The sequence below is a fragment of the Paenarthrobacter sp. TE4293 genome (assembly GCF_050435325.1).
GTDB lineage: Bacteria > Actinomycetota > Actinomycetes > Actinomycetales > Micrococcaceae > Arthrobacter > Arthrobacter nitroguajacolicus_C.
Map to the genome: position 1 here is coordinate 56,932 of NZ_JBNJRY010000008.1, position 55,235 is coordinate 112,166.

Sequence of the window (55,235 nt, forward strand, 5' to 3'; positions counted from 1 at the left end):
CGTGGAGGCTGACAACGTCGCTGCCCGCCACCAGTTCCTCCAAACACACGAGCCTGACGCCGAGGACAGCCGCTTCGTCGGGGGAGAGGTAAGGATCGGCCACCACTACCTCCAGCTCGTAAGGAGCCAGCAGCCTGATCACGTGCCGGCCGATCTTTGAGGCCCCAATGATGCCCACGCGCTTCCGGTAATTGCCCATGTCCGGGAAGAGTTGCTCCGCCAGGACATCGGTCCGGGTAGTGTGCAGGGCGCGGGCGATCTGAAGGACGCGCTTGTTGGCGAGGATGATCATGGCAACGGTGTACTCGGCCACGGGAATGGCATTGGCATCCGCGGCGGAGCTGATCTGAATGCCGCGCTCCCAGCAGGCGTCGCCGATGTGGTGCTTAACGCTGCCGGCCGCGTGCAGGACATACCGGAGCCGGGGTGCGGCGTCGAGGACTGCGTGGTCGATCACCGGACACCCCCAGCCGGTCAGGAGGATGTCGGCCTCCGCCAGCAAGGAGCGGCCTTCCGGGGACGTGAAGTCCTGGATGGGATCGCGGCTCAACAGCGTCAGGGCGGGTTCCAGGGGATCCAGGCTCCTCGCCGGGAACACCGCCCGCGCCGTATGGGCAGGCATGGCCAAAGCAACATTCAGGCTCACTTAACGCTCCCTGCGGTGAGGCCGGACTTCCAGAACCGTTGCAGCATGATGAACGCGAGCAGCAACGGAATGATGGAGAGCAGCGAGCCCGTAATGACCATGGGCGTGAATTCGGGCTGGGGGATGGAATAGCCCTGCCAGATGGAGATGCCGACGCTGACGGGCAGCAGCTTCTGGTCCTGGAGCATCACCAGCGGGAGCATGAAGTTGTTCCAGACGCCCACGAACTGGAAGAGGGCGATGGTGATGTAGCCGGGCATCATCATCGGCAGGCCCAGGGAAAAGAAGGACCGGATGGGTCCGGCGCCGTCAACGCGGGCAGCTTCAAGGGTCTCGGCCGGGACGTAAGCCGCCGAGTACACCCGGGCCAGGTACACGCCGAAAGGGTTGCACAACACCGGAATGAGGATGGCCCAGACGGTGTTGGTGATGCCGAAAACGGAGGCCAACAGGTACATGGGCAGCACGGTGGCGGTGTTGGGAATCAAGACGCCCACCAGGACGATTCCGAAGAACGAATCCTTCCCGCGGAACTGGAATTTGTCGAACGCGTAACCGGCCATGACGGAGATGAGGCCGCCGAGGATTGCTCCGAAGGCGGCGTAGAACATCGAGTTGGCCATCCACCGGAGGAACAAGCCGCCATCCTGGTTCAGGACCGCCATGACGTTCTCAAAGAAGGCTGGCTCGCCAAAAGCGTACGCAGCGGTTCCGTAGAGATCCGAGGTGTTTTTGGTGGAAGCGAAGAACAACCACACCACGGGAAGGACCATGTACGCGCAGCCCAGGATGAGCAGGGCGTTCACGGTGAAGGTGCTGCCGAAGCCCCCGCTGCGGGCGCGCCTGCGCTTTCCGGCTGACAGCGCGGGAGAGATGGTCCGGGTACGGGGAATCGTCGAGGTGCTCATGCTTTGTTCCTTGAGCTGAAGCGGGTCACGGCCCAGGACAGAACGGCAGCCATGAGCGCAATGATGATGGAGGCAGCCGCGGCCTGGTTGAGGTTGTGCCGGTTGAATGCGGCGTCATAAGCCCACATGTTCGGCACCCAGGTGCTGGTCACTGACGCCGTGGCTTTGGAGATGATGTTCGGTTCGGTGAAGAGCTGGAGCGTGCCGATCACGGTGAAGAGCATGATGACGCTCAGCGCCGGGAGGATGAGGGGCAGTTTGATGCTGATGGCTGCACGGATTTCGCCGGCACCGTCGACGCGGGCAGCTTCCAGGATTTCCCTGGGAACGGCCTGCAAAGCGGTGAACAGGACAATCACGTTGTAGCCCGTCCACTCCCAGACGGCGATGTTCACGATGGACGGCAGGATCATCTGGTTGTCCAGGAAGTTCAGGGATATTCCGCCTGTTTCCAGGACCGAGACAATGGGGCTGACGCCGGGCGTGTAGAGATAGGCCCAGATGAGCGCGGCAATGACGCCGGGCACCGCATGCGGGAGGAAGACCAGGAGCTGGAAGAGCTTCCGTGCCCGCGCCACAGCTGCATCAAGCAGCAACGCAAACGCAAGGGCGCCGCCCACCATGAAGGGGATGTAGAGCAGGCAGTAGAGCGCCAGGCGCCCTATACCGCCCACGAAACTCTCGGATTGCAGGACCTGCAGGTAGTTTTCCAAGCCGACGAACGCGGTCTTGGCCTCGCCAAAGCCCAATCCGGACTTTTGCTGGGCGAAGAAGCTCAGCACGATCGCGTAGATGACAGGTGCAACCATGGCGATGGCGAAAATCGTGAAGAACGGGGTCAGGAAGAGTGCGGCCGTGCGGCCGCCGGTTCCTGACATGGCGCGGGACGTGCCGCGGGTCCGGGTGTTCGGTTGGACGGCGGTGGGTTGTTTGGCTGGTGTGGATGGTGTTTGGGTGGCCATGATTAATCTCCTCGCTGGCTGGGCGGCCCGCTGAAACGGACCGCCCAGCCGTGCGGGCTACTCCTTGACGGAGAGGCCGTTCTGCTTGAGTCCGGCGACCGTGGCGCTCTGGGCCGTGTCGATGGCTTCCAGAACCTTGCCGCCGCTGGTCAGTTTTCCGTAGGCGTCCTTGAGCGCGGTGTTGGTGATGTCCCAGTTGGGACCCCACTGCCAGCCGGGCGTGATGCTGGAGTACGCCTTGTCAAAGACCGAGTAGATGTCGTTGCCGAAGTAGCTGGTATCGAAGGCCTGTTGCGCCACGGGGGTCAGGCCCGGGAAGGCAAGGAAGGCAGAACCGGTGTTTCCACGGGCCTTAATGGCATCCGGGCTGGTGGCAAGGAACTCGATGAACTTTGCCGCCGCAGCCGGGTTCTTGCTGCTCTTGGTGATGTTGAAGCTGGAGCCGCCGTAGAACGCGTCCGCCGGTGTGCCCCAGTTGGGTACCTCGGCAGCGATCCACTGACCCTTTTGGCCGCTGGCTTCCGTCCGCGTCCGGATGCCGGTTGCGCTCCAGTTGGCACCAAGGACACCGACGACGGCGCCACTGGCCAGATCTGCGGACCATTCGTCACTGAAGGACTGCTGGACTTTGACGATCTTCTGGTCGATCAACTTCTGCCAGTAGGTGGCAACCTTCTTGGTGGCTTCGTCGTTGACGCCGACTTTCCAGCTGTCACCTTCGGTACCGAACCATTTGGCACCGGCCTGCCAGGACAGAGCGGCCGTGAGTGCGGCTTCATTCGGGTTGAAGCTGGCAAGATGTGCTTCCGGGGCAACGGCCTTGAGCTTCTTGCCGGCCTCTTCGAATTCTTCCCAGGTCTTGGGAGTGGAGACGCCGGCCTTGTCCAGCATGTCCTTGCGGTACCACATGATCATTGGCGCGGCATCGTAAGGAAGGGCGTACGTGTGGTCGCCGAACTGCACCAGGGCCTTGGTCTCGTCCGAAAGCTTGTCTACGGTTTCGGCCTGGTTAATGAATCCGTCCAGTGGCTGCAGTTGGCCGTTGCTGACGAACTGCGGCAACTGGGGGTATTCAATGGTGGCAACATCCGGGCCGTTTCCTGCGGTGATGGCAGTGGAGAGCTTGGCGTAGCCGCCGGCGCCACCGTTGGGGATGGTTTCGAAGGTGACCTTGATCTTGTCCTGGCTGGCGTTGAAGGCCGCAGCGACCTTGTCCATGCCGGGCATGGACGACCAGAAGGTGATGGCACCCGTGGGGTCTTCGGTGGCGGTGGGGGTCGGTGTGGCGGCGGGGGTGCTGCCACAGCCGGTGATGAGTGCAGCACTGGCCATGAGGCTGACTGCTCCAAGCAGAAGCTGGCGACGCTTCATTCTGTTCTCCTTTGAAGTTCACGATGCGAAGTCGTGGTGTGCTCTGGGGGCACCTGATGACTACGCACTATGAAATCCACAAAAGTGAACATCCTCAATAAAATGAACAGAAGTAAACAGGTAAGGAGCTACTCCTGCGTGGAGTCCCGCACCACCAATGCCGGGGACAGGTTCACCCGTTGAAGCGCGGACGTGCTGCCCCGGCGCGCCCCGATCCGGCTGAGGCACATCACCAAAGCCTGGTGGCCGACGTCGTATTTGGGCGGTGCCACGGCGGTGAGCGGAACAGCTCCCAGCGCAGCGATCTCGTCGTCGTAGGAGAGGATCGCGAAGTCCTCCGGCACGCGGATCTGCCGCTCCAGGCAGGCGCTCACGAACTGGAGGGCATCCTCATCGGTGTGGACAACCACCGCCGTCACCGCACTTGAGGCGCACCAATCCAGGATTCCATCCACCAGCTCACGATGGGCCTGCGGGTTGTTCTGGGCGCGGGACATGGCGCGCACCATCGAGTCATCCCGGGCATGCCCGGCGCGCTGCATGGCGAGGTGGAAACCATCGATGAGCTGCGGGGCGGTGGGGCTGTTCTCACGCAGGCAAATAGCGATTTTCCGGTGCCCGAGACCCAGCAGATGGTTCACTGCGATCTCCGAGCCGCGGACATGGTCGCTGCGCACGGCTTCCAGGCGGCCATGGTCCAGGGCATCGTCGATGGACCGCTCCACCACGACCACCGGCACTTTCGCCTCGGCGAGCAGGTCCAGTGTTTCAGTGCCCGCCAAGGACTGCGCGCTGGGCGTGATCAGGATTCCGTCCACCCCGTGTTCGTAGAGCCGGCGCAGTTGCCGCCGCTCTTCCTCGTCGGAATAGTTGGACACACCCAACACCAGCCGGACCCCGGCCTCTTTCGCAGCGGCTTCGGCGCCGCGGATGACGCCCGGGAAATAGTACGACGCCGACGGTACGATCATCCCGATGGTGGCCAAGGGCCGCCTCCCACCAGGACGCCAGGAGGTGGAGGGCTGCGTCGCGGGTCCTGTCGACGGCTTGCCGCCCACCGGGATGGCACCGCCGTGCACCCGTTCCAGGAGGCCTTGCTCAGCGAGCGCAGCGAGATCACGCCGTACCGTCATCCCCGAGGTGCCCAGTTTTGCCGCGAATTCGCTGGCATTGAGCGAGCCATGGAGAGCGAGCTCCCTCAGGATGAGCTGTTGACGATCCTCGGTCAGCATGCGGGTCTCCATCAACTAAGTTCATTTGTGTTCATTTTGTTCACTATGAACCAGACTAGTCTGTTGGGTGCCGCTTGAACATCGGCAGCGCACGGATCCATGCGCCACGGCTTGCCAGGGTCCGCCAGCCCTGTGTGCGTTGGCGTACGCGGCGAAGTGGGTTGCATTGACCAGGCTCCCTCGGTTCTGAAAATTCAACCAGACTTTCTGGGTGCTGCTGCATCTGTTCCCTCGTATCGATCCACCTACACGTTGGGCTGGTAGGGAACCTGATGATGGACGTGTGGTCGAAGACCTGCGAGCTGACTCGTCCACCGCGGATCCAGGACGTGCTTTATCGGCGTCAGCCGCGGGTCGGGGGTGCCTTGAGCAGCCGTTGCACCCGCACTCGCCTGTAAAGCGGGTTGCAACGCGGGAAGGCCAATGGCCGCTGCAGCGGATGCAGCGGAAGTCAAGAATGTTCGACGCTCCATATTTTTGGGCAAGAGTCTTCTCCTATTCACATTTGGAGGGATGGGCCGGAGAAGTGGCTCGCTCTGAGCGAAGCGTGAGGGAATCAGCTCGCTGAAGACCGCCAACGCGCCGTCCTGCAGCCCAGCTCTCCCCAACTAAACACTGTTCGCTTTTGTTTCCTTTATTCCAAAGCTCCCGGTCACCTTCTTAGCATCGGAGCAGTCAGTCGGCTTGTGTCCGTCATTTGGCCCTGCCGTCGTTTAGAAAGGAATACGCGATGACGATTATTAATCGTCGCACCGTGCTGAAATCTGCGTTTCTGGCCGGTGCCCTGACTTCGATCCACCTCGGCACAACTTCCCCTGCACGTGCTGCCAGTGATGAGGCATTTGAGATTGCGCGGCAACAATGGCGTTCCTATCTGATAGGAGCAAACCTCGACACGACAGATCCTGTTATGGCGTCAAAGCTGGACGCTGTGGCTGCCACGGCACGTTCGGCTATGGCTGGTTTCGTCAGCGCTGGGCCCCGCATAGGTCTCTGGTCCGATCTCCCCTTAAGCGCCCGTCAAACGAACGCCGACTCTGCTCGGGTCAGTACGACGGCGCGGAGGCTGCGTTCGATAGCCCTCGCGTGGGCTGCCGGATGCCTGGGAACGGACGCGGACCGAGCCCTGCACATTGTTAGCGGTGGAGTCGCATGGCTGGTCAGCGATGTGTTCTCACCCTCGGGGGTCAGATTCGGGAATTGGTTCGACTGGGATGTGAACCTTCCCCAGCTCCTCAATGACACGTTGGTGCTGACCTACGGTGCACTTGATCCTGCTTTGGTACAGTCTGTGGTTGCGGCCGAGCGGCACTTCACCCCCTCGATACCCCAGACGGGTACCCAAGCCGCCGCTGCGAATCGCGTTCTGTTCTGTGATTGTTTCTCGGGCCGTGCGATCCTGAGCGGAAACGTGGAGGAAGCCGTGTCGGCCACGGCCAACCTTGTTCCTGTGTTGGCCTACGCTCAGCCCTACGGAGGGCCGGTTGGCCTTATCGACGGAGACAAAGACGAAGCTGCTTTCTTCAGCAACGACGGATTTTACCCCGACGGTTCTTTCATTCAACATGGCCAGTTCCCCTATGTTGGTGGCTACGGCGCTTCTTTCCTCAGCTCCATCACTGCCATTTCGGCGCGAACCACGGGAACGTCGTGGAGTCCCGACGTCAGTATCGTGGAGAAGTGGATCACGGACTCTTTCGAACCATGGCTGTGGCGTGGCCTAGTCATGGACACGGTCCGGGGGAGGCAGTTGGCTACTGTTGCCGGTGGCCAATCCACGGGTGTGGCGTTCATCGGAGGAATGCTCAATCTCCTTCCCAGCGTCAGCGCTGGCTCCCGCGCGTATCTGGAAACGGTCATCAAAGCTGAACTGGGTTATCGCGGTGCCCAACCCACGGAAGGGCTGGGGCTGAGGGAATCTGCTGCGGCCTTGAGTATCCTTCGTAACCCAGGCACGAGAGCCAGGTCCGCTCCGGCGTTCACCCGTGTCTTTGGTCCCATGGACAGAGTGCTGCACCGCCGGCCGGAATGGGCCGTCGCTTTCGCCATGCACTCGCTCCGAATGGCGGACTACGAAACTGGCAGTAACGAAAACCTGCGCGGCTGGTACACCTCGGATGCGGCCACTTATCTCTATACATCGGACCGCGAACAGTACGACGACGGGTATTGGTGCACCGTAGATCCGTACCACCTTCCCGGCACTACCGTAGACTCAGTTCCGCTGGCTGCCACAGCCGTACCTTGGCGTGCGGAGTACCACAACCCCAGTCTGTTCGCCGGAGGCCTCACGGCCGGAACCTGGGGATCGGCGGCCATCGACCTGAAAGCCAAAGCGCCATCGAGCATGCACGGACGCTTCTCCCGGTTCTTGTTTGATGACTTTTACCTGTGCCTGGGTGCCGGGATCTCGGTCGCGGCGGATCGGAGGGCAGAAACAACCGTGGAGAACCGCCGGGTACCTCCACCGCAAGTGGGCCTTTGGTTGTTGACGGATTGCCGGGGCCTGCGGCAGGTCAGAGCCGCACCATAACCGGCGCACAGTGGGCACATATCGGCGGCGTCGCGGGTTATGTCCTGTTGGACGCCCCGGACCTTGTGGCCAAGCGGGAGCTTCGCACCGGGAAACTTTCGGACATCAGTGGGACGGTGACAGGGACCACGGCCAGTGACCTGCGAACCGGAGACTACCTCACGTTGATCCTGCAGCACGGCCAGGGTGCTGCATCCAGCTCCTATGCATACGCTGTCCTGCCAGGTTCTGACCAGGCCGCAACCAAACAATATGCTGCCCGGCCCCAGGCGCGGGTGATACGGAATACGTCCGCTGTGCAGGCGGTGCGGCATGAGCGCGCCGGACGTTTTTCCGCGGCCTTCTTCGAACCTGGCGTGGCTTCCGTCGTAGGGGTCAATGCGGCCTGCATCGTGGCTATTGAGGAAGGGGCGGATGGGATCGCTGTACATGTCAGCGATCCCACGCAGGTCTTGGCTACCATCCAGGTTCAGCTGCATGCGCGGACGTCGGGCTTTTCCCAGGGTAACTCCCGGGTTTCCAGTGAAGCTCGAGACGGGCTTACAGTCCTCACCGTGGACGTTTCCGGGCTTCAAGGATCCACCGTTACCACGGTGCTGAAGTGGCAGCCCCCAACAGCCTCTGACTTGACCGGAATGACTGGCAGGGTGGCTGGCAAGTATGTCGGCGGCCCTACTGCGGCGTCCCTCCATGGGAAGGCCGGGCGGTTCGCTGGGGCACTGAACAGCCAACGGATCTCCGCTGCCCTCTCAGCTCTCGATGCCTACCAGGTTGAACTCGATACTTGGCTCCGTCAGCATCCCGATGCTGACGCTTCTGTGTGGGAGCTCGCGGATTTGGCATCGCGTTTGGTGGTCCACACCTCAGCCTGACGCTCCGCGTCACACCCGTGTCCAAGCGGCAGAAAGGCCGCGACACTTCGAAGCTGAAGTGTCGCGGCCGATTTTCAGCGCCTAGTCCACGTCGGCATAGGTGGTACCCACGCGGAGACTATCCACGCGGTTTACGATCTGGTCGGTCACATTGTCCCTGTCATACACGCCCCACTTGGGCTCATTGGCACTGTCCCAGGTGCGTCCGACAAAACGCTGTTGACCGTTGCTGAACGTTTGCTTCACTCCGTCGAACCACAGCTCTATCCAGCCATCGGTGGCCGATGTGGAGGTATGGATTCCCAAGGCAAATTTGTGCCAGTCGAAGGCGGCTATTGGTTTCGACCATATCTGCTGCCACGTCCCGCCAGGAGCAACATAATGAAGCCGGACGTTGCCGTTGGCTACTGTCATCAACACCGGGTAATTTTGATCGGCATCTGGATAGGATTTCCACTGGAATACAACAAAATCACCACCGCCCGGCAGGCTTACCTGATCGAGTTTGCTTTCCCATCCAAGGTAATAGGTGGAGTTCTCCACGAAAGTGTACGGGTTTGCTCCTACCCTGATGCCTCTTCCTTCGCATCGCCACTCCGTGCTGCCCTTCGCGAAGCGGAAGACCGTGCCATGCCCATCCGTCTGAGTAGGCGTGGTCAGCGTTCCAGGGTCTTCACATTCCGTGCCACGGAAGACCCCAGTTCCTTGTGAGGCATCACCGTCCCAGATGGTGGCAGCGCTTGCGGGTGATACCAAGGACAAGCTGAACGCCCCGGCAAGTACAAATGCAGCGAGGTGGCGTTTGTGATGCCTGCGCTTTGGGTGAATTTTACTGTCGTTATCCATGAGAGCCCTTTCTGGTCCCAAAATAAGCGTGAATCTAATGCGTCGCTTTTCGTTCTTTCCTATCAATTGGCCATCAAGAGAAAAAGCGAATAAACATAAATGAACAAGCAGTTACCGGCCAGCACCCTGCTGTTCAAGAGTCAGGGATGCAGTTTTCCGGTCGCCGATAACGGTGGCCGCTGACAAGATGAAGAACTCCACGGGTCACCGCGACGCGTGGGGCTACGCAGGAGACCGGGGCAACCCGGTGGAACTGCGGACCTTGATCCACGCAAGTGTTCAGTCTTGTTCACGTCGTTCCCTGCCGCGGGGGAGGCGCCTAATGTGGTGAGGCTGGAACTACCCGCAGGAGACTCATGGCCACCGGCTTCACCATGCCCGCACCGGATTACGACCGCAGCCCCATCACCGGCTGGACGCGGGAGCACTGGGTCGCCTTCGCGGATCAGCAGCTCCTCGCGGTGCGCCCGCTGTTTTCCCCAGACAAGGCGGCCATCCGGCTGGGCGGCCGCCCGTCGTCGTCGGGCGCTGTGTCCGACGGATTGGAGGGCTTCGCGCGGACGTTCCTGTTGGCAGCTTTCCGCGTGGCGGGGGAGAAGGGCAGTGATCCCCACCGGCACCTGGACCTTTACCGTGAGGGTCTCATTGCGGGGACCCGGAAGAATGGTGCGGAGCCGTGGCTGCCCATCACCGACCGCTCGCAGCCCATGGTGGAGGCGGCCTCGATCGTCCTCGGACTCCAGCTCACCAAACCCTGGCTGTGGGAGACGCTGTGTGCCGATGAACAGTCGGCAGTGGCCTCCTGGCTGCAGGGTTCCTCACACAGCACCTGCGTGGACAACAACTGGGTGCTCTTCCAAGTGATGATCGCCGAATTCCTTGCCGGCGCCGGGTTCGAGTTCAACGCGGACCACATCAAGCACGGCTTGGGCAGGATCGAGGACTGGTACGCCGGCGGGGGCTGGTACAGGGACGGAGACAACGGCGGCACCGGCGATTTCTTCGACTACTACTGCGGCTGGGCCATGCACCTCTACCCCATCCTGTGGGCCGAATTTGCGGCAAGCCGGCACCCGAAAGCCGACGACAAGCTGGAGGTCTACCGGCAACGGCTCAGCACCTTCCTGGAGGACCACATCAGGTTCTTCGGCGCCAACGGCGCCCCCGTCTTCCAAGGCCGCTCCCTGATTTACCGGTACGCCGCAGTCGCGCCCCTCTTCATGGGCGAGGCGATCTGCGCCACGCCGCTGTCCCCGGGCCAGACCCGCCGGATCGCCAGTGGCGCCGCAAAGTACTTCCTCGACGGCGGCGCGTACGACGACGGCCTGCCGTCGCTTGGATGGTTCGGCGCTTTCGAACCGATGACCCAGGAATACTCCGGCCCCGCCTCGCCGTACTGGACCTCCAAGGCATTTGTCGGGCTGCTCCTGCCCGCGGACCACCCGGTGTGGACCGCGGTAGAGGAGTCATCGCCCCTGGAAACTGCGGACAGCGTGCAGCACGCGCAGGCACCCAACTACCTGCTTCACTCCACCGCCGGTGACGGGATCGCGCGCCTCCTCAACCACGGCAGTGACAAGTACTATGCACCTGGCCCGGACGATCCCTTGTACCGCCGCCTCGCGTATTCAAGCCACACGGCGCCGCTGTTCTCCCGGCACCCCATCGACAACCACTTCGCCATAGTCAACGACGACGGGACGCCGAGTCGTCGCGCAAGGATCCACCGACTCGCCGCGGGACCGGGCCAAGCCGCCAGTTGGCACGCCCCTGTGTGGAACTGCTCCGACGACCCCGCCGATTCACCCTGGCAGGTTGCGACGGGGACTGCCTCGGCCGGAGGGTACGAACTGCGGGTGCACGCCGTGGTGGCACCGTCCGGCGCCGGGCTCACCGTCCGGGACGGAGGTTACGCGCTCGCCGGCGCCCGCACTGTGCAAGATCGCGACGGTGTCCTCAGCAACGGCATGCTCCACACGGCGATCTGGCCTCTCTCCGGCTACGCGGGCAAGGGGGTCCACCGGACGGAAGGCGAGTCACCCCTCGGCCCCTTTGCTGCCTGCGGCTATCTGGAAGGCCGGCTTTCCGGGCGCCGCAGTTGCTTCGCGTCCCTGGTGTACCTCGGCGGTGAGGTGCCCGCCTGGGTTCCTCCCGCCGTCGGGCCTTCCGAGGACTTTTCCCTGCTCGACGACGGTACCCAGGTCACTGCCCGCCTGGACTTAGGTCTGGGACAGGTGCTGGAGGTGCTGCTCGCCCTTTGAAAGCGTCGGCTGGAATCTTGAGCGAATCTTGAGATGACCCGGCGCCCTTCTTGAGGACTCCAACCGATGGTTGAAACATCAGCCAAACTGCTGATGTGAGCCTCCAGGAAGGACCACCGACATGACTGACCAGATCTCCACCCAGGCCTCGAGCGCCACCGCTGCCCGCGACGCGATGTCCAGCACCACGGAAGCCGTCCGCCATGCCGGGGATGTTCTTGGCCAAACGCGTGTCGTGGTAGCCGTCCGCGAGCAGTTCAACCCCCTCGGTGTGGGGCTCCGCAGTATCTGGCCCCAGTCGGTCGTCGGGTTCTAGGAACCGCGCAGCTGTGAATCGGGCAGGCACCTCTCTCAAAGCGGGAGGTACCCTGCCCGGCGTCATTTAAGGGACGATGGGTGGAGCTCAACAAATAAGGAGGCTTGCCATCAAGGAAGAGATGAGGAAAGCCGCTGATGTGGCCGAGGAAGCGTCGAATTCGCAAACCTTTGCCGCAGTTGCCCGTGCCGGGTATGTAGTCAGCGGAGTCCTTCACGTGCTCATCGGCGTCATCGCCTTTCAACTGGCTTTCGGCAGTACCGGCGAGGCCGATGTCAGCGGGGCAGTGACGTCCCTGGCCAGCCAACCGCTCGGGCCCCTGCTGCTCTGGGCAAGCTTCACAGCCTGCGCCGCGCTTGCCCTCTGGCAACTGGGAAACGCCATCCTTGGCCACAGGTCCTCGGACAACAAAATCACCAAGAGGCTTTCCGCCATAGGACAGGCGATAGTGTTCGCGGCGCTGGCCACCACCATCGTCTCCTTCATCGCAGGCAAAGGCCAGAACAGCCGGGAGTCCTCCAGCGACTTCACGGTGACCCTCCTCAAGGCGCCGTTCGGCGTGTTTCTGTTGGTCGCCGTCGGTGCCGGCATAGCGATCACGGGAATCGTCTTCGCGGTCAGGGGCTTCCGGCAAACGTTCACCAAGGACCTCTCGCTGTCCTCCAATCCGTCGGTGCGCAGGTTCCAACTCGGGCTGGGCGTGGTGGGGTACATCGCCAAGGGCATCGCACTCTTCCTGGTGGGCCTTTTGGTGGTTGTTGCAGCGGTGCGTGCCCAGCCTGAGCAGTCAACCGGGCTCGACGGCGGTTTGAAGGCCCTCAGGGAACAGCCGTACGGGGTCTACCTGTTGGCTGCTGTGGCAGTTGGACTGATCGCCTACGGCCTTTTCCTGATGGTCAAGGCCCGGACCCTGCGCACATAGATCTCCCGTGACGTAGTCCTCCAGCGATTGGAAAGCGCTTTATGTGGGTAAGGGAGAACCATGACCCACCATGACCTCAATGACTCCGGCCAGCCGCAGAACCGACTCACCTCCGCGCCCTCAGACCCCCGGCGGGGATACCACTCCGGTACGTTCCCGCAACAGGAACAGGAGCAGCCGGGACTGACCCGGCCCCTGGATCCCCAGCCCGACCATGGCGAGAAAAGCTACGTGGGGCATGGCCGCTTGCAGGGCAAGACGGCACTCATCACTGGTGGAGATTCCGGCATCGGCGCCGCCGTGGCGATCGCCTATGCCCGCGAAGGTGCCAACGTAGCCATCAGTTACCTGCCGGAGGAAGAAGAAGACGCACAGTCGACGGCGGAATGGATCCGTGAGTGCGGGGCGAAGGTGCTCCTCTTGCCGGGAGACGCCCGGGACGAAGCCTTCGCCTCGGAGATCGTGGAGCGGACTGTCCAGGAACTCGGCGGCCTCAACGTCGTGGTGCTGAACGCCGCATACCAAAAGAACCGTGAAGGCCTGGAAACCATCCCCACGGAGGAGTTCGACCGCGTCTTCAAGACCAACCTGTACTCGCTCATATGGACCGCCCAAGCAGCCATTCCCCATCTCCGGCCGGGAGCATCGATCATCGTTACCGCCTCCATCCAGGCGTTCAACCCGTCCGCGCAACTGGTGGACTACGCCATGACCAAAGCGGCGCAGGTGGCCTTCACCAAGGCCATGGCCGAGGAGCTGGGACCCAAGGGCATCAGGGTTAACGCCGTGGCTCCCGGACCTATCTGGACTCCGCTGATTCCGGCTACGGAATGGCCGGACAAGCTTCCAACGTTCGGGCAGGATACGCCGTTGGGCAGGGCGGGGCAGCCGGCGGAGCTGGCTCCGGCGTATGTGTTGCTCGCATCGGATGAAGGTTCCTACATCTCCGGAGCCGTGCTGCCCGTTACGGGTGGCAAGGGACTGTGAACGCCTGATCGGAGGATAGCAATGATCGCCGTGCTGATCATTGACATGCAAAACGCCTACTTCGAGGATCCGGCCTTGAAGGCGCGGCAGGAGGAGATTGTTGCTGCCTGCAATTCGCTGACCAGTGCGGCGCGGGAAGCGGGGGCCAGGATTCTCCTGGTCGGCACGGTGCACGAACGGGACAAATCCACGTGGAGCCTGAATATGCTCGACGATGATCAGGGGTTCATTTTCAGGGGCAGTGAGCAGGCTGAGTTCGTACCCGGCCTGCTCACTGCCGACCTTCCCCGCCTGATCAAGACCAGGGACAGCGCCTTCTTTGGGACCGAACTTGCCATGCGCCTTCGAAACTGGGGCGTGGACACCGTGATTCTGGCTGGTATCTCCGCCCATAACTGCATCGCGCAGACTGCTGCCGACGCCTTCGCGCATAACATCAGGGTGATCTACGCGGCCGAGGCCATCGGTACGGAGAATTCAGAGGCTGCCGAGTCGGTGCTGCGGGTTTTTACCCGGGAATATCGTCAGGGTGTGCTGCCGCTGGAAGAGATCCTGCGGCTTCTTGGGGCGGAGTCCTCAGCGTAGTTCTTCGCGTTCGACGGGAATCCACAATTGCCCGCGGCCGTGCGTGCCCCCTTCCTCCACGCGGACGCTGAGCATCTCAGGTCCGGGTGCCCACCTGTAAGGATTGGCCGGAAACCACTCCGTTGCTGCGTCCGCCCACATATTTTGCAGGACGTCGGGGAACTTGCCTTCGGTTTCGAAGACCACCCACAGGCCGCCAGGCACGTCAAGGAAGTCCAAGCCTTGCGGGGCCGTCTGGCTGGATGCCACGGCATGCCAGTAGTCCAATTCGCTTCCCTCGGTCCGCTGCTCGTCAATGTTGTCGGTGACGGACAGTGGTCCGGACGGATCGAGGTCTGCCAACCCGAGCATGCGTTGGGTGACGGCGGGGTCCAGGCCCCGCTGGAAATCGATGATGGACTGGTTGGGTCCTTCGTGGACCAGCGGGACGCGGGCTTTCACCCCGATAAGGCGGAAAGCGGGCTTGTCCTCGATACGGTGCTTCATGGTGTTCTTCCCTTCGACTCGGAGGTGGAACCTCAGTTGAGGTTGGGAATGAAGAACGGCGCCCGGCTGTCTCGCTTCGGACGGGGTGAGCCCGTGCATGGCCTTGAACGCGCGAGTAAACGCCTCACCCGATGCGTAGCCGTAGCGGACTGCAACGGCAAGGACTGTTCCGCCCCCGATGATTTCCGCCGTGGCTGATGTCAGGCGGCGCCTGCGGATGTACTCCGAGATTGGCAGCCCGGCCAACGAGGAAAACATTCGCCGGAAGTGATACTCGGACGTCAGGGCAATCCGGGCCAAGGCAGCCACCTCAATGTCGGACGTCAGGTCCTGCTCGATGGCCTCGATGGCACGGTTCCATTCCTGCACGCTGCCGCCTTCCTTCGATGCGCCGCCATGGCTTGTCTCCATTCCTGCCACTGACGCTACGCGGGGCTGTGCACCGACGCCCCACCTATCCTTGCCCGAAAATATCAGGGCCCACCACCGCAGGGACAGGGCGCGGGTGGCGACCCGGGCACGCCAAGAACCCGGAGCGCTGCGGTTGCAATGCTCCGGGTCCTTGGTGTGTTCAGTTACGTTGAGGTCCAGGCCTTACGGACGACTTGAGCCAGACGCTTCGTCATCCGGTTCGGATGAGAAGGGCCGGTCTTCAGGGGTGTCTTCCGTGTTGTCTTCGTCAAGTTCGGCGTCAGCCGACGGAACCGTCTTCTCGGCGTAGTCACCGGCGGTGTAGTCGCCCCCGGCATCATCCTTCAGGGTCTCCGGGGACACTCCTGTGTCGCCGTAGTCGCCTTCGGAGTACTGGCCCTCGAGTTCGTCGCCATTGGCGTCGCGGTTCTGGTTATTAGCCATGGTGTGTCCTGCGGTTGGTGACCAGGCCGTAGATCAGCAGCACGATGATGGAGCCGCCGATGGCCAGGAGCCACGTTGTCAGTGAGAAGAATTCCTGCAGGCCCGTGCCGAAGATCAGGCCACCAATCCAACCACCCAGGAGAGCGCCGACGACGCCCAACAGGAGGGTTACGAACCAGCCGCCACCCTGGCGGCCGGGAAGAATAAGCTTTGCGATGGCACCGGCCAAAAGGCCGAGCAGAAGAAAACCAAAGAAACCCATTTTTGCTCCTACTTTCTTGTTGATGGAAATTCCATGAACGTCATGAAGCGAGTATGTTCACCGGGTGCCTGTTCCGGAATGTAGGCACCGATATGTTGCCCCTGAGAGGCAGCGTAATTCGGGGAGTGGAACGGCTGATGAAACCCCGATGAAATTGTAAATTGCAGTCCGTCAAGTACTCCTGCCGATTGGGGGTCGGGCTCAGTACTACAACTGCAACGCTAGCCGGTCGGAGGATCAGTAGCAAGTAACCTGACTATTTCCGGGTCGTCGCCCGGAGCGCGACACCACGGGGATTGGCAGGCTAGTGCCCGTCGAGAGAGTCCTTGACTCCCTTGGCGGCATCCTTGATCTTTTCGCCCGACTGCTTCAGGTTTGCCTTCGATTGCTCGGCCAAGCCCTCGGCCTGCAGGTCCCGGTCTCCGGAGGTTTGGCCGGCCTTTTCCTTGACCTTGCCAACTGCTTCTTCAGTGCTGTTCTTAATCTTGTCGCCCAGTCCCATGGTTTTCACTCCTCGGGTTGTGATGCAGTTACCGCCAGCGGTTGCCCGCTGGATGGCATAAAGCTTAGTCAAATGTTCTATTTCGGCAAATCACTATTAACTTGGCTGCAACCAATGTGCGCGTGACAGGTCATGTCCCGCGGGACTAGTGTCGAAGGATAAACACCTCGAAAGGAGTGTCCTGTGAAAGGGAAAGCATTGTTCGCCGTTGGAGTGGCCGTTGGCTACGTATGGGGATCGAAGTCCTGGCCGGAGGTGTATCGGAAGCTCCGTGGGGGCACTGAAAAGGTCTGGAAGAACCCGGAAGTGCAAGAGAACGTCCACCATGCCACCGAGGCTGTCCAGGAGTCGGTCCCGGACATTCTGGACAACCTGTATGAAGCCGGCAAGAAGTTGATGGAAAAGGCTGAAACCATGTTCCCCGGCATCACTTCGCCGAAGGCCGGTCATCCGTCCGGCACCTCCACAAATGAACCCACGGTCACCACCGTGCCCACCATTAAGTCCGACGTTGTGTCGGATCCTGCCTTGGACGACACCACCGGAAGCGATTGGACGGATGAGGGCGGGGCCGCCCCGGAAGGACCCGCCACGAATACGCCTCCCAAGGCCTGATGTCCCCTGAAGTAGACCCCCGACGTCGGTGAGTGCCGGCGTCGGGGGTCTACTTGTCAGCTTTTATGCGGTGCGTTGCACCGCTGCCAAGAGAGCCTCGCCCAATTCCCTGGGCTTGGTGAACTGAGGCCAGTGACCGGTTGGCAGGTCGATATAGTCCACGTCACGGATCCTCGCGAGCTCGGCGGTGAACGGATGCCCGGCATCCATCCATTCCTTGAGGAGCGAGGAGGGGAATTGGCACGCGATGATCGTCGCTGGAACGTCGTAGCGGCGGACATTCACCAGATGCTGCTGGTCGAAGGCCACACCCTTGGGCTCCGGGATGGCGCGGGCGCGGAAAGCCTGTTTCAGCTCATCGGTGAGGTCAACCAGGTCCTCGTCCTCGAACGCTTCCCACGGCGGCAGCGGGATGTCATCGCCGTCGTCCGGTAGTTCATCATTGATGACCCCGCCCTCGCCCAGCGGCCCGCTGTCGACGTAGATGGCGCGGGCCACCCGGTCGGGACGGGCATCCGCCACGCCATGGATGATGGCTCCGCCGCCTGAATGTCCCACCAGGACGACTTTGCCTTCCAAGGAGTCCACTTTTGCCACTACGGCCTCGATATGGGTGCGAAGGCCGATGCCGGTGCGGGGTGCTTCGGCGGATTCCAGACCGGGCAGGGTCAGCGGATGGACAGTGTGTCCGGCTGCCACCAGCGGGGGAGTCACCTCCTCCCACGACGAGGCGTCCAACCAGAAACCGGGTACGAGGATGATGTCCATGCGGGTACCCTACGGGAGCCCACCGACAGTTTGTAGGGGGCGGCTTCAGATCGGTGGCCGGTGGGGGTTGACGGGGTCAAGGATCTCGGTTCATAGTTATCGTATACGATTTCGTACTTGATGCAGTTCGAGGAAGAGGAGGCGCCGTGACACTGGAGTTCCGGTCCCAGGACGTCAGCCAGGACATGCTGGCCCGGACGCGCAAAGTCATTGCCGTCCACATCAACTACCCCAGCCGCGCGGCACAGCGTGGGCGGACTCCCGAGCAGCCGTCGTACTTCCTGAAGCCGTCCTCGTCGCTGGCGCTCGGCTCCGCGGATGCTCCCGGAACTGTTGAGCGCCCGGCCGGTTGCGAACTGCTCGGTTATGAAGGCGAGATCGCGTTGGTGATCGGAAAGTCCGCCCGCCGTGTCGGCCTTGACGACGCCTGGAGCCACGTTGAATGGGTTACCGCTTCCAACGACCTCGGCGTCTACGACCTCCGCTACGCTGACAAGGGCTCCAACGTCCGGTCCAAGGGCGGCGACGGCTTCACACCCGTCGGACCCTCGTTGATCCCCGCCGACGCCGTCGACCCCACCCAGCTGCGCATCCGCACCTGGCACAACGGGGACCTCGTGCAGGACGACACCACCGAGGACCTGCTGTTCCCGTTCGCGCAGCTCGTCGCTGACCTCTCCCAGCTGCTCACTCTCGAAGAGGGCGACATCATCCTTACCGGCACCCCCGCCGGAGCCTCGGTTGCCAAGCCCGGTGACGTCGTCGAAGTTGAAGTCACCGGCGGACGCTTCAGCAGCGGCCGCTTGGCGACCAAAGTAACGGAAGGTACGACGCCGTTCGCGGACTTTGGTGCCCGGCCCAAGGCTGATGACACCCAGCGGGAAGAGGCCTACGGATCGCGCGAAGCCGCCGGACTGGAGGCTTCGGAACCGGCGGTTGCCGAGAGTGTGCTGACGCCGGAGTTGAAGGCCAAGCTTGAGTCCGTCGCCACCGCTACTTTGTCCTCCCAGCTGCGCAAGCGCGGATTGAACAACGTGAGCATCGACGGCCTGCAGGCTACCCGGCCCGACCGCAAGGTGGTGGGCCTGGCCCGCACCCTGCGCTACGTGCCCAACCGCGAGGATCTGTTCAAGACCCACGGCGGCGGATTCAATGCCCAGAAGCGGGCCATCGACTCCGTGAACGACGGCGAAATCCTGGTCATGGAAGCCCGCGGCGAGAAAGGCACCGGCACCGTGGGCGACATCCTGGCGCTGCGTGCCCAGGTCCGCGGAGCCGCCGCGATCATTACCGACGGCGGCGTCCGCGACTACTCGGCCGTGGCTGACCTGGAGATGCCCACCTACTTCGCCAACCCGCACCCGGCAGTCCTCGGACGCCGGCACATCCCGTGGGACACGGACATCACCATCGCCTGCGGTGGAGCCACCGTGCAGCCCGGCGACATCATCGTGGCCGACTCCGATGGCATCCTCGTGATCCCGCCCGCCATTGCCGGGGAGCTGGCGGATGACTGCATCCAGCAGGAAAAGGAAGAAACGTTCATCTTCCAGATGGTCCAGGAAGGCAACAGCGTGGACGGGCTCTACCCCATGAACAAGGAATGGCAGGCGCGGTACGCGGAGTGGTCCGCCCAGCACAGCCCGGAAGGAGCCCCCGGTGACTGAAACCGCCGTCGGAAGTACCGCCGTCGAGGGCACCGCAGCCCAGAGCAAATCCCAGCAGGCGTATGCGGCCGTGAAAGCGAGGATCGTCGAGGGGGCCTACACTCCGGGTTACCGCCTGGTGCTCGCCAAGATCGCCGAAGACCTGGGCTTCAGCGTGGTCCCGGTCCGGGAAGCGATCCGCCGGCTGGAAGCCGAAGGGCTGGTCAAGTTCGAGCGGAACGTCGGCGCCACGGTGTCCGGGATCGACCCCACCGAGTACCTCTACACGATGCAGACACTGAGCATCGTGGAGGGTGCGGCCACCGCGTTGTCCGCTCCACTGATCGATCCGGTCTCCATTGCGCGGGCCCGTGCGGTGAACGAAGAGATGCGGGAGTGCCTGGAGCATTTTGATCCCGTCCGGTTCACCGCATTGAACCAGGATTTCCACAGTGTCTTGTTTGAGCACTGCCCCAATCCGCACATTCTCGACCTTGTCCACCGGGGCTGGAACCGTCTGGCGTCCCTTCGCTCGTCAACGTTCCGGTTCGTCCCCGGCCGCGCCCAGGAATCGGTGCGCGAACACGAGGCACTGCTGCAGCTCATCGAGAGCGCCGCAGATGCCGAGACCATCGAAAAAGCAGCCCGCCAACACCGCGCCGCCACCCTGGACGCTTACCTGGCCCAAGCCAAACAATAACCACCACTGATCGCTAGTTAGGACTTCAACGATGACGACCTCAGTAGAGACCGCCAAGCACTACATCCCCGAAAACCTCCCGTCCCACATCCAGCACTTCATCAACGGCGAGTTCGTTGACTCTGTGTCCGGCAAGACCTTCGATGTCTTGGACCCGGTATCGAACGGCAACTACGCCACCGCTGCCGCAGGGCAGAAGGAAGACATCGACCTTGCCGTGGCCGCCGCCCGTGAAGCGTTCGTCAACGGTCCATGGCCGAAGATGAAGCCGCGCGAACGTGCCCGTGTGCTGAACAAGATCGCCGACGCCGTAGAGGCGCAGGAAGCCCGCCTCGCGGAGCTCGAGACCTTCGATACCGGCCTGCCGATCACCCAGGCCAAGGGCCAGGCGCTGCGCGCTGCCGAGAACTTCCGGTTCTTCGCGGACCTGATCGTGGCCCAGTTCGACGACGCCATGAAAGTCCCGGGCTCGCAGATCAACTACGTGAACCGTAAGCCGATCGGCGTCGCCGGCCTCATCACGCCGTGGAACACCCCGTTCATGCTGGAGTCCTGGAAGCTCGCCCCGGCACTGGCTACCGGCAACACCGTGGTCCTCAAGCCGGCCGAGTTTACGCCGCTCTCGGCGTCGCTGTGGGCTCAGATTTTCAAGGACGCCGGCCTGCCTGATGGCGTGTTCAACCTGGTCAACGGCTTGGGCGAGGAAGCCGGCGATGCGCTGGTGAAGCACCCGGACGTGCCGCTGATTTCCTTCACCGGCGAGACCACCACCGGCCAGACGATCTTCCGCAACGCAGCTGCCAACCTCAAGGGCCTGTCCATGGAACTTGGCGGCAAGTCCCCATGCGTCGTGTTCGCAGATGCTGACCTGGACGCGGCGATCGATTCGGCGCTGTTTGGGGTGTTCTCCCTCAACGGCGAACGCTGCACCGCCGGCTCCCGCATCCTGGTGGAGCGGGCCATCTACGACGAATTCTGCGAAAAGTACGCCGCCCGGGCCAAGAACATCGTGGTGGGCGATCCCCACGATCCCAAGACCCAGGTGGGTGCCTTGGTTCACCCCGAGCACTACCGGAAGGTGGCGTCCTACGTGGAGATCGGCAAGTCCGAAGGTCGGCTCCTCGCCGGCGGCGGCCGACCCGACCACCTGCCCGAAGGCAACTACATCGCACCCACGGTGTTTGCCGACGTCGCGCCTGACGCCCGGATCTTCCAGGAGGAAATCTTCGGTCCCGTCGTGGCCATCACGCCCTTCGAGAACGACGACGAAGCCCTCGCCTTGGCGAACAACACCAAGTACGGCCTGGCGGCCTACATCTGGACCCAGAACCTGACGCGGGCCCACAACTTCTCCCAGAACGTGGAGGCCGGCATGGTGTGGCTCAACAGCCACAACGTCCGCGACCTCCGTACCCCGTTCGGTGGCGTGAAAGCCTCCGGCCTGGGTCATGAGGGCGGCTACCGCTCCATCGATTTCTACACCGACCAGCAGGCCGTGCACATCACGCTCGGCTCAGTTCACACGCCCAAGTTCGGCGCTTAGTTCGGCGCTTAAAGCTTCCCACCTACCCTTTCAACGAAGAGAGAATCCCATGAGCAACTTCACCGGCCCCATCCCTACGCCCACGGTCCCGGCTCCGGACATTGTCCGCTGCGCCTACCTGGAACTCGTGGTCTCGGACCTGGCCAAATCCCGCGCGTTCTACGTGGACCTCCTCGGCCTGCATGTCACCGAAGAAGACGAGAACACCATCTACCTGCGCTCCTTCGAGGAGTTCATCCACCACAACCTGGTCCTCCGCAAGGGTCCCGTTGCCGCCGCTGCTGCCTTCGCCTACCGCGTGAAGTCCCCTGCAGAGGTCGATGCCGCCGAGGCGTACTACCGCGAGCTGGGCTGCCGGGTGGAGCGCCGCAAAGAAGGCTTCACCAAGGGCGTGGGCGACTCCGTCCGGGTGGAGGACCCGCTGGGCTTCCCGTACGAATTCTTCTACGACGTGGAGCACGTCGAACGCCTCACCCAGCGCTACGACCTCTACTCGGCCGGCGAACTGGTCCGCCTGGACCACTTCAACCAGGTCACCCCTGACGTCCCCCGCGGCCGCAAGTACCTGGAAGACCTCGGCTTCCGCGTCTCCGAGGACATCAAAGATTCCGACGGCGTCACGTACGCCGCGTGGATGCACCGCAAGCAGACTGTGCACGACACCGCCCTGACCGGCGGCAACGGACCCCGCCTGCACCACATCGCGTTTTCCACGCACGAGAAGCACAACATCATCCAGATCTGCGACAAGATGGGCGCCCTGCGCATCTCCGACCGCATCGAACGCGGCCCCGGACGCCACGGTGTGTCCAACGCGTTCTACCTCTACATCCTGGACCCGGACGGCCACCGCGTGGAGATCTACACCCAGGACTACTACACCGGCGATCCCGACAACCCCACCGTCACCTGGGACGTCCATGACAACCAGCGCCGCGACTGGTGGGGCAACCCCGTCGTCCCGTCCTGGTACACCGAGGCCTCCCTGGTCCTGGACCTCGACGGAAACCCCCAGCCGATCATCGAACGCGAGGACAAGTCCGAAATGGCTGTCACCGTGGGCGCCGACGGCTTCTCCTACACCCGCCCGGAAGGCGCATCCGGCGAGGTCGCAGAGGGCTTCAAACTGGGAGCGCAGGTCTAAACCATGCTCGACGCGAAGACGATCGAAGCCATTGCCGACGAGCTCCTCGAAGCCGGCCGGAACCGGAAACCGGTGCCGCGCCTCACCGCCCGCTACCCCCACATGACGGTGGAGGATTCCTACGCTGTGCAGCAGTTGTGGATGCGGCGGAACGAGGAAGCCGGACGCACGTTGGTGGGGCGGAAGATCGGCCTCACGTCCAAAGCCATGCAAGCAGCCACGGGCATCACGGAGCCGGATTACGGAGCCATTTTCGATGACATGGTCCTGGAAACCGGGTGCTCCGTGGAGTGGGATCAGTACACCCACCCGCGGGTCGAGGTGGAGCTGGCGTTCGTGCTCAAGTCCGCTCTGAAGGGCCCGGGCTGCACCATTTTCGACGTCCTCAACGCCACCGATTACGTGGTTCCGGCCCTCGAGATCCTGGACTCCAGGATCGAAATGGAGGGCCGGACCATCGTGGACACCATCTCGGACAACGCCGCGATGGGCGCCATGGTGGTGGGCGGCCGCCCGGTGCGGCCGGACGCCGTCGACCTCCGCTGGGTCTCCGCCATCCTGTACAAAAACCAGACGGTCGAGGAGACCGGAGTGGCAGCCGGAGTCCTCGATCACCCGGCCAATGGCGTGCACTGGCTGGCCAACAAAATCGCTGCCCACGGTGACTCGATGAAGGCTGGAGATATCATCCTGGCGGGCTCGTTTACCCGCCCCCTGTGGGTGTACAAAGGTGATACCGTGCACGCTGACTACGGACCGTTGGGAGTTGTGACATGCCACTTCAGCTAGGCCCTACTTTCTACTCGGCGCTCACTGGGACAGGGCGGCCACTCGCCGGGATGTGGGTGTGCTCCGGCAGCCCGCTCGTGGCAGAAATCTGCGCCGGTTCCGGCCTGGACTGGGTCCTGATCGATGCCGAACACAGCCCCAACGGCCTCGAATCGATCCTCGCCCAGCTCCACGCAGTGAGCGGATACCCGGTGCAGGCCATGGTCCGGCCACCGGTCAACGACACCGTCGTCATCAAGCAATACCTGGACCTTGGGGTGCAGAACCTGCTCATTCCCATGGTGAACTCGGCGTTCGAGGCCGCGTCCGCCGTCGCCGCAGTCCGATACCCGCCGCTTGGCGTCCGTGGCGTCGGCTCGGCCTTGGCCAGGGCATCCCGCTGGAACCGTGTCCCCGACTATCTGGCATCCGCGTCGGAGTCCATCAGCCTCACGGTTCAAATCGAATCCGAGGCTGCGGCGTCGGCTGTGGAGGAGATCCTGGCCGTCGACGGCGTGGATGGGATCTTCCTGGGTCCGTCGGACCTCGCCGCCTCCATGGGCCTGCTGGGACAGCAGGAAAATCCCTTGGTGAGGGCCGTCGTCGAGCATTGCCTCGAAGCCGCGAAAGCGGCCGGTAAACCGGCAGGCGTGAACGCCTTCAACGAGGCGACCGCACGCGCCTACCTCGACGCCGGTGCCTCCTTTGTGCTGGTCGGCGCCGACGTGGCGGTGCTGGCCCGTGCGTCGGAGGGGTTCGCGTCCACGTTCATTCCCGTCTCTGAAACGGCGGAGCGTGACAGCTACTGACCTGTCCATGTCCGGCGAAGACGATGGGCTAGGCTCGATGGAACGAGAGCCTGAGGGGGCAGTGCCATGAACCGTCGTGCTTTAGCCGTCGTTGCCGTAGTTGCCGCGCTTGGACTGGCCGGCTGTTCGTCGCCGGCGGGCCCAAAGGTCCTGGCGCGGGAAGCGACGGCGGAGGACCAGCTTCCGGAATCCGTGACCCTTAGCGGTGTGGATCTGGATATCAAGGCCGGGACATCCCGGTTGCTGGCCACCCACGAAGACGTGAAGTACTACGGGGCCAAGAGTTCCACCGGCGGTTCCGCCTGCTTGATTGCGGTTCCTGAAGGACTCCCGGAGCGGTGGGTGGCGGGTTGCGCAGCGGCCGGGACAGGTGAAGAGATCGTCACCTTGACTGCCGTGGACGGTTCACAATCAAAGCTCATCAACGATGGCGTGGATGCCGGCCAGCCGAAATATCAAGGGTGGACCAAGATCCACGAGAACGTGCTGGTCGGCTCCCGCTAGCTATTTGCGGGCCATGTACCACTCCGTGAATTCACGGGCGCGGCCGTCCTCGGCGAACCGGATGACCCACAAGTTGTCGTAGGTTGGGTCGCCGTTCAAGTACGTGGTCAGGCCCTGGACGAACGCTGTGTCGCCGTCCCTGCCGAGGAGTGTCCACTCGAAAGTCCAGTCTTCGGGTTTGTCGGCTGAGTCGCCGGACCAGTGGCCGACGATCTCGTCGTGGCCGTTCCACGGTTGTGCGGTGTGGGGCCGGTCGTTGTAGACGGCGTCCTCGGTGAACAGCGCCCTGATGTCGTCAGGTTCGTTCGAGGTCCACGCGCGTTCGTACTGATCCATCCATGCGTTCAGGTCGTTGGTCATCTACCCGTTCTACCCTCCACGCCTGCAGTGTTCAACGGGGGGACTCAGGTGCGGGCGATGCCCCTGCCTGCCCTGCGGATGTGGTCCGGGGTGAGTCCGGTGAGCGAGGCGAGCTCAAGGTCGTCGCATACCTGGTTCCGGAGTGCCGTCACGATCAGGGCCTCCCGGCGTCCCGTGATGTGGTCCCGGCGGGTTTCTGCTGCCCGGAGTTCATCGCTTTTGGCCTGCAGGCCGGACAAGCGGGCACTGCGGGGGAGCCCGCTGGGGTGGAGGTCGTCATAAGCCAAAGCGATGACCCGGACCGCTTTCACGTTCTCGCCGGTAACTGCCGAAACAGTCGCCGGGGTAATCCCGTCCTCAATCGCCTGGGCAATCAATTCGTTCCTGGCCGCGGACAACGTGCGGATGGCACTGGCCGCGTGGGACAACAGCTGCCGATGCACTCTGAGGGCATGTGCCAGCTTGGCGTGTTCCCCGTGTTCCCCGTGTTCCCCGCGTTCCCCGCAGTGTGAGGGCTGTTGACGTGAGGCCGTGGCCCGGTAGGCATACCGTCCGGCGGCTGGGCGGGGTTGGAGAGAAACAGTGGGGGCTGCCCCGGTGTGGGCTGGCATGGACTCCCTTTCAGCTTCGGAACAGCACTTCTGACCCTTCGAATGTAGGCAGCGTTGACCGGTCCATGGAAATACCAATACCGCGTGAACCCATAAGCAAAGTGCATGGAAGATATGCGCGGCCGTCATAAGGCCCCCTTATAGATCCACGCACATTAGGTCTTATCCAGCGCACCCCCTCAGTACCTAGTCTCGAAAAAGGGATCCGCGAATCCGCGCGTCCCGAGTTCCACATTCCTGGAGGAGACATGTCAGAGTTCCTGCCGGCGTCGAGGGTTACCCGCATCAAGGCCTCAGCCAGCGTTGCCGCGGCCGCCCGCGTCCGCGAACTGAAAGCCGAAGGCGTCCAGATCATCGACCTCACCGTCGGCGAGCCGGACTTCGACACCCCGGAGCACATCAAGGCCGCCGCCAAAGAGGCGATCACCAACGGTGAGACCAAGTACACCTCGGTGACCGGCACGCCCCAGCTGCAGGCCGCCATCCTGGACAAGATCGAGCGGGACGCCGGGCACCGTTATGGGAGCAACCAGCTCACCATCGGCGGCGGTGCCAAGCAGGTCCTCTATGTTGCCCTGATGGCCTCGCTCAACGAAGGCGACGAAGTGATCGTCCCGGCGCCGTACTGGGTTTCGTATCCCGACATGGTCCTGGCCAACGACGGAACCCCGGTGATCGTCGCGTGCGGCGAGGACGTTGGCTTCAAGCTCACGCCGGGCGCCCTCCGCGAAGCCATCACGCCCAAGACCACATGGCTCATTCTCAACGCACCGTCCAACCCGACCGGCGCCGTCTACACCCGCGAGGAACTGCAGGCGCTCGCCGAAGTCCTGGAGCAGCACCCACACGTCTTCATCCTCACCGACGAGATCTACGACGAAATCCACTTCGGCGACGGCCGCGTCACCAGCCTCGTCACCGCCGCACCGGCACTCAAGGACCGGATCCTGCTGGTCAACGGTGTCTCCAAGGCTTACGCGATGACCGGTTGGCGGCTCGGCTACGGCGTGGGACCGGCGCCCTTGGTCGCGGCGATGAACAAGCTGCAGTCGCAAACCTCGTCCTGCCCGTCGTCCATCAGCCAGGCGGCCGCCGTCGCTGCGCTGAATGGTGACCAGGCCTTCGTTCGAGACAGCGTGGAGGTCTACCGCAAACGCCGGGACGCCGCCGTCGAGGGTTTGAACGCTGTTGAGGGGTTGTCGGTCGCGCCGGCGGAAGGCGCCTTCTACGCCTACGTGAACTGCGGCGGCGTGATCGGCAAGACCACGCCCGACGGCACGGTCATCGAGAACGACCAGGACTTCACGCTTTACCTGTTGGATGCCGCCCGGGTGGCTGTCATCCAAGGCTCGGCCTACGGCCTGGGCCCCTACTTCCGGATCTCCTTCGCCACCTCGCTGGAGACCATCAACGCCGGCGTGGATTCGATCCGCGACGCCGTCAACGGCCTGTCCTAAGCCCCAGAGAAAGAACCCGAACATGATCCACGTCAAGACCAAATTCGAGCGTCCGGACGCTGACGTCGTCAACCGCCTCGCCGCCTTTTCCTCCGCTACGATCCACGAGGCCCAAGGCCGCCGCGGCGCACTGAGCTCCAGGATCAAGCCGATCGACCGCTCCATGTCCTTCTGCGGTCCGGCTGTCACCGTCGCGTGTGCACCGCAGGACAACCTCATGCTGCAGGTGGCCATCCACTACGCGCAGGCTGGCGACGTGGTGCTGGTCGGTGCGCAGGAAATGGCCGAGGCCGGCACGTTCGGCGACGTCCTGGGCAACGCCATGAAGGCCAAGGGCATCGCCGCGATGGTCACCGACTCCGGCGTGCGCGACACCCAGGACCTGATCGAGCTGGGCCTGCCCGTGTTCTCCGGCAGCGTCAGCATCAAGGGCACCGTCAAGGAAACGTTGGGCCCCATCAACTACCCCATCGTTTTCGGCGACGAAATCATCTACCCCGGCGACATCCTCCGCGGTGATGCCGACGGCGTTGTGGTGGTCCGCCGCGAAGAGGCCGAGGAAGTCATCGCACTGTCCCAAGCCCGTGATGACCACGAACGCGAACTCATCAAGCTCTACCACGACGGCGGCAACACCATCGAGCTGTGCGGCCTGACGGAGAAGCTGAAGGAGAAGGGCCTCCTGGTCGAAGACTAGGAGCTCCGGCCCGGACCGGCCGCTGCTGGTACATCAGCAGCGGCCGGTCTTTGGCGTGCTGTTGACTCTTTGGCTTGCTGTATTCGAACACAAGAGAGGCGCCTTGCCGGTGGCAGGGCGCCTCAACGTGGTGCAGCTTCGGTTAAGGTACGACGGCGGGTGGCCGGGTTAGTCGAGGCCGGCGTGACCGGGCCGGGTGTCCACCAAGTGCCATTCAATGCTGTTGCCCGCGTGCGCCGGCATCAGGCTTCCTTCAAAGACGAACAGCGGTTCGCCGATCCCGCCAAGGGGGCGCCAAAAGCCGTTCCGTGGGCAATGGAAACCGGTTCGTGCGCTGAGGGTTCCGCGGGTTGGATTCGACACCCATCCGGCTGTACTGATCTTTTTCACCGTTGTTTCCTTTGAACATGCCCGCGGAATCCGTGAGCGGTTTTCGAATGTCTTTCTCATTCGATACTAGGAAATTAAAACGGTCCTGAATAAGACCAAAGCTGTTTGTACGGATAAGCGATTTTTATGGATGGGCCGGCAGTTGCACGGGGTCGGTCCCGTACTTGTTGATCAGTTGTTGATGCAGCATTTCCTTGACCACCAGCAGCACGGCCGAGGCGGCTTCGGACAAGGGTTCGTGATCCGGAGTGCACAGGGCGATCTTGCTCTGCAGGCCGGGTTCCACGATCCGCAGCACCTTGAAGTCCTGGTCCGGGAAGAGGGCATCCGCTGCCGATTTGGGCAACACCGTGCCGCCGAGGTTCGCCCGGATGAGCCTGGTCAGCGAAGGGACGGATTCCACTTCGCCCACCAGTCTCAAAGGCAGGTCCTGGTCCGCCAGGCCCTTCTCGATGAGCTGGCGCAACGTGTGGTTCTTCTCGGGAAGGAACAGCCCTACGGTGCTCGCTTCGGCAAGCGTGATGGTGTTCTTGCCGTCTTTGCCGGGGGCGAGGTCCACGTCCGGGTGCACTACCAAGTGGAGGTCTTCAACGATCATGGTGGTGAATTGAACGCCCCGGATCTTTCCAGGCTCGTAAATCAACGCCATGTCGAGGCGGCCGTTCTTGATGGCTTCGCTCAGGACTCCGCCAAAAATTTCGGTTAGATGGACCACGATATCCGGGTAGCGGCGGCCGACTTCGCTGATGATCTGGGGAGTCAGGCTGGAGGCCATGCTGTACGGCGCGATGGCAATGGACACCCGGCCGGAGGGTGCGGCGCCGGAGGAAGCGACGTCCTGGCGGGCTTGCTCCACCAGCCGCAGGATCGACTGTGCATGGCGGTAGAGAGTGTGCCCGGCTGCCGTGGGTTCCACCCCTTGCTTGCTGCGGATCAGGAGTCGTTGCTTGAGATCGTTCTCCAGAGCCGAGACTTGCTGGCTGAGGGCCGGCTGGGCCACATGGAGGGCAGCAGCGGCCTTCGTGATGCTCCCGGAGTCAACGATCTGAACGAAGTATGAGAGCTTCCGCGTGTCCATGGATGTACCTTCCTGGAGAGCCGTGCCCCGTGGGTGGGAAGTCCCCTGGGTGGCAGGTCCCGATGTTCAAATATAGACGCATCGCCCAGCGGGGTTCCGCTGGGACCCATGCCACAGGGCCGGGTGGTGTACGTCATAACGGAGACCTATCACGGGATAGCTATTAGGTCTTTGTGCAGGGGTCCGGACGGGTGCGAGACTTTTGGAACGAACTTCAGGCAACGCCCCGGATTCACTCCGACGACTGCCATTTACCGGGAATTCTTTTATGACCCATTATGCGGCCTTGGAAATTCCCGCATTACCTGCAGAACCACACGGAAAGAGAACCACGTGAACTCGATAATTGATCTTGTAGCGGATCTTGGAGAGGGATTTGGCGCCTACACCATTGGCGACGATTCCGCGCTCCTGGAGATCGTTTCAAGCGCCAATATCGCGTGCGGGTTCCATGCCGGTGATCCGGACATCATGGCGGCCACCGTGGCTGAGTGCGTTCGCCGCGGAGTCGGCATCGGGGCGCATCCAAGCTTCCCTGACCTGCGAGGGTTCGGACGGCGGGACATGGGCCTCACTGCCGACGAGGTCCGGAACGATGTTCTGTATCAGCTCGGCGCGTTGAACGGCTTCGCCGCTTTCCACGGCACCAGGGTCACGCACCTGGCTCCGCACGGCCGGCTTGGCAACCTCGTCGCAGTCCGCGCCGACTATGCCAAGGCTGTTGCCGAGACTGCAGCCCGGGTGGACGACCAGCTCATTGTGGTCGCCCAGGAAGGCGAACTGGCTCATGCTTCCCGGGCGGCAGGACTCGACGTTGCCATCGTGGGCATCGTGGACCGCGCTTACCAGGAGGACGGCACCCTGGTTCCCCGCAGCCAACCGGGCGCCGTGCTTCATGACGCAGACGGGATCGTGGAGCGGACCCTGCGCATGGTGGTTGAGGGCAAGGTCCGCTGCGCCAACGGTGCGGACCTGGACATCGCCGTGGACACCCTCCTCCTGCACGGGGACAACCCTGGCGCCGTGGAACTGGCCAGTAGGATCCGTTCGGAACTCATTACCGCCGGTGTACACATCGCACCCCTGGCTGAGGTCATGGACGCAAAGAAGAAGGCGGCCTGACATGTCCATGCTCCCAGCGGCTCCCACCGAAATCTACGAATCCGGCGACTCCGCACTGCGGGTCGTGGCTATCTCCGGGACCAGTGAACATAACTGGCTCACCGTCCATGGGCTGGCCAACTGGCTCGAAAACTGCGGTGCCGAAGGACTTCACGGCGCGGTTCCCACCTACGATTCGGTGTTGGTGGAATTCGATCCCCTCCTCGTTTCTGCCCGCCAGGTCCGGGCCTTCGTGAAGCTGGGACTGTTGGAGCTCGCCCACGCCGGCGAGTCCGTAAAAGCACCCCGCGAGTTCGATGTCCCCGTCGTGTATGGCGGCGGGTACGGCCCCGACTTGGAGCGCGTCGCTGAGCACCAGGGGATCCCCGTGGAGGAGGTCATCCGCCTCCACAGCGAAAAGACCTACACCGTCCGTTGCCTCGGCGCACCCGCCGGGTCCCCGATGATGGACGGGCCCGCATTCCCCAAGCCCGTGCCGCGGCTCAAGGATCCCCGGCTCAGCGTCCCGGCTGGAGCCGTCTCCGTAGCCGGCCGGCAGGCAGTCATCGCTCCGGCAGTGGCCCCGGGTGGTTGGTGCGTCATCGGACAGACTCCCTTGTCGGTGCTGAACATCCGCCGCGAACCTCTGGTGCCTTACAAGCCGGGGGACATCCTGCGGTTCCGCCAGATCCGCACAGAGGAGTTCAGCGAATACGCCGGCTTGGAGCTGGAGCCTCGTGAGCCGGCACCGCGTGAGCCGGGGGCGCAGCCATGACCGGCGAAATCCTCATCCAGCAGCCCGGCAACTCGGTGGTTACTGACCTCGGCAGGACCCGCGGCCCCCGCTTCGGCCTTCCGGTCAACGGGGCCCTGGACCAGTACTCGGCCCGTGCCGCCAACATCCTGGCAGGGAACCTGGACAACCATCCCCTGGTGGAGATCACGGCCCTGGACTTCCGGATGAAGGCCACCACCGACGTCCTGATCGCCGTCACCGGGGCTCCGCTCACCCTCACGGTTGGTGGCCGCCCGTCCAGCCAGTGGGAACCCGTCTCGGTCCGTGCAGGTGAAACAGTGTCCATCCGCGGAATCCACCGCGGCCTCCGCGCGTACCTGGCGATCCACGGCTCCATCGAGGCAGAAACACTGCTGGGCAGTGTAGCTCCGGACACCGTGGTGGGCTTCGGGCTGCAACTCAAGGAAGGCACCCGCCTCCTGACCCGCAGGAGCGTTGGCCCTGTTCGTCAGCCGTACTTTGATCTCCCGCTCTTCCGGCTGGGCCTTGACCGGCCCCGCATGGACTCAGACTTGTTGGTCGATGTGACCGACGGGCCGGACGTCGCCGAGTTTGGCGAATCCGGTGAACTGCTCTTCACCTCGGAGTACGCCGTGAGCGGCCGCAGCAACCACATCGGCCTGCGGCTCGGCGGAGAACTTCCGGAAAGAACCTCAAATGGCGAGGTCCTGTCCCGCGGAGTGCCGGTGGGCGCCGTCGAGGTTCCCTCAAGGGAAGAGTTGCTGGTACTGCACCGGGGGCGCGGCGTCACCGCCGGGTACCCCGTCCTTGCGGTGGTCACCAGCACCGGACTGGATGTCCTGGCCCAAGCGCGGCCAGGGGACAAGGTCCGTTTTCGGAAAACCACAGTGGCAGAAGCAACTGCCGCCCATCGACGCTCGCGGACCCAGCTTGAGACCCTCCGCGAATCCGTCAACACCGTCTTCGGACTCCTCGGCATCGGATGCCGTCCCCAGTGGCAGGACCTACCAGTTGCGGCATGCAGCTAAAACCCTGTCGTCATACCAGTAGGCGTTGCTACGCTCATCCCAGTAAGGAAAAGTCATGACCGCAAGCACCAACGCTGCGCCAGTGCAGCATGAGCGGCTCACCAGCCGCCAAACCCGCAAGGTTGTCACCGCAGGTTGTGTTGGCATCTTCGTGGAACTGTACGACAACGGCATTTTCGCCTTCATGGCGGGAACGTTGGCGCTCGTCTTCCTGGCGCCGGGCAATCCGGACAACGCCCTCCTCTTCGTGTTCGCAGGCTATGCGGTCTCCTTCTTCGTCCGCCCGCTCGGCGCAGTGGTGTGTGGCTACCTTGGTGACCGGATCGGCAGGCAAAAGCTACTGGTCTTCGTCATTCTCCTGATCAGTGTTGCCACCGCAGGTATTGGCCTGCTCCCCCCTTACGCGGCCATCGGCGTCGCGGCGCCGATCCTGTTGGTCCTCCTGCGTCTCCTGCAGGGCTTCTCGGTCGGTGGCGAAGCTGCCGGCGCCATGACCTTCCTCGCTGAACACGCCCCCGAAGGCAAGCGCGGCATCATCACCTCCTATGCACAGATCGCCTCCTTCGCAGCTCTGCTCACCGGTACCTTGGTCGCCTTCTCCATGTCGCCGTGGCTCACCCAGGCAGCGATCGACGGCGGCGGGTTTGGTTCGTTCGCTTGGCGCATCCCGTTCCTGGTCGCCATCCCCATGGGGATCATCGGCTGGTACATCCGCAAGGCCATCAGCGATACCCCCAACTTTGAGAAGCTCAAGGAAGAGGGCGGCCTCTCCAAGAACCCGCTCAAGGAAGCCTTCCAGTCCAAGGAGCACCGCCGTGCCATGCTCCTGGCCCTCTTCATCCCCCTGATGAACGGCTCCGGCTACTACGTTCTGTTCTCCTACATGCCCACGTTCCTCAAGGGCAAGCAGTTGAACTTCACCATCGGCGAAGCCCTCCTGGTCACCGCTTGCAGCCTCGTGGTCATCTGCATCGCCATCCCGTTCATGGGAGCTTTGTCGGACCGCGTTGGCCGCAAGAAGGTCATCGCCGGATCCGCCATCGCCATGGCAGTCCTCGGCATCCCGTCCTACGCACTCATCGCCACCGGTGAAATGGGCCTGGCCATCCTTGGTGCCTGCATCATGGCCATCGTCTTCGCCGGCCACACCGCAGTCATCCATATCCTGATCGTGGAACTGTTCCCCACCCGCGTCCGCTACTCCGCGTACGGCCTTGGCTACAACATCTCCTCGGCCCTCTTCGGCGGCACGGCCCCGCTGCTCATGACCTGGCTGATCGGCAGCACCGGCAACATCTACATGCCCGCGTTCTACGCAGTCATCACGGCCCTCGGCACGCTGATCGCCGTCAGCACCGTCAAGGACCGAGCCCACGAACCGTTGCGCGACGCGTAGCCACCACTGTCCTTCGCCCTCCATCAACCAGGGCAGTGCGCCGGACCTCCAGGGCCGGCGCACTGGCCCCACCGATTTCCACCTTTGGAGAACCACATGTCCTTTTCTGACTACACCACCGCACTCGTCACCGGAGCTTCGACCGGTATGGGGGCAGCCATCGCCGAACGCCTCGCCAAGCGCGGCCTGACCGTGCACGCCGTGGCCCGCAACGAGGAACGCCTCGCCGAATTGGCCGACCGCACCGGAACCATTCCGCACGTAGTGGACCTGACCGACACAGCCGCGCTGGCCGCCGTCGTGAGTGACCTCAAGGTGGACGTCCTGGTGAACTGTGCCGGTGTCTCCCGGCCCGGCAACATTCTGGACTCGTCCGAAGCGGACATTGACGAACTGGTGGACGTGAACCTTCGCGGCCTTCTGCAGCTCACCCGCCTGGTGCTGCCCGGCATGGTGGAGCGCGACCTGGGGCATGTCATCAACATCAGCTCGATCGCTGGCGTGTACAACTTCTACGGCCACACGGTCTATCACGCCACCAAAGCCGCAGTGCACCAGATTTCCCGCCAGCTCCGCAATGACACCGTGGGAAAGCGCATCCGCGTCACCGAGATTTGCCCGGGCCGCGTGGAGACTGAGATCTTCGGCCGCAACATGGGCGGCACGCCCGAGGCCATGGAAGAAGCCTGGCAGACCTACTACGAAGGCTACGAGTCGCTGACCACGGACGACATCGTCAATGCCCTGGACTACGCCATCGAAACGCCGCGCCACGTCAACGTGGGCATGCTCGAACTCATGCCGACGTTCCAGGTACCCGGCGGCCTGACGTTCGACCGGCGCTGACGTTCGACCGGCGCTGACGTTCGACCGGCGCTGACGTTCGACCGGCGCTGACCCTTCCGGTCAGCACCCCACAGGTTCCGGTGACATCACTCCCGTCACCGGAAATACAAGCTGGCGGCCGCGTTCCCGCGGCCGCCAGCACCCGTTTAACCGCTGTTTACGATCGAAAGCCACCGCAGATGAGAAGGGCACTGTGCCTCGCCGACCGGAAAGACTGGGACGCCGAGGACTTCGACAACCTTGATGAGTACCGGCAGGAACCGCGGCGGCAGCAATTGGTCTGTTTGGCCTGCGGAGGCAAGGCCATGTTCCGCTCAGCCGGTGTTGGCCGCAAAGCAACTTTCAGCGCGCGGCACTCCGCCGACTGCTGCCTGAATTCCAGGTCCTGGACCGTCTTCCGGTACCTGCAGTAGGTTGCTCCCGACCACACGCCATCCTGCGCCGTGACCTTGATCCACCGGACGTTGACCAACACCGCACCTAGACCCGCACGTTCACGTTCCCCTCATGCCGGAGTCAGCAACCGCGACGGAACGCTGTGCCGCCCTCCCCGCCTCCGCATAAAGAGCACGACGCCGGGTGGTTCAGTCCTCGTCGAGCGTTTCCGTCAGGTGATGCGTGGGGATGCGGTCCCGGTCGTAGGTGATCTCCGTGTAGCCGTGCGGCTGCGGCCTTCCGTCGGCGCCCAGGTTCACGAAGACGATTTCCTCGATGGTCAGGATGGCCTGGCGGGTGATCATGTTCCGCACTTCGGCGCGCATGGTCAGGGAGGTGCGGCCGAAGCGCTTGGCTGTCAGCCCCATCTCGATCAGGTCGCCTTGCACAGCCGAGCTCACAAAGTTGATCTCGGAGATGTACTTGGTGACGGCCCGGCCATTGCCAAGCTGGAGGATGGCGTAGATCGCGGCCTCTTCGTCGATCCACTTCAGCAGGCTGCCACCAAAGAGTGTGCCGTTGGCGTTCAGGTCCTCGGGCCGCACCCATTTGCGGGTGCGAAAGGTGATGTCTGCTTTTCCATAATCCGAGATTATCGAACTGTGACGCCCTCCGCTTGATGTTGCGACGCAGGACCGCCGCCCGGCAACTCCACCGCAGTGTTAGCCACTGAAGTGTCAAGAATCGCAGGGTGCGACACCGCCGCGTTGGCGACCTCCGCGTTAGGCCATTGCCGTGTGCGAGGCACTGTGGGAGTCGATCCGCTTGGAGTAGCAATACGATTCGTTCACTCCGACGTACGGGCCAAAATTCGGAACCGGAGCAAACCCGGCACTTTCATAGAAGCTCCGTCCATCCGACTGGGCCGAACCTGCCTCCGCCGCAATCACAATGAAGCCGTGGGAATGCGCCTGGGCTTCGAGGGCCGCCAGGATGGAGCTGGCGACTCCGGAGCCGCGGGCGTAGGGAACCACGTACAACCTTTTGATCTCCGCTGTTTTCTCGTCGAGCATCCTCAGGCCGCCACAGCCCAGCGGTTGTCCCGAGCATTTCTCGTAGGCCACAACAAACACGGCGGTGTCGGCTTCCGACGGAGGCGGGCCAGGCTCGTGATCCGTGCTCCCGAACCGTGTATCCAGTTCGGCCTGTTGCGCGGCCCGGAGGTCTGCGCCCACGGGGTTGGCCCATGTGACCTGCCGGATGTTGAGCCGTGGGTTGGTCTGCATCTTGCCTCTTTTCGCCGGGTTTCGGGGAGGTGTCTATGCGTCTTAAGCCTAGGCAGCTGTGGTTACCGCGGTGTTTCCTGCGCGTAAGCGTCGGGAGAATTGCCGGGCTTTCCCGCGTTGCGGGGCCCGGTCTGCACCTTTCGGAGTGGTTTTAGGGTGAAGAGCAGGCCTCGCAGTGTCAGATCAGGGTTGGAGAGCTTCGCCCGTGGGGTCCTCCGCGGTCCGATCGGCCAGGGCCATGCCGCCCACGGGAACCTGGTCCCAGTGCAGCACCTTCCAGCCGTTCTCCGGGTCGCCTTGGAGAGCCACGATTCCTGTGTTTGGCAGCTGATGAGTTTCAGCGAATACCGTGTCGATGTCCGTTGCCCTGCTTCCTGCCCAGCAGCGGATCGCGGCACCGTGGCTGACAATTGCGGCCGTTTGATGTCCTGCCGCCGCTACCTGCTCTATCGAAGCATCGAACCGGGCGAAGAAGTCGTGCCCGGTAAAGGCACCCGGCATCCGGACGTCCAAGTCGCCGTCCGTCCAAGCAAAAACTGTGCTCATGTAGCGGAGATGGGACTCGTGGTCAGTCTTCTTCTCCAGTGCCCCAGCCTCAATTTCATGAACGCCGTCCAGGATTGTCGGCTCCAGTCCCGTGGCCTTGGCCAACGGGGCGACGGTCCGCTGGGTGCGCAGCAGCGTTGAGGTGTAAAGGGCTTCGATCGTTTCGTCGGCCAAGGCTTCAGGCAGGGCAGCGGCCTGGCGCTCCCCGAGTTCGGTCAGGCCGGGTCCTGGAAACGCGGTGTCCAGCTGGCCCGCAACGTTTCCGGGCGTTTGTCCGTGTCTGATTAACAGGAGCTTCATGGGTGCTCCGCTCCTTACGTTCTCGCTGATCCGGTTCACTGGGGCGCCTCGTTCATCCGTGGGCATGGTGCACTGACGGCATCACGCTCCGCCCCGGATAGTTCCAGCCAATCAGCCACCTGCGCGGGCGAAGAACCCGACACGCCGTATCCCGAGGCACCACGTCCCGTGGGTCCGGCGCTCCATGGGCACGGAACGCGTCTGCCCTCACCAGCTTAAACGTCGACGGCGGGCCGAGGCACCCAGCCCCGGCCCGCCGTCGTCGAACGCTCTGTCCTACTGCAGGTGATCCACCAGCTTGTCGGCGATGCCCGTGTATTTGCCAGGGGTCAAAGCGAGCAGGCGAGCTTCGGCGTCTGCGGAGAGGCCAAGGCCCTGCACGAATTCCTGCATGCGGGCACCGTCCACGCGCTGTCCGCGTGTGAGGTCCTTGAGCCGTTCGTACGGGTTTTCCATGCCTTCGACGCCTGCGATGGCCTCGGCGCGCATGACCATCTGGATGGCCTCACCCAGGACTTCCCAGTTGGTGTCGAGGTCGCCCGCGAGAACTTCCTCGGCAACGTCGAGGGCCTTGAGGCCCTTGGCGACGTTGGAGATAGCCAGCAATGAGTGGCCAAAGGCAACACCGATGTTGCGCTGCGACGAAGAATCCGTCAGGTCGCGCTGCCAGCGGGAGGTCACCAGCGTGGCAGCCAGGGTGTCCAGGAGACCGTTGGAGATTTCCAGGTTGGCTTCCGCGTTCTCGAAGCGGATCGGGTTGACCTTGTGCGGCATCGTGGAGGAACCAGTGGCGCCGGCGACCGGGATCTGGCGGAAGTAGCCGATGGAGATGTAGCTCCAAATGTCCGTGCAAACGTTGTGCAGGATGCGGTTGAAGCGCGCAATGTCTGCGTACAGCTCGGCCTGCCAGTCGTGGCTTTCGATCTGCGTGGTCAGCGGGTTCCAGGTGAGGCCAAGGCCTTCGACGAACGTCTTGGCGACGGCTTCCCAGTCGGCGCTCGGCACGGATGCGACGTGCGCGGCGTAGGTGCCCGTGGCGCCGTTGATCTTGCCCAAGTATTCGGTCTTGGCGATGCGGGCCAACTGGCGGTTCAGGCGGTGCGCGATAACGGCCAGTTCCTTGCCGAGCGTGGTGGGCGTGGCGGGCTGGCCGTGTGTGCGTGAGAGCATGGGCACGGCACGGTTCTCTTCCGCCATGGCCTCGATCTGCTTGACGAGGGCTGCGGCGTTGGGCAGCCAGACATTTTCGACCGCACCCTTGATGCCGACGGCGTAGGAGAGGTTGTTGATGTCCTCGGACGTGCAGCCAAAGTGCACCATGGCCGTCAGGTTCTCGATGCCAATAGCCGGCAGGCGGCGTGCGATGTAGTACTCCACAGCCTTGACGTCATGGACTGTGACGGCTTCGATTTCCGCGAGTTCGTTCACCGAGGCGGCGTCGAAATCAGTGACGATGGCGCGAAGTTGCGCGATTTGATCGTCGGACAGCGGGCCCGCTCCGGGCAGTACGGACTGGCTGGTCAGGTGGATGAGCCATTCAACCTCGACGTGAACGCGATCGCGGTTAAGTGCAGCCTCGGACAAGTAGTCCACGAGGGGCGCGACGGCGGCACGGTAACGACCGTCAAGGGCGCCAAGGGCGAGGGGTTCGGAAGCGAGGGACACGCGAGGGGATTCAGCCATGGTGCCTATTCTTTCATGCTCCGCCACGGTGCCCGAGTCGGTGACGGGGGCTATGTGGATGGCTCCCTGCGTTATCCACATACGCGACGCCGGCGCTTCCGTTGGGTTCGGCCGCTCCGTAGCGTCGAGCCTACCGATCAGCAGAACAATCAATGGAGTACACGGACATGAGCGTCGGCTTGATGCCTGCAGCCAACCCGCCCACTTTCGACCCCTTGGAGTGTGCTTCCCGAAGCCATGAAGTCCAACGCCTCGCTTGGCGCATCAAGACATGCGTGGACCATGCGGATGCCGTTCTTACTTCCTTGCGGAGAGCCCAAATGGACGATTGGCAGTCTCCCGCGGGACGTGCTTACAGAGTAACCATCGCCTTGCACGCTTCAGCACTGATGCGCGCCCGTGAGTCCATGGACGCTGCCGCCGCCTTGGTGCTGCGTCATTCACAGAACGTGTCCGTCTCGGGAGAGAGGGGGCCATAATGGCTGACTCAGCTCCTGTGGGAGCGGACGAAGCACCACGGCCCGTACCTCCGGCGCCGGACGGCATTCTCACCATACGTGGCGGGGTTGGAGGGATGTCGTACCAACTGGAAGAGCTGCTGAGGGGCGCTGCCCGGCTCGATGACGTGGTCCAACAACTCCTCGGTATCGAAGAAGAGGCGCGTCGGGTTCAGGACGACCTGGAGCCGTTCCTCTACGACTCCTATGACACCGGGTGCAATGCCATCGACGCCGTTGCTGACAGCAGGAAGGAGGTGACGCGGGTGCGCCAGGACCTGGTGGAGGTCAGTGCCAGTGTGCGGGCCAGCCACCGGGACTACGTGGAGGCGGAAGCAAAAAACGCTCAACCCCGCGTCCTGAGACTGGATGAAATGAGATTGTCCAGTCCGCTCATTCCCCCCAGCCGGGAGATCACCCATAACCTCGTCACCATGATCACTCCGCTCTGGTCGGGCTCACGCGGCGTCATTCGTGGCCTTCTGGAGTCACCACTCGTTCCGGACTTGAGGCCGAGGCCAGTAAGTGCCGAGCGACTGGAGGAGTCGACCGAGTACGTGGATCCATCCATGGCCGAAAGCCTCAGGCGCCTTGAGAGGCTTCATGCCCGGAACGACGGCGAGATTGAGGTTATCCGCTTCGACAACAACGGGTCGGCCTCGTGGATGGTCCTCATTCCGGGAACCCAGCCCAACTCACCCAGTACCAACCCCCTCGACATTCCCGGAGTCGGCGAAGCACTGGGCTATGACTCCGACCAAGTGGTCCCGGCGATTGGCCAGGCCCTCCGCGAGGCCGGCGCGGAAGCAGGGGACCAAGTGGTGGCGGTGGGGCATAGCCAGGGAGGCGTCCATGCCATGAACCTTGCCCAGAACCAGGCGTTTCTCAGCGAATTCGATCTTAGATACGTGCTGACTGCAGGGGCTCCTGTAGGCGGCATCACCCCTGAGCCGGGCATCAGTTCACTCCATTTGGAACATGCCCAGGACTGGGTCCCCGGAGCGGACGGTCGCATGAACGCCGATACGAAGGACAGGGTGACGGTATCGCTGACCAACGAGGTCAGGACGCCGGAGGGGGAAGACCTCGGCCTTGGCCCTGGACACAACCAGGAGAACTACGCGGCGGGTGCCGAGCTGGTCGCCTTAAGCCGGGACGAGTCGCTGGCTGCTTCTACTGCAGTCTTCACGGGCGTGGTGGGCGCCGGCGGGATGGCGAGCGTGACGCGGTTCAGGCTGGAAAGGGCTCCTGTGTCGGCTCCGGCGCTGGCAGTGAAACCCGACTCGCCTCCGACTGTCAAGGAAACGAAGCAGGAGGCCGGGACCCGGTAGAGGGGCCGGGCCCCCTCTATGCGGGAGTGGGCTTCCGGGCGGCTACCGTTTGCGTGTGCCCGGAATCAGGCCCGCCACCATCGAGATGATGCTGATGATGATCGAGGCCAGGATGGCCGTCCAGAAGAACGAGTCGAGAGTGAGGTGTACTGGGGTGAAGGAGCTCAGCCAGGCAGTGAGGTACAGCATCGCGGCGTTGATCACGATGGTGAAAAGGCCAAGCGTCAAGATCGTCACCGGAAGGGACAGCAGCTTGACCAAGGGGCGGACGAAGGCGTTCACTACCCCGAAGATCAGGCCAATGAACAGGTACGCCAGGATGATGCCTGCAGTGTCCGCGCCTTGGGTGAGTCCTGCGTTGGTGGCAGCCTTCTCAGTGGCGGTGGTGGTGATATCCATGCCTTGCAGCAGCCAGGTCGCCACCCAAAGGGCAAGCCCGTTAATGAGGACGCGAATGATGAATGAACCCATGGGCCCATGCTTTCATACGGACCTGTTAATCGGCTCAGCATTAGCCATAAGCAGGCAAGTAGGCTTGAAGCCATGACTACTACTGACAACGCACCGGAGGGCGTACTCCCTCGACCGGTCGTGGACAGGCTCCCGAAGTACGCGGCAGGCAAACCCCCGGCTGCCATCGAGGGCCTCGCCAGCTACAAATTGTCGTCCAATGAGAACCCGCTGCCACCGATTCCTGCAGTGTTGCAGGCAATCGCTGACCAGTCCGATATCAACCGCTATCCTGATCCGCTTGCCACCAAACTGCGTAACGCGTTGGCTGGTTTCCTGGATGTCCCCGCTGATGACGTCGTCACGGGCGCGGGAAGCCTGGGCGCTCTGAACCAGATTCTCGCGACATTCGCTGGGCAGAATGATGATGGCAAGCAGGATGAGGTCATCTACGCCTGGCGTTCATTCGAGGCCTACCCCATTTGTGTCGGTCTTGCTGGTGCCGCCAGCGTCCAGATCCCCCTGCTGGCCGATGGACGCCACGATCTTGAGACCATGGCCGCTGCCGTCACGGTTCGCACCAAGGTGATCCTGCTGTGCACTCCGAACAACCCCACTGGGCCGATCCTCACCGCGGAGGAAACTGAGCGCTTCATCCAGTCCGTACCAACCAATGTGGTGGTGGTCATCGATGAGGCCTACCAGGAATTCGTTCGGGATGCGGATGCTGTGGATGGCATCAAGCTTTACCGTAACTACCCCAATGTTGTGGTGTTGAGGACGTTCTCCAAAGCCCACGGCTTGGCCGGGCTGAGGGTCGGATACAGCGTCTCGGGTCCCTCGCTCACCCAGCACCTCCGTGTCACGGCCACCCCTTTTGCCGTGTCCCAAATTGCGGAACGCGCGGCCGTTACCTCCATCGAGAATTTCGATCAGGTTGTGGAAAGGGTACAAAGCCTGGTGGTCGAGCGGGACCGTGTCACGGCGGGCCTCCGGGACCTTGGATGGTTCGTTCCTGAGGCCCAGGGCAACTTCGTTTGGTTGAATCTCGGCGAGCACAGTGGCGAGTTTGCGGCGCTGGCGGCGGAGCAGGCATTGTCGGTCCGGGCTTTCGCCAACGAGGGGGTCCGGGTCAGCATCGGCGAGACCGAAGCCAACACCAGGTTCTTGGAACTCTGTGCAGGTTATACAAAGGCGCCGCTGGGTTCCTAGCGGTTAACAAATGCGCCAACCCAACTTACTGCCGATAAAGTAAGGGACGAAAGCCAATAATATGCCCGTTCCGGAATACATTCCGGAACGGGCATATATCCCAGCGACAGACATTGCCCGGCGCCCCGCCGCGGCAAGCAAGGAGACGGAATGGGCTCGACACAACTGCCCCCCGGGACGGAAGAAACTCTCGCGGCAACCTCCGCGGCAGCAGCCGCGCCAGGCGAACCGGTGGAAATGGTTCAGTTGCTAGGCCCTGACGGAAAACTGGGTTCCGATCCTGTCTTCTCGGATTACGCCAAGCGGATCGACCCCGAGAAGCTCCGTGTTTTCTACACGGACATGGCCAGGATCCGTCGTTTCGACCAAGAGGCTACAGCCCTGCAGCGCCAGGGTGAACTGGCCCTGTGGGTGCCGTTGACGGGCCAGGAGGCCGCGCAGATCGGTTCCGGCCACGCAAGCCAGCCGCAGGACTACATCTTCCCCACGTACCGTGAACACGGTGTCGCGTTGGTACGGAACGTAGACCTTGCCGAACTCCTCAAGCAGTTCAGGGGCGTGTCCAACGGCGGCTGGGATCCCCGCGAAAACAACTTCCACCTGTACACGTTGGTCCTCGCAGCCCAGACACTCCACGCAGTGGGTTATGCCATGGGTATCCAGCGGGACCAGAAACTCGCGGCCGCGGCGAACTCCAACGATCCCAAGGCTGCCGTCATTGCCTACTTCGGCGACGGCGCCAGCTCCGAGGGCGACGTCCACGAATCCATGGTCTTCGCTGCGTCGTACGACGCGCCGGTGGTGTTCTTCTGCCAGAACAACCATTGGGCCATCTCCGTGCCCACCGAAGTCCAGACCAAGGTTCCGCTGGCAAACCGTGCCAAAGGCTACGGGTTCCCCGGAATCCGTGTGGATGGCAATGACGTCATCGCCGTCCACGCCGTCACCGAATGGGCCCTGGAACATGCCCGTGAGGGCCGCGGCCCGGTCTTGATCGAGGCCTACACCTACCGCGTGGGAGCACACACCACCGCCGATGACCCCACCAAGTACCGGGAATCAGCCGAGGAAGCCGCTTGGCGCGAAAAGGATCCACTGGATCGCCTGGAGAAGTACCTGCGCACCGAGGGACTTGCGGACGAGGCGTTCTTTGACCAGGTCAAGGCCGACGGCGATGAGCTGGCCAAGTATGTCCGCAGCACCACGCACGGCCTTGAGGTTCCGGACATCCGGGACGCATTCGCCAGTGTCTATGCCGAACAACACCCGCTGATTGCGGAGGAACTCGCCTGGTTCGAGGAATACTCGGCCGGCTTCGAAAGCGATGAGGAGACAGCTCACTGATGGCAACCATGACCATTGCGAAGGCCATCAATGAAGGTCTCCGTGCATCGCTGACGAGCAACCCCAAATCCCTCCTGATGGGTGAGGACATCGGACACCTTGGCGGCGTCTACCGCGTTACCGATGGCCTCATCAAGGAATTCGGGGACGAGCGCGTCCTGGACACACCCTTGGCCGAGTCCGGCATTGTTGGTACGGCCATCGGCCTGGCCTTGCGTGGGTACTCGCCGGTGTGCGAAATCCAGTTTGACGGTTTTGTCTATCCGGCCTTCAACCAGATCACCACGCAGCTGGCCAAAATCCATGCCCGCAGCCTGGGCAAGCTGACCGTTCCCGTCGTCATTCGCATCCCGTATGGCGGCGGCATCGGCTCCATCGAACACCACTCCGAGTCACCGGAAGCGCTGTTCGCCCACACCGCCGGTTTGCGCATCATTTCGCCGTCCAATGCCCACGACGCCTACTGGATGATCCAAAAAGCCATTGAGTGCCAGGACCCGGTCATCTTCTTCGAACCCAAGCGCCGCTACTGGCTCAAGGGCGAAGTGGACGTCGAGAATGCCGGCCCCTCCGAAGATCCCTTCAAGGCGCACGTTGTCCGTGAAGGTACAGATGCCACGATCGTGGCCTACGGACCGCTGGTGCCGGTGGCATTGGCCGCCGCCAACGCAGCGACGGAGGACGGACGAAGCATCGAGGTCATCGACCTTCGGTCCATCTCACCGCTGGACTTCGACACCGTGGAAGCCTCGGTCAAGAAGACTGGCCGGCTGATTGTCGCCCATGAGGCCCCGACGTTCGGGGGCATCGGCGGCGAGATCGCGGCACGCATCAGCGAGAGGGCTTTCCTGCACCTGGAGGCCCCTGTGATCCGCGTGGGCGGATTCCACATGCCTTATCCCGTTGCCAAGGTGGAAGAGGACTACTTGCCGGATATCGACAAGATCCTCGAAGCGCTCGACCGCTCCCTGGCCTACTAAACCGCCCTGATCCTGCCCGGCTTCGCTGCCTGGTAACCGGAAATCGAGGACCACTGTGACTGTAAAGAAATTCAACCTGCCGGACGTTGGCGAAGGCCTGACCGAAGCCGAGGTCGTGGCTTGGAAGGTCAAACCGGGAGACGTCGTTGCCATCAACGACGTCCTGTGCGAGATCGAGACCGCCAAGTCCCTCGTCGAGTTGCCCTCGCCCTTCGCCGGCACGGTGACTGAGCTGCTGGTGGAAGAAGGCATCACGGTGGAGGTCGGTACGGCGATCATCGCTGTTTCCGAGGGCGCGGAGGACGGGACGGTGCCGGCAGCGCCGGAGGCCCCCGCCGTCGAGATGCCTCTGTACGGCAAGCTGCCCGCCGACGACGCCAGCGACGACAACCGTCCTGCCGGTGGTCCGCTGGTAGGTTCGGGCCCCAAGGCGGACGCCGTCAAGCGCCGTGCGCGAAAGCGTCCGGCTGGTTCGGCTGAGGCGGCCCCGGTCGCCGAAAGTGCCGAGGGCACAGTCCAGGATCATCAGGCAGTTTTGGAAGCTACGGCGGCAGAACCGTCGGGGCCGCACCGCACGACGCCGGCACGCACCGCCGTCGCGCAGGTCACCCAGCCGCCGGCCGCCCAGTCGCCGGCCCCGCAGATGGCGCCAGCCACCGCCGGCCAGTCGGCAGCGTCCCGCGGTGCTGCCATCAGCGGCACCATCAGTGGCCTGGTCAATAAGGTTCTTGCCAAGCCTCCGGTGCGTAAGTTTGCGCGTGATCTGGGGATCGACCTGGCCGACGTCGTGGCCACAGGCCAGCGCGGCGAGGTGACCCGGGAGGACCTGGTGAGCTACCAGGCGCAACGCGATGCCGAACACGATCAAGCGGACTCGTTCTGGGGCGCCTCCAAGAAGCCCCAGGACCAGCGCGTCGAGCGTCTGCCGGTCAAGGGTGTCCGCAAGGCGACCGCCAAGGCCATGGTGGAGTCCGCGTTCTCAGCCCCGCACGTCAGCATTTTTGTTGACGTGGATGCCAGCCGCACCATGGAGTTTGTCAAGCGACTGAAGGTCTCCCGGGACTTCGAGGGCATCAAAGTCTCGCCCCTGCTCATCCTCGCCAAAGCCGTGATCTGGGCCGCGGCCCGCAACCCCAGTGTCAACGCAACTTGGGTGGATAACGCAGACGGGAACGGAAACGCCGAAATACAGGTCAAGCACTACATGAACCTGGGTATCGCCGCCGCAACTCCGCGTGGTCTCATGGTCCCCAACATCAAGGATGCCCAGGACCTTTCGCTCAAGGAACTGGCTCTGGCACTCAACGAGTTGGCCACCAAGGCCCGCGCAGGGAAGACGCAGCCGGCAGAGATGCAGGGCGGGAGCCTGACCATCACCAACATCGGTGCGCTGGGCATTGATACCGGAACGCCCATCATCAACCCGGGCGAGGTAGCGATCATCGCGTTTGGAACCATCAAGCAGAAGCCTTGGGTTCTGGATGGGGAAGTCATTCCGCGGTGGATCACCACGCTGGGCGGTTCATTCGATCACCGTGTGGTGGACGGCGACCTGTCGGCACGCTTCATGGCCGATGTTGCAGCCATTCTCGAAGAGCCGGCGCTGCTGCTTGACTGACAGACAAGCCTCTCCAGGCCCGGGTCCTTCGTACCCGGACACGTCTTCTGTTGAAGGAGAGAATGCCGGCGATTCCGGCCATAAGCTCCCTCAACAGGTGGTGCCCCCGCAGCGGCATGTAACCCCACAGCGGCATGTGCCGCCGCAGCTGACGACGGGTCCCTGGCGCACAGTAGCCCGCGTCTTGACGGAGGTGTTTCAACCGCCGGTTGTGGTGATGGTCCTGTTGTTGATCAGTCCCGCAATCGAGCCTGGGTTCCCGGGGACCATGTGGTTTGGACTCATCGCCGCCCTGTTCGTCTGCGTCCTGCCGCTGGCGTATGTGCTGGTGATGGTCAAACTGGGCAGGATCACGGACCACCATGTCAGCGACCGGCGCCAGCGGCCGGCTTTGCTGCTCATGACATTGGTATCCGTAGTGGTCGGTTTAGGGGTGCTGCAGTGGCTGGATGGTCCGGTGAGCGTCTCGGTCATGATCATCGCGCTCATCGGAGGCATAGCCGTTTTGGCGGTGGTGAGTGCGTTCTGGAAGATGAGCGGGCATGCGTCCGCCTTGGCCGCCGCCGCGGTCATTGTCGTTTCAATGTTTGGACCCGCCTGGCTGCCGGTGCTGCTCGTGGTGCCGGCCGTGGGCTGGTCGCGTTTGGTCCTGCGTGCCCACACCCTTGGACAGGTCATCGTTGGGTCCCTGTTTGGTGGAGTTGTCATCGCGGGCCTGTGGTGGTTGCTGCGCGAATGGATGCTCTAGCCGATGGCCTGGAGGGTCACCGGCGGAGGGTCACTGGCCTTCCACCCCGGAGCACCCTCACCGGGGCAGGCCGGTTGACCACAAGTTCCGGGATGGAGTTCGCTGCGAACTCCAGTCTGTCCGGAGAGCCAGGGCCGGAGAAGTTCTTCACCGCAGTGGATCCGAGCAGTTCTGCACCGGCGGCCGTAGCGATCCGGAAGCACCGTTCAAGCTCGGCATCGCTTAAAGCACCTGTGCGGTAAGCGAGGAGATGTGTCCGGTCCACCATGCTGCCCGTTCCGAAAGGTGACCATGCATCCCGGACTCCATCGGAGCCGAGGGCAACTTTGACCCCGTGACGTTCCATGAGGTCGAGGACGGGGACCGGATCTGCGCCGAGGGCACAGGTTGCCATCCACAGGCCGGCCGAAGCCATCGCGTCCAACGTGCGCCCCAAACCGGGTAGCTCCGGATCGCAGAGGGCAAAAGCATGCCCGATCGTCACGCGGCCCTGCATGCCTTCGGCCAGTGTGCGCTGTGCGATTACACGGACCTGCTCCAGGCCTTCAGGTCCGGCATCGTGGAGGTGGATGTCCACATCTCTGCCATGCCTGTTGGCCAGGCCAAAAACGGCGTCCAGATGACCATCCATATCGCCGTCCAGTGAAGCAGGATCGATGCCGCCGACCAAGTCGGCCCCTTCAGCCAATGAGGCCTCCATCAGGTCCAACGTTCCGGGGTTGCTCAACATACCGAACTGCGGGAAAGCAACAATTTGGACGTCCAGGAAGGGTGCCAGCCGTTCAGCTGCGGCCCTGACACCGTGGATATTCCGCAAGCCGATCTGCGAGGCCACATCCACATGCGCCCGCATCGCCATGGTCCCGTTGAGGACTGCTTGCCGCATCAGGGCGAAGGCCCGTTCCTCGACACTTTCCTCGAAGGAAAGTTGTGCGCGGAGATCGTTATCGATGAGGTCTCTCAGCGTATGTGCGGAACGACGGGACAGCCATCCGGCGCCCCACGTGGTCTTGTCAGGGTGGATATGCGCGTCCACGAAGCCCGATGTCAGCACGGAGCGCTTTTCGTCGGGCATGAGGCCGGGTACTTCCGTCTGCTGTGAATGAGTAGTCATGACAGTCCTCTCCGTATCCACCATTACGGTATACCAAGACTTCAGGCAGGGTGGATCCAGAAGCCCAAATGCCGGTAATAAGGCACAGAATCCGCCAACAGCCACAAGGCTGGAAAAGTTTTGGGATACCAAACCTTGTACAACACTCGCGCGTGCGCCTAATCTAATGAACATCATTCATTTATGTGATGTGGATCGCATCGAGGAGAACGCCATGTACACCACCCCAACCAGCGGAGCCGAGGCTCCTGTATCAGGACCCACGCTAAGGCGCGTGCTCGGATTGCCGTCCCTCGTCGCTTTCGGCCTGACCTCCATGGGCATTCTGTCCGTGGTGGCGGTGTACGGCGCCGGGACCGAGATCAGCGACGGGCACTTGCCGGCGGCCTACATGGCAGCCCTGATTGCCATGCTCTTCACGGCCCACAGTTACGGTCAGATGGCACGGCACGTTCCCGTCACCGGCGGCGCCTACGCTTACGCCTCCCGGGCGTTCGGCAAGCCTGTGGGCTTCCTGGTGGGCTGGGCCATGATGCTCGACTACTTGTTCCTGCCGATGGTGAACTTCCTGCTCTTCGGCCTCTATCTCAACAGCCTGCTGCCCGGTATACCGCCCCAACTTGCAGTCCTGGCCTGCCTGTTGGTGGTGGGTGTGTTCAGCGTGATTGGGGTCGGGTGGATCAAGAAGATGAATTTCCTCGTGGTGACCGCCTCGGTCTTGGTCATCATCGCTTTCGTGGCACTGGCAATACTCAACGCCCCGGACCTGACCATGGAGAACGTCACGCGGCCCCTCACTCTTGGGCAAGGGGGAATTGCTCCGGTCATGGCGGCTGCCGCCATCGTCGCCTTTGCGTTCCTGGGATTCGACGGCGTCTCCACACTGTCCGAGGAAGCGCGGACCCCCAGGAGGGATGTGCCGCGCGGCATTATCCTCTCCACACTTTTTGCCGGTTTGGGCTACACGCTGTTTTCTGTGGCCGGCAGTCTCATAGCCCCGGAGTGGCGATCCATCGAAAACCTGGACGCGGCGGGAACGGAGCTCATGCAGCGCGCCGGGGGCGACGTCCTCATGGTGGTCTTCGTGATCGTGAACCTGGGGGGACTTGTCCTCTGCGGCACGGCAGCCCAAATGAGTGTCAGCCGGGTCATCTATGCCATGGGAAGGGACAGGATCCTGCCCGGTGCGCTGGCCTCGCTCAACCCACGCTTCCGCACGCCCCACGTTGCGGCCCTGCTGGTGTCCGGTGTCTCCCTGGTTGCCCTCTTCATCACGTTGGAGCAGGCCGTGTACATGATCAACTTCGGGGCATTGATCGCCTTCGCCGTGGTGAACCTGGCGACCATCAAGGTGCTGTTCTTTGACCTGAGGAAGCGCGGTGCCACGGGAATCCTGCGGAACTTGTTGCTGCCTCTGCTGGGCTTCGCCTCTATCGCCTGGCTGTGGACATCACTGGCGTGGTTCACGTACCTGCTGGGAGTCACATGGCTGGCCATAGGAGCAACCATCTTCGTGCTCCGTCGCCGGCACGTCGGAGGTCCCACGGACCTCGGTTTCGATGACGCGGATATTGCCGACCCGCCCCTCACCGGGGCGCGCAGCGTTGAAGCCTAGAACGCCGGGTAACTGACCAGCAGCGCCTGAAGTTCCGTCGTCGACATGTTGTTGGCCATTTCCACGCTGATGCCCATGGCAACGGCAGCAATGGTGATCATGGCAACGCACGCGACGGAGAGGAAGCGCCAATCCTTGCGGAAGATGCTCCTGAAGGTTTCGGGCATATCAAGTCCCGGAGTGATCATGTTGGGGGCGCTGTCCCAGGAGCCGTCATCGAGCATCGCGACGATGCGATCGTTGCTGCGGTCATAGCGCATGGTGCTGATGTTGTTGCCGTGGCGGGCAAGAAGGATGTCGTGTCCCACGCGCTGGCGCGGCTGCAAAGTAAGCAAGAAGAAGTTCCCCTGAAGTCGGATTTTGGAGGTGGCACGCGCCATTGGGGGCATCTCGATTTTATAACAATGACTTCGGGGGAAGGGGCCATAAGACGCCAAACGCCGGGTGAGACTCCCCACCCGGCGTCGTGATTCAGCTCGCTTTACGGCTGGTCTGTCTTGGCGATGTAGACATCGCAGGGTGCAGTGTGGGCAACGGTGTTGGCCACGCTGCCCAGCACCCGGCCCAGGCCCTGCATGCGCCGGTTGCCCACCACGATCAGGCGGGCATCCTGCATTTCGGCTTCCTTCACCAAGGCTTCGCCGGGCTTGCCACGCGCTGCGGAGTAGGTGATGTCAAGGCCCTCATGGGTCAGTCGCTCTGCCACGGTACGGGCTACGGTTTCCGCCTCGGCAGCGTCGGAGACAATCCACTTGTCGGTGCCGATCTCAACCACCTCTGTACGGTTGCTGTCGAAGGCGCTGACCACGCGAAGGCTTGCTCCGAGGCCAAGTGCCAGCTGCTGGGCAGCCTGGGCTGCCCTCATTGCCGTCTCGCTGCCGTCTACTCCGACAATCACAACTCCGGTCATTGTGCTGCTCCTTCAGTGGTGGCTTTGATGGCATCTGCCAGGACAGGGGCCAAACGGCGGACGCCTTCGGCAATCGTATCGGGCGGCACCGCGCTAAAGGCCAGTCTTAGCTTGTTGGAGGGGCCGTCGGCGGGGGAGAAGGCAGCACCGGGAATGAAGACCACGCCGGCGTCGATGGCCTTGGCGAGCAGTGGATACGTGTCCACGCCTTCGGGCAGGGTCACCCAGACGAAGAATCCACCGTCCGGCCTGGTCCACGTAAGCCCGGCGGGCATGTAGGCATCCAGCGCCGAAAGCAGGGCCTCGCACCGCTCGGCATACAGCTTGCGGTACGTATCAATCTGGCCCTTCCAGTCGTACTCGCGAAGATACGCCGAAACCAGCATCTGGTTCAGGGGCGGCGGGCAAAGGGTCACTGCCTCGGAGGCAAGGTAGAAGCGACGCTGCAGATGTGCGGGAACCAGAGCCCACCCGATCCGGAGGCCGGGCGCAAAGATCTTGGAGAAGGAGCCAAGGTAAATGACATCGTCCGGGTTGGCCGCCCGCATCGGGGCGATCGGATGGCCGTCGAACCGCAGGAGCCCGTAGGGGTTGTCCTCAAGGACAATAATATTCGCGTCCCGGCATATATCGACGATCCGTTGCCTGCGCTCCTCGGCCAGGGTGATCCCGGACGGGTTGTTGAAGTTGGGAATCGTGTAGAGGAACTTGATGTTCTTGCCCTCTGACTGGAGAGCAGCGATCCTGGCCTCGAGAAGCTCCGGTACCAGACCGTCGTCGTCCATTTCGATGGGTTCCACCTGGACCTGGTATGCCTCGAACGTGTTTAAAGCGCCCACGTAAGTGGGGTTTTCCACCAGGACCACGTCGCCGGGATTGCAGAAGACCTTGGTGGCAACGTCCTGGGCCGACTGCGAGCCGGCGGTGATGACAACATTCCCGGGGAGGGCGTCAGTGATTCCTTCGGCTGCCATGATGTCGCAGATCTGCCGGCGGAGTTCCTCGGTGCCCTGGCCGCCACCGTACTGCAGGGCGGTCATCCCGTCTTCGGCGATGATGCGGGCGGCAGTCTGCCCGAGCTTTTCCAAGGGCAGTGACTGCAGGTAGGGGTTGCCCCCGGCGAGTGATACAAGGCCGGGCCGCATCGAGATGTCGAAGACATCGCGAACGGCGGATTGCTTGATGTTGGCGGCCCGCGCGGAGAACAGCTCCTCATGCGGGTGGGCGGCCGTGGCGGCCCGCTCGATGGCGTCGATGGCTTCAGCGGGCAACGTTGCGCCGGCATCCAATGTTTCGTGGGTCACAGTGACAGGATACTCCTCGATGTTGCTAATGAGGCAACAGTTGTTTTCGAATCGCTTCCAGTCTGGCACTTCCCGCTTTACGTCGTGACCGGGAAAGGCTGGAATGTAGCTATGACAGCGCACCGGGGATCTGTAACCAAGGCCGAAAAGTTCCACAAACTCCACCACGCCGGGCCTGTGCCGCTGGTGCTGGTCAACGTGTGGGACGCGGCATCCGCCCGCGTTGTCCAGGAAGCGGGGGCGACGGCGATCGCGACCTCAAGCTCGGCCGTCTCATGGAGCCTGGGGTTCCGGGATGGCGACCATGTCCCGTGGGGGCTGGCCATGGCCGCGTTGGGCCGGGTGGTCGGCGCCACCACACTGCCCGTGACCGCGGACATCGAAACCGGCTACGGGCGAACCGACGAGGAACTGCGGGCGACCGTCCACGCGGTACTGGACGAGGGCGCCGTCGGAATCAACATTGAGGACTCCGGCTCGGAGCCGCTCACTGACATCGACGAGCAATCGCGCCGCATAGCGCTCATCCGTGCCGTTGCCGACGACCGCGGCATCCCGCTGTTCATCAATGCGCGCACAGACACATACCTATCGGGCCGCTTTCCGGACACGGCTTACGACGAGACGCTGCGCCGCGCCGAGTCCTACGTCACTGCCGGCGCCGACGGCGTCTTCGTGCCCGGCGTCGTGGATCTTCATGTCCTCCACGAACTGTCCAGCCGCATTCCGGCGCCGCTGAACGCCCTGGCCGGCGTGGGCGCGCCGTCCCCGCTGGAGCTGCACGACGCCGGCGTACGTCGCGTCAGTATCGGCGGCAATACCGCCAAGGCGGCTTACGCCAAGGTTGCGCGCGTGGCGAAGGAGATTCTGGGGGACGGAAACTGGGCCGGGCTCGCCGGCACCCGCAGCCATGACGAGATGGACGCCCTCTTCGCGGAGGGTCCCAAATACAGCCTGTGAACGCAGCACGGCCAGTGGACTGACGCCCCGCACGACGGCGGCGCCAGCCTTTAATGTCCGACCCCGCCGATAGCTTGGGGTCAGAAGCAAAAGCCACCACGGCAGGGGAGGATGGATGGCACGACGCAGTGTGCAGTTCTGGCGCATCGAAGAGCTGAACGGCGAGGGGCTCAGTCGTCCATTTCCGGCGCGCCGGGTTGCGGAAGTCTTGAAGAAGGCCCAGGATGCCGCGACCGACCGGCATTTCACCAGCGTGGATGGCACGGTGCTGCTCGCACAGGCGGTGGCGTCCTCACCCCATCCCGTGCTCCTGCTGGACCGGGTGCGGGATACCAACTTGCCGAGCGTCGGGGACGCTCTTGGCCGCCGTAAACCCCTCCCGCTGGCTCCGGGAGACCACCTGTTGGAGACCACCTATTTTGCGTTCCTGAAGAGGAATGTCATCGCCGTGCTCACCAGCGGAAACGGCCCCCGGGCATCCCGGATGGGGGAGTACCTCGGCGGAATGCTGGGACTTGAACCCACCCTGGTTCCGGTGGTGAGGGAGGACATCGAGGAAATCCTCACCCGGCTGGAAGTGAGCAGATTCGAGTTCGCGCTTCCGGCAGAGCGGCTGTCCGGGAAGCTGATGGAAGGCGAATGGGCCGACGTCCTGGACAGCGCCTCGCGCCTCATGAACGAAGGGACGTTCCGGATTTCCCTGAGCGTGGGCCGCTCCGGCAAGGCGGAGGACAAGCAGCGGATCCGGGACCGCATCCAACAACTTATCGACCTCTTCCGCAGGGCCGGTTCCGTGGAGCACTTCGACTACGTGGTGGCCGAGGGCAAGGATTCCCTGACCGGTGACCGCGAAGTGGTGGATCTGCTGAAGGAACGGTTCATTTCGCACATAGAGGTTGATCCTGACGTGTTCAATGACCCGCAAAAGTCGGTGGCTGAGGCCATTGCCATCCTGAACAAACAGGCCAGGGACAACGAGGAATTCTTCGCGCGTACCCTGCCGGAGGTCAAGGGGCAGGCTGACTCGAGCCTGGTGCCGGACATCGTGGCAGGTGGAGTCGCAGCTGCGCGGGAGGCACTCGCCGCCGCGACACTGAGTGCTGAAGCCCAAGGCGGTGCAGGCCATGAGCTTGTACGAGGTTGATATCGAACGTACCGGGCGCCGGCGGACGCTGTGGCGGTGGTTCCTCCTTCATCCCACGGCCGACTTCCTGTGGGCGCTCCTTGCGGTCCTGATCTGGCTGGGAATCTCACTGTTGGCAGGTCGCCCTCTGATGCTGGAGGGCATTGATGCCGTCACCCGGCGAACCCTCTTCCAGACGCTCGCCACCCTGGCCGGGGCCACGGCCGGGCTGACGCTCACCAGTGTTTCCATGCTCATCAATGTGCTGGGCAAGAAGGCTGCGCCGGGCCAGCGGGAACTTCCTTTGGAGAAACTCTCGGCAACCCACCGCCGGCAGATTGGTGAGGTGTTCCTGTTCGCCATTCCCGGGCTTGGACTACTGCTGGTCGCCGGACTCGTCACCATGGTGCTGGAAGGAGGCGGCCCCACCGGCCTATGGCTGCCCGAGGCCGTGGTCTTCGTCTTGGCTTTCGCCTCGGTTCTTGCCCTGTTGCGCGTTGCGTGGGCCCTGCGGAGGGTCCTGGCGATTGCGACGGCGTAGTCCGAACCTGCTGCCTCGTTGCCGCGCAGCTCTTACAGCAACGCCCGGAGGTACCTGCGCCGCACCAGCCGCTGCAGAACCAACAGGACCGGGTAGAGCGCCCTCCAAGGTTGCTGCTGTGCCGGCCCTGTCAGCGACCGGATCGTCAGGCTCACGTGGTTCCCCTCGCGATGCACAATGAAGGCCTCCTCGCCGGAGACGGGATGTCCCGGAAGCGTCCGGTAGGCGAAGCCCACCCTTTCCGGCTCTTGGACGACGGCAACAACTTCCACCGGTTCCAGCACTCGTATCCCGGGAAAGTGCGCGGTGACGAGCACTCGGTCGCCAACTGACACCCGATCCAGTGAATCGACCGAGAATCCACTCGCGGTCTTCACTCCCCATCGGAGCACCTGGTCCGTGGCACGTTCCCACACAGCGTCGCCAACGCCCACCGCCGCCGATACCTCCGAGCGGCGGAACCCGCCATCCGCCAATGGCCACACGAGAAGATCCGGACTTGTCATAGGCCCATCTTCCTGCAGCACGTCCCCG

General features: G+C 63.0%; 59 protein-coding genes (1 of these 59 running past the window's edge). 34 read left to right on the plus strand and 25 right to left on the minus strand.

Annotated features, from left to right (window positions below; translation table 11 throughout):
- From QF015_RS16435 to QF015_RS16455, 5 genes are all read right to left on the minus strand, one after another.
- Positions 1–646: the 5' portion of a hydroxyacid dehydrogenase gene (locus QF015_RS16435; protein WP_310207565.1), read on the minus strand. The gene continues 359 nt to the left of window position 1, outside the view; only the first 646 of its 1,005 coding nucleotides appear in the window; it begins with the start codon at positions 644–646; its stop codon lies off the left edge, out of view.
- The gene (locus QF015_RS16440) at positions 643–1,554 is read right to left on the minus strand and encodes a carbohydrate ABC transporter permease (protein WP_429390187.1); all 912 of its coding nucleotides are present in this window, start codon (positions 1,552–1,554) and stop codon (positions 643–645) included. The genes QF015_RS16435 and QF015_RS16440 overlap by 4 nt, the downstream gene beginning before the upstream one ends.
- Positions 1,551–2,516, minus strand: a complete 966-nt coding sequence (locus QF015_RS16445) for a carbohydrate ABC transporter permease (RefSeq protein ID WP_310207559.1) — start codon at positions 2,514–2,516, stop codon at positions 1,551–1,553. The genes QF015_RS16440 and QF015_RS16445 overlap by 4 nt, the downstream gene beginning before the upstream one ends.
- A gap of 57 nt (positions 2,517–2,573) precedes the next feature.
- Positions 2,574–3,887 (minus strand): ABC transporter substrate-binding protein, encoded by a 1,314-nt coding sequence (locus QF015_RS16450; protein WP_310207556.1) that lies wholly within the window; start codon positions 3,885–3,887, stop codon positions 2,574–2,576.
- A gap of 128 nt (positions 3,888–4,015) precedes the next feature.
- Positions 4,016–5,119 (minus strand): substrate-binding domain-containing protein, encoded by a 1,104-nt coding sequence (locus QF015_RS16455; protein ID WP_429390188.1) that lies wholly within the window; start codon positions 5,117–5,119, stop codon positions 4,016–4,018.
- Between the two features lie 730 nt (positions 5,120–5,849).
- Here QF015_RS16455 and QF015_RS16460 point away from each other — a divergent pair.
- Both QF015_RS16460 and QF015_RS16465 read left to right on the plus strand, forming a co-directional pair.
- Positions 5,850–7,652: a polysaccharide lyase family 8 super-sandwich domain-containing protein gene (locus tag QF015_RS16460; protein WP_429390189.1), complete on the plus strand. Its 1,803-nt coding sequence runs from the start codon at positions 5,850–5,852 to the stop codon at positions 7,650–7,652.
- A complete protein-coding gene (locus QF015_RS16465) occupies positions 7,601–8,524 on the plus strand; it encodes a polysaccharide lyase beta-sandwich domain-containing protein (RefSeq protein ID WP_429390190.1) in 924 nt (307 codons plus the stop codon). Before QF015_RS16460 ends, QF015_RS16465 begins: the two co-directional genes overlap by 52 nt.
- Positions 8,525–8,605: 81 nt before the next feature.
- On the opposite strand, the gene QF015_RS16470 is transcribed toward QF015_RS16465, so the two are convergent.
- Entirely contained in the window at positions 8,606–9,370 is a 765-nt protein-coding gene (locus QF015_RS16470) for a heparin lyase I family protein (protein ID WP_429390191.1), read from the minus strand.
- A 356-nt stretch (positions 9,371–9,726) separates the two neighbouring features.
- On the opposite strand from QF015_RS16470, the gene QF015_RS16475 reads away from it, so the two are divergent.
- The 5 genes from QF015_RS16475 (at position 9,727) to QF015_RS16495 (ending at position 14,441) form a co-directional block, all read left to right on the plus strand.
- A complete protein-coding gene (locus tag QF015_RS16475) occupies positions 9,727–11,631 on the plus strand; it encodes a DUF2264 domain-containing protein (protein WP_429390192.1) in 1,905 nt (634 codons plus the stop codon).
- Positions 11,632–11,752: 121 nt separating this feature from the next.
- Positions 11,753–11,947, plus strand: a complete 195-nt coding sequence (locus tag QF015_RS16480; RefSeq protein ID WP_429390193.1) for a hypothetical protein — start codon at positions 11,753–11,755, stop codon at positions 11,945–11,947.
- Positions 11,948–12,068: 121 nt separating this feature from the next.
- Complete coding sequence (locus QF015_RS16485; RefSeq protein ID WP_429390194.1) at positions 12,069–12,869, plus strand: DUF1206 domain-containing protein; 801 nt, start codon at positions 12,069–12,071, stop codon at positions 12,867–12,869.
- 60 nt (positions 12,870–12,929) lie between these two features.
- Positions 12,930–13,856, plus strand: a complete 927-nt coding sequence (locus tag QF015_RS16490; protein WP_310207542.1) for an SDR family oxidoreductase — start codon at positions 12,930–12,932, stop codon at positions 13,854–13,856.
- A 21-nt stretch (positions 13,857–13,877) separates the two neighbouring features.
- Positions 13,878–14,441 (plus strand): cysteine hydrolase family protein, encoded by a 564-nt coding sequence (locus QF015_RS16495; protein ID WP_429390195.1) that lies wholly within the window; start codon positions 13,878–13,880, stop codon positions 14,439–14,441.
- Here the strand turns inward: QF015_RS16495 and QF015_RS16500 are convergent.
- The 4 genes from QF015_RS16500 to QF015_RS16515 form a co-directional block, all read right to left on the minus strand.
- The gene (locus QF015_RS16500; RefSeq protein WP_310208579.1) at positions 14,433–15,296 is read right to left on the minus strand and encodes an AraC family transcriptional regulator; all 864 of its coding nucleotides are present in this window, start codon (positions 15,294–15,296) and stop codon (positions 14,433–14,435) included. The two genes, QF015_RS16495 and QF015_RS16500, sit on opposite strands and share 9 nt — an antisense overlap.
- A 225-nt stretch (positions 15,297–15,521) precedes the next feature.
- A complete protein-coding gene (locus QF015_RS16505; protein ID WP_310207537.1) occupies positions 15,522–15,782 on the minus strand; it encodes a hypothetical protein in 261 nt (86 codons plus the stop codon).
- Positions 15,775–16,044, minus strand: coding sequence for a GlsB/YeaQ/YmgE family stress response membrane protein (locus QF015_RS16510; RefSeq protein WP_310207534.1), 270 nt, complete (start codon positions 16,042–16,044; stop codon positions 15,775–15,777). Before QF015_RS16510 ends, QF015_RS16505 begins: the two co-directional genes overlap by 8 nt.
- A 304-nt stretch (positions 16,045–16,348) precedes the next feature.
- Complete coding sequence (locus QF015_RS16515) at positions 16,349–16,546, minus strand: CsbD family protein (RefSeq protein WP_310207531.1); 198 nt, start codon at positions 16,544–16,546, stop codon at positions 16,349–16,351.
- Between the two features lie 183 nt (positions 16,547–16,729).
- On the opposite strand from QF015_RS16515, the gene QF015_RS16520 reads away from it, so the two are divergent.
- On the plus strand, positions 16,730–17,161 hold the full coding sequence (locus tag QF015_RS16520) for a hypothetical protein (protein WP_310207528.1): 432 nt from the start codon (positions 16,730–16,732) through the stop codon (positions 17,159–17,161).
- Between the two features lie 63 nt (positions 17,162–17,224).
- Here QF015_RS16520 and QF015_RS16525 read toward each other — a convergent pair whose 3' ends face one another.
- Positions 17,225–17,929: an alpha/beta fold hydrolase gene (locus QF015_RS16525; protein WP_429390196.1), complete on the minus strand. Its 705-nt coding sequence runs from the start codon at positions 17,927–17,929 to the stop codon at positions 17,225–17,227.
- A gap of 146 nt (positions 17,930–18,075) precedes the next feature.
- Between QF015_RS16525 and QF015_RS16530 the strand changes: the two genes are divergently transcribed.
- The 7 genes from QF015_RS16530 to QF015_RS16560 all read left to right on the plus strand — a co-directional run bounded on the left by QF015_RS16530 (position 18,076) and on the right by QF015_RS16560 (position 25,043).
- Complete coding sequence (locus QF015_RS16530) at positions 18,076–19,596, plus strand: fumarylacetoacetate hydrolase family protein (RefSeq protein WP_429390197.1); 1,521 nt, start codon at positions 18,076–18,078, stop codon at positions 19,594–19,596.
- Positions 19,589–20,275, plus strand: coding sequence for a GntR family transcriptional regulator (locus QF015_RS16535; RefSeq protein WP_429390198.1), 687 nt, complete (start codon positions 19,589–19,591; stop codon positions 20,273–20,275). The genes QF015_RS16530 and QF015_RS16535 overlap by 8 nt, the downstream gene beginning before the upstream one ends.
- Before the next feature lie 31 nt (positions 20,276–20,306).
- Positions 20,307–21,818 (plus strand): 5-carboxymethyl-2-hydroxymuconate semialdehyde dehydrogenase, encoded by a 1,512-nt coding sequence (gene hpaE / locus QF015_RS16540; protein WP_310207516.1) that lies wholly within the window; start codon positions 20,307–20,309, stop codon positions 21,816–21,818.
- A 49-nt stretch (positions 21,819–21,867) separates the two neighbouring features.
- The gene (gene hpaD, locus QF015_RS16545; RefSeq protein WP_429390199.1) at positions 21,868–22,962 is read left to right on the plus strand and encodes a 3,4-dihydroxyphenylacetate 2,3-dioxygenase; all 1,095 of its coding nucleotides are present in this window, start codon (positions 21,868–21,870) and stop codon (positions 22,960–22,962) included.
- Between the two features lie 3 nt (positions 22,963–22,965).
- Entirely contained in the window at positions 22,966–23,751 is a 786-nt protein-coding gene (gene hpaH, locus QF015_RS16550; protein ID WP_310207510.1) for a 2-oxo-hept-4-ene-1,7-dioate hydratase, read from the plus strand.
- Positions 23,736–24,539: an HpcH/HpaI aldolase family protein gene (locus QF015_RS16555; RefSeq protein ID WP_310207507.1), complete on the plus strand. Its 804-nt coding sequence runs from the start codon at positions 23,736–23,738 to the stop codon at positions 24,537–24,539. The genes hpaH and QF015_RS16555 overlap by 16 nt, the downstream gene beginning before the upstream one ends.
- 66 nt (positions 24,540–24,605) lie before the next feature.
- The gene (locus QF015_RS16560; protein ID WP_429390200.1) at positions 24,606–25,043 is read left to right on the plus strand and encodes a hypothetical protein; all 438 of its coding nucleotides are present in this window, start codon (positions 24,606–24,608) and stop codon (positions 25,041–25,043) included.
- On the opposite strand, the gene QF015_RS16565 is transcribed toward QF015_RS16560, so the two are convergent.
- Both QF015_RS16565 and QF015_RS16570 read right to left on the minus strand, forming a co-directional pair.
- A complete protein-coding gene (locus QF015_RS16565; RefSeq protein ID WP_310207502.1) occupies positions 25,044–25,403 on the minus strand; it encodes a nuclear transport factor 2 family protein in 360 nt (119 codons plus the stop codon).
- Positions 25,404–25,447: 44 nt separating this feature from the next.
- Complete coding sequence (locus QF015_RS16570) at positions 25,448–26,014, minus strand: hypothetical protein (RefSeq protein ID WP_429390201.1); 567 nt, start codon at positions 26,012–26,014, stop codon at positions 25,448–25,450.
- Positions 26,015–26,262: 248 nt separating this feature from the next.
- Between QF015_RS16570 and QF015_RS16575 the strand changes: the two genes are divergently transcribed.
- Both QF015_RS16575 and QF015_RS16580 read left to right on the plus strand, forming a co-directional pair.
- Positions 26,263–27,471: an aspartate transaminase gene (locus QF015_RS16575; protein WP_429390202.1), complete on the plus strand. Its 1,209-nt coding sequence runs from the start codon at positions 26,263–26,265 to the stop codon at positions 27,469–27,471.
- A gap of 22 nt (positions 27,472–27,493) precedes the next feature.
- The gene (locus QF015_RS16580) at positions 27,494–28,168 is read left to right on the plus strand and encodes a 4-carboxy-4-hydroxy-2-oxoadipate aldolase/oxaloacetate decarboxylase (protein WP_429390203.1); all 675 of its coding nucleotides are present in this window, start codon (positions 27,494–27,496) and stop codon (positions 28,166–28,168) included.
- A 168-nt stretch (positions 28,169–28,336) separates the two neighbouring features.
- On the opposite strand, the gene QF015_RS16585 is transcribed toward QF015_RS16580, so the two are convergent.
- Entirely contained in the window at positions 28,337–28,558 is a 222-nt protein-coding gene (locus QF015_RS16585) for a hypothetical protein (RefSeq protein ID WP_310207493.1), read from the minus strand.
- Between the two features lie 124 nt (positions 28,559–28,682).
- Positions 28,683–29,636 carry a LysR substrate-binding domain-containing protein gene (locus tag QF015_RS16590; protein WP_309992785.1) on the minus strand — a complete coding sequence of 318 codons (954 nt, stop codon included), beginning with the start codon at positions 29,634–29,636 and terminating at the stop codon, positions 28,683–28,685.
- A 333-nt stretch (positions 29,637–29,969) separates the two neighbouring features.
- On the opposite strand from QF015_RS16590, the gene QF015_RS16595 reads away from it, so the two are divergent.
- The 6 genes from QF015_RS16595 to QF015_RS16620 all read left to right on the plus strand — a co-directional run bounded on the left by QF015_RS16595 (position 29,970) and on the right by QF015_RS16620 (position 35,177).
- Complete coding sequence (locus tag QF015_RS16595) at positions 29,970–30,758, plus strand: LamB/YcsF family protein (protein WP_310207490.1); 789 nt, start codon at positions 29,970–29,972, stop codon at positions 30,756–30,758.
- A 1-nt stretch (position 30,759) separates the two neighbouring features.
- The gene (locus QF015_RS16600; RefSeq protein ID WP_429390204.1) at positions 30,760–31,512 is read left to right on the plus strand and encodes a 5-oxoprolinase subunit B family protein; all 753 of its coding nucleotides are present in this window, start codon (positions 30,760–30,762) and stop codon (positions 31,510–31,512) included.
- Positions 31,509–32,522, plus strand: a complete 1,014-nt coding sequence (locus QF015_RS16605; protein ID WP_429390205.1) for a biotin-dependent carboxyltransferase family protein — start codon at positions 31,509–31,511, stop codon at positions 32,520–32,522. The genes QF015_RS16600 and QF015_RS16605 overlap by 4 nt, the downstream gene beginning before the upstream one ends.
- A 55-nt stretch (positions 32,523–32,577) precedes the next feature.
- Positions 32,578–33,918, plus strand: coding sequence for an MFS transporter (locus QF015_RS16610; RefSeq protein WP_231340885.1), 1,341 nt, complete (start codon positions 32,578–32,580; stop codon positions 33,916–33,918).
- Between the two features lie 96 nt (positions 33,919–34,014).
- Positions 34,015–34,764 carry an SDR family oxidoreductase gene (locus QF015_RS16615; protein WP_429390206.1) on the plus strand — a complete coding sequence of 250 codons (750 nt, stop codon included), beginning with the start codon at positions 34,015–34,017 and terminating at the stop codon, positions 34,762–34,764.
- Positions 34,765–34,943: 179 nt separating this feature from the next.
- Positions 34,944–35,177 carry a hypothetical protein gene (locus QF015_RS16620; protein ID WP_207595360.1) on the plus strand — a complete coding sequence of 78 codons (234 nt, stop codon included), beginning with the start codon at positions 34,944–34,946 and terminating at the stop codon, positions 35,175–35,177.
- A 171-nt stretch (positions 35,178–35,348) separates the two neighbouring features.
- Here the strand turns inward: QF015_RS16620 and QF015_RS16625 are convergent, their stop codons facing one another.
- From QF015_RS16625 to purB, 4 genes are all read right to left on the minus strand, one after another.
- Positions 35,349–35,792 (minus strand): acyl-CoA thioesterase, encoded by a 444-nt coding sequence (locus tag QF015_RS16625; protein WP_429390286.1) that lies wholly within the window; start codon positions 35,790–35,792, stop codon positions 35,349–35,351.
- Positions 35,793–35,921: 129 nt separating this feature from the next.
- Positions 35,922–36,425 (minus strand): GNAT family N-acetyltransferase, encoded by a 504-nt coding sequence (locus QF015_RS16630; RefSeq protein WP_429390207.1) that lies wholly within the window; start codon positions 36,423–36,425, stop codon positions 35,922–35,924.
- A 183-nt stretch (positions 36,426–36,608) separates the two neighbouring features.
- Positions 36,609–37,271 (minus strand): histidine phosphatase family protein, encoded by a 663-nt coding sequence (locus QF015_RS16635; RefSeq protein WP_310207475.1) that lies wholly within the window; start codon positions 37,269–37,271, stop codon positions 36,609–36,611.
- A 276-nt stretch (positions 37,272–37,547) separates the two neighbouring features.
- Positions 37,548–38,954 (minus strand): adenylosuccinate lyase, encoded by a 1,407-nt coding sequence (gene purB, locus QF015_RS16640; RefSeq protein WP_310207474.1) that lies wholly within the window; start codon positions 38,952–38,954, stop codon positions 37,548–37,550.
- Between the two features lie 167 nt (positions 38,955–39,121).
- Between purB and QF015_RS16645 the strand changes: the two genes are divergently transcribed.
- Together QF015_RS16645 and QF015_RS16650 are read left to right on the plus strand one after the other, a co-directional pair.
- Positions 39,122–39,433 (plus strand): hypothetical protein, encoded by a 312-nt coding sequence (locus tag QF015_RS16645; RefSeq protein WP_429390208.1) that lies wholly within the window; start codon positions 39,122–39,124, stop codon positions 39,431–39,433.
- A complete protein-coding gene (locus tag QF015_RS16650; protein WP_429390209.1) occupies positions 39,433–40,782 on the plus strand; it encodes a hypothetical protein in 1,350 nt (449 codons plus the stop codon). Before QF015_RS16645 ends, QF015_RS16650 begins: the two co-directional genes overlap by 1 nt.
- 42 nt (positions 40,783–40,824) lie before the next feature.
- On the opposite strand, the gene QF015_RS16655 is transcribed toward QF015_RS16650, so the two are convergent.
- Complete coding sequence (locus QF015_RS16655; RefSeq protein WP_310207471.1) at positions 40,825–41,253, minus strand: phage holin family protein; 429 nt, start codon at positions 41,251–41,253, stop codon at positions 40,825–40,827.
- Positions 41,254–41,325: 72 nt separating this feature from the next.
- On the opposite strand from QF015_RS16655, the gene QF015_RS16660 reads away from it, so the two are divergent.
- The 5 genes from QF015_RS16660 to QF015_RS16680 all read left to right on the plus strand — a co-directional run bounded on the left by QF015_RS16660 (position 41,326) and on the right by QF015_RS16680 (position 47,134).
- A complete protein-coding gene (locus tag QF015_RS16660) occupies positions 41,326–42,444 on the plus strand; it encodes a histidinol-phosphate transaminase (protein ID WP_429390210.1) in 1,119 nt (372 codons plus the stop codon).
- 150 nt (positions 42,445–42,594) lie between these two features.
- A complete protein-coding gene (gene pdhA / locus QF015_RS16665) occupies positions 42,595–43,788 on the plus strand; it encodes a pyruvate dehydrogenase (acetyl-transferring) E1 component subunit alpha (protein WP_310207469.1) in 1,194 nt (397 codons plus the stop codon).
- The gene (locus QF015_RS16670; RefSeq protein ID WP_429390211.1) at positions 43,788–44,768 is read left to right on the plus strand and encodes an alpha-ketoacid dehydrogenase subunit beta; all 981 of its coding nucleotides are present in this window, start codon (positions 43,788–43,790) and stop codon (positions 44,766–44,768) included. Before pdhA ends, QF015_RS16670 begins: the two co-directional genes overlap by 1 nt.
- 55 nt (positions 44,769–44,823) lie before the next feature.
- A complete protein-coding gene (locus QF015_RS16675; RefSeq protein ID WP_310207463.1) occupies positions 44,824–46,386 on the plus strand; it encodes a 2-oxo acid dehydrogenase subunit E2 in 1,563 nt (520 codons plus the stop codon).
- Positions 46,387–46,570: 184 nt separating this feature from the next.
- Entirely contained in the window at positions 46,571–47,134 is a 564-nt protein-coding gene (locus QF015_RS16680) for a phosphatase PAP2 family protein (RefSeq protein WP_310207461.1), read from the plus strand.
- 16 nt (positions 47,135–47,150) lie between these two features.
- Here the strand turns inward: QF015_RS16680 and QF015_RS16685 are convergent, their stop codons facing one another.
- Positions 47,151–48,248 (minus strand): amidohydrolase family protein, encoded by a 1,098-nt coding sequence (locus QF015_RS16685; RefSeq protein ID WP_429390212.1) that lies wholly within the window; start codon positions 48,246–48,248, stop codon positions 47,151–47,153.
- A 214-nt stretch (positions 48,249–48,462) separates the two neighbouring features.
- On the opposite strand from QF015_RS16685, the gene QF015_RS16690 reads away from it, so the two are divergent.
- The gene (locus QF015_RS16690) at positions 48,463–49,863 is read left to right on the plus strand and encodes an APC family permease (RefSeq protein WP_429390213.1); all 1,401 of its coding nucleotides are present in this window, start codon (positions 48,463–48,465) and stop codon (positions 49,861–49,863) included.
- Here QF015_RS16690 and QF015_RS16695 read toward each other — a convergent pair.
- The 3 genes from QF015_RS16695 to QF015_RS16705 form a co-directional block, all read right to left on the minus strand.
- Positions 49,860–50,171: a hypothetical protein gene (locus tag QF015_RS16695; protein WP_310208576.1), complete on the minus strand. Its 312-nt coding sequence runs from the start codon at positions 50,169–50,171 to the stop codon at positions 49,860–49,862. The genes QF015_RS16690 and QF015_RS16695 overlap by 4 nt on opposite strands.
- A 173-nt stretch (positions 50,172–50,344) precedes the next feature.
- Positions 50,345–50,773: a universal stress protein gene (locus tag QF015_RS16700; protein ID WP_310207453.1), complete on the minus strand. Its 429-nt coding sequence runs from the start codon at positions 50,771–50,773 to the stop codon at positions 50,345–50,347.
- Positions 50,770–52,077 (minus strand): PLP-dependent aminotransferase family protein, encoded by a 1,308-nt coding sequence (locus QF015_RS16705; protein WP_310207450.1) that lies wholly within the window; start codon positions 52,075–52,077, stop codon positions 50,770–50,772. The genes QF015_RS16700 and QF015_RS16705 overlap by 4 nt, the downstream gene beginning before the upstream one ends.
- Before the next feature lie 111 nt (positions 52,078–52,188).
- On the opposite strand from QF015_RS16705, the gene QF015_RS16710 reads away from it, so the two are divergent.
- The 3 genes from QF015_RS16710 to QF015_RS16720 all read left to right on the plus strand — a co-directional run bounded on the left by QF015_RS16710 (position 52,189) and on the right by QF015_RS16720 (position 54,701).
- The gene (locus QF015_RS16710) at positions 52,189–53,037 is read left to right on the plus strand and encodes an isocitrate lyase/PEP mutase family protein (protein WP_310207447.1); all 849 of its coding nucleotides are present in this window, start codon (positions 52,189–52,191) and stop codon (positions 53,035–53,037) included.
- A gap of 115 nt (positions 53,038–53,152) precedes the next feature.
- Positions 53,153–54,181, plus strand: a complete 1,029-nt coding sequence (locus QF015_RS16715) for a hypothetical protein (RefSeq protein WP_310207445.1) — start codon at positions 53,153–53,155, stop codon at positions 54,179–54,181.
- A complete protein-coding gene (locus QF015_RS16720) occupies positions 54,162–54,701 on the plus strand; it encodes a hypothetical protein (protein ID WP_429390214.1) in 540 nt (179 codons plus the stop codon). Before QF015_RS16715 ends, QF015_RS16720 begins: the two co-directional genes overlap by 20 nt.
- A gap of 32 nt (positions 54,702–54,733) precedes the next feature.
- On the opposite strand, the gene QF015_RS16725 is transcribed toward QF015_RS16720, so the two are convergent.
- Entirely contained in the window at positions 54,734–55,207 is a 474-nt protein-coding gene (locus QF015_RS16725; RefSeq protein WP_310207439.1) for a DUF1990 family protein, read from the minus strand.
- Positions 55,208–55,235: the final 28 nt, after the last annotated feature.

Excerpts from the sequence above, each read along its gene's own strand:
- QF015_RS16460 (WP_429390189.1), top strand. The coding sequence starts at position 5,850 with ATGACGATTATTAATCGTCGCACCGTGCTGAAATCTGCGTTTCTGGCC.
- QF015_RS16485 (WP_429390194.1), top strand. The coding sequence starts at position 12,069 with ATGAGGAAAGCCGCTGATGTGGCCGAGGAAGCGTCGAATTCGCAAACC.
- QF015_RS16480 (WP_429390193.1), top strand. The coding sequence starts at position 11,753 with ATGACTGACCAGATCTCCACCCAGGCCTCGAGCGCCACCGCTGCCCGC.
- QF015_RS16525 (WP_429390196.1), bottom strand. The coding sequence starts at position 17,929 with ATGGACATCATCCTCGTACCCGGTTTCTGGTTGGACGCCTCGTCGTGG.
- QF015_RS16445 (WP_310207559.1), bottom strand. The coding sequence starts at position 2,516 with ATGGCCACCCAAACACCATCCACACCAGCCAAACAACCCACCGCCGTC.
- QF015_RS16560 (WP_429390200.1), top strand. The coding sequence starts at position 24,606 with ATGAACCGTCGTGCTTTAGCCGTCGTTGCCGTAGTTGCCGCGCTTGGA.
- QF015_RS16510 (WP_310207534.1), bottom strand. The coding sequence starts at position 16,044 with ATGGGTTTCTTTGGTTTTCTTCTGCTCGGCCTTTTGGCCGGTGCCATC.
- QF015_RS16710 (WP_310207447.1), top strand. The coding sequence starts at position 52,189 with ATGACAGCGCACCGGGGATCTGTAACCAAGGCCGAAAAGTTCCACAAA.
- QF015_RS16655 (WP_310207471.1), bottom strand. The coding sequence starts at position 41,253 with ATGGGTTCATTCATCATTCGCGTCCTCATTAACGGGCTTGCCCTTTGG.
- QF015_RS16475 (WP_429390192.1), top strand. The coding sequence starts at position 9,727 with ATGGCCACCGGCTTCACCATGCCCGCACCGGATTACGACCGCAGCCCC.
- hpaD (WP_429390199.1), top strand. The coding sequence starts at position 21,868 with ATGAGCAACTTCACCGGCCCCATCCCTACGCCCACGGTCCCGGCTCCG.
- QF015_RS16600 (WP_429390204.1), top strand. The coding sequence starts at position 30,760 with ATGTCCATGCTCCCAGCGGCTCCCACCGAAATCTACGAATCCGGCGAC.
- QF015_RS16690 (WP_429390213.1), top strand. The coding sequence starts at position 48,463 with ATGTACACCACCCCAACCAGCGGAGCCGAGGCTCCTGTATCAGGACCC.
- QF015_RS16505 (WP_310207537.1), bottom strand. The coding sequence starts at position 15,782 with ATGGCTAATAACCAGAACCGCGACGCCAATGGCGACGAACTCGAGGGC.
- QF015_RS16630 (WP_429390207.1), bottom strand. The coding sequence starts at position 36,425 with ATGCAGACCAACCCACGGCTCAACATCCGGCAGGTCACATGGGCCAAC.
- QF015_RS16610 (WP_231340885.1), top strand. The coding sequence starts at position 32,578 with ATGACCGCAAGCACCAACGCTGCGCCAGTGCAGCATGAGCGGCTCACC.
- QF015_RS16450 (WP_310207556.1), bottom strand. The coding sequence starts at position 3,887 with ATGAAGCGTCGCCAGCTTCTGCTTGGAGCAGTCAGCCTCATGGCCAGT.
- QF015_RS16620 (WP_207595360.1), top strand. The coding sequence starts at position 34,944 with ATGAGAAGGGCACTGTGCCTCGCCGACCGGAAAGACTGGGACGCCGAG.
- QF015_RS16570 (WP_429390201.1), bottom strand. The coding sequence starts at position 26,014 with ATGCCAGCCCACACCGGGGCAGCCCCCACTGTTTCTCTCCAACCCCGC.
- QF015_RS16440 (WP_429390187.1), bottom strand. The coding sequence starts at position 1,554 with ATGAGCACCTCGACGATTCCCCGTACCCGGACCATCTCTCCCGCGCTG.
- QF015_RS16725 (WP_310207439.1), bottom strand. The coding sequence starts at position 55,207 with ATGACAAGTCCGGATCTTCTCGTGTGGCCATTGGCGGATGGCGGGTTC.
- QF015_RS16720 (WP_429390214.1), top strand. The coding sequence starts at position 54,162 with ATGAGCTTGTACGAGGTTGATATCGAACGTACCGGGCGCCGGCGGACG.
- QF015_RS16590 (WP_309992785.1), bottom strand. The coding sequence starts at position 29,636 with ATGGACACGCGGAAGCTCTCATACTTCGTTCAGATCGTTGACTCCGGG.
- QF015_RS16605 (WP_429390205.1), top strand. The coding sequence starts at position 31,509 with ATGACCGGCGAAATCCTCATCCAGCAGCCCGGCAACTCGGTGGTTACT.
- QF015_RS16555 (WP_310207507.1), top strand. The coding sequence starts at position 23,736 with ATGCCACTTCAGCTAGGCCCTACTTTCTACTCGGCGCTCACTGGGACA.
- QF015_RS16685 (WP_429390212.1), bottom strand. The coding sequence starts at position 48,248 with ATGACTACTCATTCACAGCAGACGGAAGTACCCGGCCTCATGCCCGAC.
- hpaE (WP_310207516.1), top strand. The coding sequence starts at position 20,307 with ATGACGACCTCAGTAGAGACCGCCAAGCACTACATCCCCGAAAACCTC.
- purB (WP_310207474.1), bottom strand. The coding sequence starts at position 38,954 with ATGGCTGAATCCCCTCGCGTGTCCCTCGCTTCCGAACCCCTCGCCCTT.
- QF015_RS16575 (WP_429390202.1), top strand. The coding sequence starts at position 26,263 with ATGTCAGAGTTCCTGCCGGCGTCGAGGGTTACCCGCATCAAGGCCTCA.
- QF015_RS16650 (WP_429390209.1), top strand. The coding sequence starts at position 39,433 with ATGGCTGACTCAGCTCCTGTGGGAGCGGACGAAGCACCACGGCCCGTA.
- pdhA (WP_310207469.1), top strand. The coding sequence starts at position 42,595 with ATGGGCTCGACACAACTGCCCCCCGGGACGGAAGAAACTCTCGCGGCA.
- QF015_RS16615 (WP_429390206.1), top strand. The coding sequence starts at position 34,015 with ATGTCCTTTTCTGACTACACCACCGCACTCGTCACCGGAGCTTCGACC.
- QF015_RS16670 (WP_429390211.1), top strand. The coding sequence starts at position 43,788 with ATGGCAACCATGACCATTGCGAAGGCCATCAATGAAGGTCTCCGTGCA.
- QF015_RS16715 (WP_310207445.1), top strand. The coding sequence starts at position 53,153 with ATGGCACGACGCAGTGTGCAGTTCTGGCGCATCGAAGAGCTGAACGGC.
- QF015_RS16635 (WP_310207475.1), bottom strand. The coding sequence starts at position 37,271 with ATGAAGCTCCTGTTAATCAGACACGGACAAACGCCCGGAAACGTTGCG.
- QF015_RS16580 (WP_429390203.1), top strand. The coding sequence starts at position 27,494 with ATGATCCACGTCAAGACCAAATTCGAGCGTCCGGACGCTGACGTCGTC.
- QF015_RS16645 (WP_429390208.1), top strand. The coding sequence starts at position 39,122 with ATGAGCGTCGGCTTGATGCCTGCAGCCAACCCGCCCACTTTCGACCCC.
- hpaH (WP_310207510.1), top strand. The coding sequence starts at position 22,966 with ATGCTCGACGCGAAGACGATCGAAGCCATTGCCGACGAGCTCCTCGAA.
- QF015_RS16495 (WP_429390195.1), top strand. The coding sequence starts at position 13,878 with ATGATCGCCGTGCTGATCATTGACATGCAAAACGCCTACTTCGAGGAT.
- QF015_RS16700 (WP_310207453.1), bottom strand. The coding sequence starts at position 50,773 with ATGACCGGAGTTGTGATTGTCGGAGTAGACGGCAGCGAGACGGCAATG.
- QF015_RS16565 (WP_310207502.1), bottom strand. The coding sequence starts at position 25,403 with ATGACCAACGACCTGAACGCATGGATGGATCAGTACGAACGCGCGTGG.
- QF015_RS16470 (WP_429390191.1), bottom strand. The coding sequence starts at position 9,370 with ATGGATAACGACAGTAAAATTCACCCAAAGCGCAGGCATCACAAACGC.
- QF015_RS16515 (WP_310207531.1), bottom strand. The coding sequence starts at position 16,546 with ATGGGACTGGGCGACAAGATTAAGAACAGCACTGAAGAAGCAGTTGGC.
- QF015_RS16660 (WP_429390210.1), top strand. The coding sequence starts at position 41,326 with ATGACTACTACTGACAACGCACCGGAGGGCGTACTCCCTCGACCGGTC.
- QF015_RS16455 (WP_429390188.1), bottom strand. The coding sequence starts at position 5,119 with ATGCTGACCGAGGATCGTCAACAGCTCATCCTGAGGGAGCTCGCTCTC.
- QF015_RS16490 (WP_310207542.1), top strand. The coding sequence starts at position 12,930 with ATGACCCACCATGACCTCAATGACTCCGGCCAGCCGCAGAACCGACTC.